Here is a 54,025-nt window from a genome sequence, read left to right as displayed (position 1 = left end):
GCCAGTAGCGCACAACGCGGTTCCGGCTCGTGCCGTCGGCATCGAGGTACTCGTCGGTCACGAATAGATCCGAATCCAGCCACCACCCCGGCAAACTCACCTCGCCCACGCTACGCACAGGGCCGCGGTCAAAGCCACGCTCGCGGACTGGAAGCCGGTGCGAATCTTCGGGCAAGGTCGACGGCTCCAGCGACCCGTGTCCTGGACAGGTCGAAGGTGCTGAAGCACCGTGGATTCGCGGAGCACCGGATGTGCGAGAACCGAGACACAGACCAGATCTGTCATGACCTCGAACAGCGACCTCGTCCGCTGTGTCAGACGGCCCGATGCCGCCTCGGCCTCAGGCCCCGTACCTGCGGTTGCGGTCGGCGTAGTTGCGGAGTGCGCGCAGGAAGTCGATCTCGCGGAAGGCCGGCCAGTACGCCTCACAGAAATACAGTTCGGCGTAAGCGGTTTGCCACAGCAGGAAGTTGGACAGGCGCTGTTCGCCGCTGGTGCGGATGACCAGGTCCGGATCGGGTTGATCAGCGGTGTAGAGGTGTGCGGCGAGGTCGTCGGTGGTCAGGGTGTCGGCGATCTCGCTGATCGTCTTTCCGGCGGCGGCACCGTCATGGAGCAGGTCGCGGAAGGCGTCGATGATCTCCTGACGGCCGCCGTAGCCGATCGCGAGGGTGACGTGCGACCCGCTGTCGCACGTGCGGGTGGTCTCCACCGCCTGTTTCAGGGCGGCGGCGGTGGTGCCGGGCAGCAGATCTAGCGACCCCGCGGTATGCAGTCGCCACCCGGAATCCGGACGTCCGAGCCGGTCGGCAACCAGGTCCTCGACCACCTGCATGAGGAAGTCGATCTCGTCGTTCTGCCGGTTCTGCAGGTTCTCGGTAGAGCACAGGAAAACTGTCACGTGGCGAATATCGAGGCTTTCACACCAGCGCAGGACCTGCTCGGCATGCTCGGCACCGTATCGGTGCCCCAGCCGGGTGTCGGCCAGCCCTTGTTTGCGGGCCCAGCGGCGGTTGCCGTCCATGATCAGTCCGATGTGCCGCGGCAGCGAGGCGCCCTCGAGCCGGCGACGCAGGCGGCGGGTGTAGAGCGCGTAGACCGGGTCGGTGATCCGCATGCCGGCATGTCCTGTTCTGTTGTGGGAAGGGTGATTTCGGGTGCCCGGGGGTCGGTCGATCGCAGAACCGATCATGTCCCCAGTCTCTCTGTGCAGCTGATAGCCTGCCGGACGACTCGAGGAGGACCCCCGAACACCAAGACGGTCAACCCGCTCATGCATCGGCGACCGTCACATTGCCCGTCCCGACCTTGGCGGTGATCGTGTCGGCGGAGCCTGCGTCCTGCGGCACGTCCACATGCACCTCGCCGGTGGTGGCGTGCCCGTCGACCGCGTACTTGGCGGTGTGGGGCACGGCGATCTTGACGTCACCGGTGGAGGCCTGGGCCACCACCGAGGACGGGCTCGCGGTGAAGGTCGCCATCACATCACCGGTGTCGGTGGTGAGGTGGGCCTGCGGCCCGGAGAGGCCGTCCGCGGTGATCTTGCCGACGCCGGTGGTCGCGTCGACCGTGCCGGCCAGCTTGGCGAGAGTGATGTCGCCGGTGCTGTCGCTGATCTGCACCTCCGTACCGGCCGGGACCACCACCGTGTAGTCCACTGTGCACTGCGCATCGTTGCAGGTGTAGCTCAGCGTGAGAGTGCCGTCGGTCAGCGCGTGGGAGGTGACCGGATCGACGCTCTGGAAGCGGTGCTGCTCGGTCACGTTTACCGACGTGCCCTCACCACTCACCTTGATATCGCCGACATTGCCCTTGATCACCAGCGTGTGCACTGGCGAGCTCTCCTGGTAGGTCACCGACTTGGTCTTGTGCGGCGAGGTGTCGGAGCAGGCCGACAGACCCGCTACCGCTAGCCCGCACGCAATAATGGAGATCATTAGGCGGTTCATGGGGCGCATCGTCTCTTTCCTTAGGGTGTGTTCTGCTGACGCTTCTCGCTGACACCACAGGGCATGCCGCCCAGGCCCTACCTGGGGGATCCCTCCCGCGACTGGAATCACCACATCCCCGCACGGGGGAGGACTGCGAGGCGGGACTGGGTGTGTCCAGTGAACGCTCGACTGGGAGGGCTGGGGCATCGCGCCGACCGGCTACGACCCCTCGAGCCGGCGACGCAGGCGGCGGGTGTAGAGCGCGTAGACCGGGCCGGTGATTCGCATGACGGCATGCCCTGTTCTGTTGTGCGGTCAGTCGTCGGTCAGGCCCGGGAGCTTGCACAGTCCCGCAGCTCCCGCAAACGCGAACGTCAACGTGAACATGCCGCAGACGGCCGCGAACGGATCCACCCCGGCGTCGGAACGGTGCGAGCCCGGCGCGGCCTGACCGGCTGACCGGCTGACAACGCGAGCGGAGACCGGGCGTCGAATCGGCGGCACCGATCCGGTCAGCCCGGCGCCCGGTGTCGAGGTCGGCGGGTTCCCGATCGCACCGGGCCGGCCTGCGGCTGAGTTCTGCTCGAAGCGACAGGAACCATCGGCAGCGGAGAGCGAGTTCGCTATCTCGGTGTCGCGCTTGCGCTTCGCCGGTGACCGCTACGACAAACTGCCGTGCGGACCAAGCTTCCGGTCGTTGTCCACGGTAGCGGTCTGCCATTGAATGGACACCACGTCGTTGATCGTTGTGGTACTGGGGGATTGGGTCATCATGCCCGGTTGCATGGTGCCATCGGGTCCAATTGTCGGCGGTCCCTGTTCCATCGTCCCGGGGATGGAATCGTCCGGGCAGAGCAAGGCGATCATCGTCGCACTGTGACGGTCCACATAGCCCGAGAACGGGCCGGTCGACAAGTCGGAGCAGCTCACCTGCCCCGTGATGTAGTAGATGTCGTCGGTGTCATTGTGGCAGTAGCCCTGTGCGTCGCAGGAGACGCCTGGGGCGAGATCCTGCGCTGCGGCGCTGGGGGCGAGCGCGGCGAGTGCGCCCGCTGCGAGCGTCCCCAGCAAGGCGCCGACGGTGATTCGTTGTCCCATAGCGATATCCAGTCCTTCGATCGTGTGCTGTCCGCCGGTGGGAAGTGGTGAATACCGCTCGTTGCCGCCGGCGAGATGATTTCGGGTGTCCAGGGGTGGTCAGTCGTCGGTCAGGCCCGGGAGCTCGCAGAGTGCCGCAGCTCCCGCAAACGCGAACGTCAGCGTGAACATGCCGCAGACGGCCGCGAACGGATCCACTCCGGCACCGGAGAACGCGGCAGTCACCATGACCGCACCGGCCATCACCGCCACTCCGGCCAGGATCGCGCCACCCACGCCTACTCGGCGGCCACCCGGTGCGATGGCGGATTCCGGCCGGATATTGGCCAGGGCTCGTGAGCCGGCGCCGACCGCCAGTAGCCAGCCGGCCCACCACAATCCCACGACGGCGGGCCGGATCGGCAGCGGCGGTATCGAGGGCAGCACCCCGCCGTGCACGATCAACACCACGGCCCCGATCAGCATCGCCGGAACGGCGAAGTACCGGACGGACCGTCGCACCACCGCCGCCAGCGCGGCCGGGTTCGGGTGTGGCACCGGTGTCACCAGGGCGCATCCCGCCAGCAGGCCCATCGAGCAGACTTGAAGCACGCGCCTGAGGAAGGGGTCGGCGTCCTCGGTGATGAGATTCGCGAGGAACCATCCGCACCCGGCGACCGCGAGCATCATCGCCGCCGTACGAGCGGACCTTTGCCCGCGATGGCCGGACGGCCAGATCGCCGGCTGCAGCCAGATGGTGACCGCGCTCACCACCAGATTCGGCCAGGATCGCCACCCTTCGGCCTGCGCCGCCTCGCAGAGATCCTCGCCCCACCGGTCACGGTAGGGGCGCGGATACAACATCCGCACCAGAACGCGCGTGCAGGTGATCACGCCGGGCTCACCCCCAGCCGTCGCAGCCCGGTCCTCGACACCTCGGCCATGGCCCGCAGTTCCCGTTCCAGCAACGCGGTGCCCTGAGGAGTCAGGCGCACCGGGCGCTGCCGGCCGACACCGTCCATCGCCTCGATCAGCCCTTTGGCCTCCAGTCGCGCCAAAGCCCCGTACAGACTGCCCGGTCCCAGTCGCTCACCGGCGAATTGCTCGATCGCGGCGTTTATCGCGTAGCCGTGCAACGGACCCTCCGCGAGTGCGCACAGGACCAATATCTGTGCGTCGTTGGCGAGCATCACAACCTCCTCGTTCGACCCTCATCGCAGACTAGTACACATTGCGTAGTTCACGCCACGTAGTACGCGGAATGTACTATGCCGGTGGCGACCAGCCCTGCCTGGTCGAAAGGAGCAGTACCGATATGGAGGCACAGGTGGAAGCGGTCGAGAGCCGGGCCGTCAGGGCGGTGAACCCGGCGCTGACCGGCTCCTTCGTGGCGGGGGTGGGCTTCGTTGCCTTGACCTGGACCACGACGCAGGCCAAGAGCGTGCGTGCGGTGAGCCCGTGGCAGACCGACCCGTACGACGTGGTGGTGTCGTTCACCGAATTCGTGGTGCCGGCGCTGTTGTCGCTGATGGCACTGCGAATGCTGGTGTGGCGCACCGGCCGCCACCGTCACGGCCATCGGATAGCACACTGAACCCGAAGCGCGGGAGGCGATCTCGGATCCGGCGGGTTCTCGGCGCGGTCACCGTCTGTCTCGTACTGCTCGCAGCGTTCATGTTCTTCGACAACAGCACCGCAATCGCCGGCCGGTCGGACGGCAAGCCGTTCATTCTCGCCAATGGCGGTCTCCAGCAAGCATTTTCTGCGGACGGCTTGACGAACCAGACCTGCACGGCCGCTCGGATGCTGCCGCCGACCCACCGCTACCTGGAAAACACCATCGAGTCGATGGCCGCGGCATTCCGAGTGGGCGCTCAGATCGTGGAATTCGATGTACAGCGCACCAAGGACAACCGCTTCGCCGTCTTTCACGACAATCACCTGGAATGCCGCACCAACGGGACCGGGGTGACCACAGACTACACACTCGACCAGCTCCGCACGCTGGACATCGGTTACGGCTACACCGCCGACGGCGGCAACACCTTCCCGTTCCGCGATCAGGGCATGGGGCCGATACCGTCGTTGGATGAGGTCCTGGCCGCCTTCCCGGACCGGCACCTGCTCGTCGACATGAAGAGCAACGACCCGAGCGACGGGACGCTACTCGCCCGAGCGCTCTCGGCGCTCCCACCGGGCCGCCGGCAACCACTCACCGTCGAGGGCGGTGATCGATCCATCGATGCACTGCGGCAACAACTTCCGAACTTGCGTGTGATGTCGAAGGCGATCATCGAACGTTGTGTCTTGCAGTATGCCGCGGTGGGCTGGACCGGACATGTCCCGGATTCGTGCAAACATACCCAGCTGCTGCTCCCGGACAAGTTCGCGAGCTGGCTGTGGGGATGGCCGGGCATCTTCCTCGATCGTATGAAGAGCAACGACACAGTCGTGGTCGTCGAGAAGGGCAGCGGCAGTGCGGAGTTCTCCAGCGGATTCGACTCGACGCAGGATCTGTCGCGGCTGCCCGACGGCTACACCGGTGGGGTTTGGACGAACCAGATCGACCGGATCGCCCCGGTCCTCGGGCAACCATGATCCCCGCAGCCGAGATGGTCCACATCGCGATGACGGCGACGATGCCCCGCCAGCGACGAGAAGGCTACTGACTGACGCCGAAGTTTTCAGATGCCCTCACAGACGGTCCATGTTGGAGTAGGGAGTCACCGCGGCCGAACCCACCCACGGTCAGTGTCACCGCGCCAACACCAGCCTATCGGGTGGCCTTGCCGCCCAAGAGCTCTAAAGGCGTCTGGTTACGGATCCGCCAACCGTTGCCAGGTAAGTAGGAGCTCTAAGAGCTCCTGACAGGTTCGGTCGGCTTGCGCTGAGTTGTGTTGTTGTGCAGCATGTTTCGTCGCAGCAGCACCCTGGATCGTGGACGACGAGTTGTGGGCGGTTGTCGAACCGCTACTGCCGGTGAAACCGGCCGGAACACCCAGGCCCGCGCAGATGGACAGCCGCCTGGTGCTGCAAGGAATCCTGTTCGTGCTGGTCACCGGTATCGGGCGGGAAGACCTGCCCCAGGAACTCGGGTTCGGGTCCGGGATGACCCGCTGGCGCCTGCTGCGGGATCCGGTCGCCGGCAACTGATCTAGAAGGGAATATTCGTCGGCGGGCACCATGCGCGCGAACCGGTATCGACCAGAAACACGATCATAGCCGCCCGCCAGAACTGGACGAATCCCGCGACACATCTTCGCCCATGCGGCGGCAGGGCCCGATTCGTTTCAATCGAAACCGTGGGGTAAACGCGGGGCAGGTGAAATAAAAACAGGTCAGGCCCGATATCAAATCGGGCCTGACCTGCATTAATAGGTGGAGCTAAGGGGACTCGAACCCCTGACCCCCACACTGCCAGTGTGGTGCGCTACCAGCTGCGCCATAGCCCCATGTTCTTTTGTTTGCCTTTGGGGTGTTCCCCGCTGGCCTGGATAAAGTTACACGACCTGTTGCTGACAAACCAAATCGCCTGGACAGGGGTGGTGCGGGGCCGGTCAGGGGGCTATCATCGAACACATGTTCGATACCGGTGAGCTGCAGGCGATGAGTGATTCCGAGGTGCTCGGCGCGATCCGGCGGGCGCATGGGGCGGCGGCGTACGCGCAGGCGGCCGAGGTGCTGGCGGTGCGCGAGTTGTATCGCCGGCGGCGGGTGGGCAGTCCGGGCGGCGGTGAGGGGGCGGCGCGGGAGGCGGCGGCCGCGGTGCGGGTCGAAGTGCGGTGGGCCGCACTGTTGATCGCGGTGGGTGTCGCGCTCGACGGGTTGCCGCGCACGCGGGTGGCGTTCACGTCGGGGCGGATCGACCTCGCGCAGACGCGCGTCATCGCCGAGGTCGCGCGAGATTTGCCCAGGGAGCTGGTGGACGATATCGAACACACACTGCTGGATGCCGCCGACCGGGTGGACCCGGCCCGGCTGCGCGAGATCGGCCGGCGCCGGGTCGGTGAACTCGATCCGCACGGTGAGCGGCGGCGGCGCGAGACCGACCGCGGTGTCGAACAAGGCGGGCCGGCGACCCCGCAGCCACGCGGCTCGCTCGACCCGCCGGGCGGCTACTGCGCCGCCTTCACCACCCAGTCGGAGTCGTTCACGTCGACCTCTTTGCCGTTGTTCAACACGGTCGGCGTGGCGACATCGCCGGCGGCCTTCTTCAATGCGGCCAGGGCGGCGTCGGCGTGAGCGCGGGCGGTGTCGACCCGCTCCTTCTTCGTGATGCAGGTGACCACATCGGCGGAGGCGCCGGCCGACTTCGCGACCGCGGCGATCTGCTCGTCGGTTTTGCCGCCGCCTTCGGTGGGCTGTTCGGTGGTGAACATGGCCTGGTGGAAGCGCGAATACAGCGGCCCGTCACCGTCACCGGCCACGCATTCGTTGGCGGCGATCGCGCGGGTCGAGTAGTCCTTGCTGCTCGACCGCGGGTCCAGGAAGTTCACCAGGCGGTACCGCACGGCGAGCTTCCCGTCGTCGATGCGATGCGCGATCTCCTGACCGTAGATGTGTTCCAGCGCACCGCACGACGGGCACATCGGGTCCTCGAATACGTCGATGGTCTTCACATTCGACTTGCCCAGCACGATCGCGCCGTCGGAATCGAGCAGCGCGCTCACCGAGGTGTCGTGTGCTGCGCCGTAGCCGTCGTCGCGGACCTTGGCCGCGGCGCCGCCGCCGGAGGAGTGCATGAAGTAGGCCACCAGCACGACTACCACCGCCACCGCTACCGCGCCGAGCGCATAGGTGGTTCGGTTGGACATCGGGCGCGGGGTGTATTTCGCTCCGGAGGAATTCACGCCCGCCACTCTGCCAAAAATCTCCCCCGGCGCCACATCCGGACCCGGCGATCGCGCACTGGATCAGGTGCCCGATCCGGCGTCGACCGGATGGGCTGCCGCGTCGACGGGTGAATCGTGTGGTGTCGTGATGCGCGCCGTCGGTTCCGGTACCAGAGCCCACCACACCGCCGCGGTCACCAGGAGGACACCCGTCACCACGAACCCGAATTCGAACGACACCCGCTGCACCAGCGCGCCGATCACGATCGGGCCCAGCACGGTCCCGAGGTCCCCGGCCATCTGATATCCGGCCAGCACCGGCCCGCCGCGGGCGTCCGGGCCGAGCACATCGGCGACCGTCGCCTGCTGTGCCGGCGTGAACAGCCCCGATCCCACTCCCCCGACGAACGAAGCGGCCAGCAGCGCCCACAGCTCCGGCGCGATGCCCACCCCGGCGGTGCCGGCCGCGCAGACCAGACAGCCGGCGATCATGAACGGCTTACGTCCCCAGCGATCCGACCAGCGTCCGGCCAGGAACAGCACAGCGGCATTGCCGGCGGCGAAGGCGGTCAGCGCGACCCCGGCCATCCCGCGCGAGCGATGCAGGGTCTCCACCACCACCAGCGGCAGCAGCGCGGTCCGCACACCGAGGACAGCCACCCCGTTCACGAAGTTCGACACCAGCACCGCCCGGTAGGCGGGTCGGCGCAATGCGGTCCCGAAGCCGAGCACCGCGGCCGGGCGCACGGTCGGCCGGTCGCTCAGGCGTGAATTCCGCAGCGAGAAGTACACGACGGCCGTGGCCGCGACCAGGGCGATCGCGTAGATCACGAACGGCGCCCGCAACCCGAGCCCGGCCAGTGCGCCACCGATCAACGGTCCGCCGAGCGACCCGATCAGAAAACTGGTCGACCACAACCCGGACACCCGCCCGCGTTGTCCCGGCGGCGACAGCCGAATCACCAGTCCGAGCGAGGACACCGTGAACATGGTGGATCCCACCCCGCCGAGCGCGCGCAGCACGATCAGCTGCCAATAGCTCTGTGCCACAGCGCAAGCCCCGGTGGAGACCGCGACGATCAGTACCCCGCTCAGATAGATCCGCGGTTCACCGAGCCGCTGTACCAACCGTCCGCTGACCGGCGCGAACAGCAACCGCATCAGCGCGAACGCACTCACGATTCCGGATGCCGCGGCCACCCCCACGCCGAAGCTGCGCGCGTACTGCGGCAGCACGGGTGCCACGAGCCCGAATCCGAGCGCGATCAGAAACCCGGCCCCGACCATCACCCAGATCTCGGTTGGCAGCCGTTCCGCCCTGCCCCTGCTCACCACGTACACCGCTCGATCACGCTCGAGGACAACCGAGCCACCGGCATCGGCATTCCGACTGACACCAGCTCACCGCTCCGTGGCAGCGAAGTTCGCGTTCACCCCTGCAGTGCCCGGCCGACGACCTCTTCCGCCGCCGCCTGCACCTGGGCCAGATGCTCGGGCCCCGCGAAGGATTCGGCGTAGATCTTGTATTTGTCCTCGGTGCCCGACGGACGGGCGGCGAACCAGGCGTTCTCGGTGCAGACCTTGACGCCGCCCAGTGGGGCGCCGTTGCCCAGGGCCCGGGTCTGGATCGAGACGACCTGCTCGCCGGCCACTTCGGTGGCGGTCACGTCGTCCGGGGACAGGGCGGCGAGGCGGGACTTCTGCGCCGGGGTGGCGGCCGCGTCGATGCGGGCATAGGCGGGGCTGCCGTACCGCTTCTCCAGGTCGGCGTACTGGGCCGACGGGCTCTGGCCGGTGACTGCGGCGATCTCGGCGGCCAGCAGGGCCAGCAGGATGCCGTCCTTGTCGGTGGTCCAGACGGTGCCGTCCATGCGCAGGAAGGACGCGCCGGCGCTTTCCTCACCACCGAAAGCCAGTGAGCCGGAGAACAATCCGGGCACGAACCATTTGAACCCGACCGGCACCTCGTAGACCTGGCGGCCCAGGACCCCGACCACCCGGTCCACCATCCCGGAGGTGACCGCGGTCTTGCCGATCTTGGTGAGCGCGTCCCAGCCCATCCGGTTGGCGATCAGATAGTCGATCGCCACGGCCAGGAAGTGGTTCGGATTCATCAGCCCCGCATCGGGAGTGACGATGCCGTGCCGGTCGGCGTCGGCGTCGTTGCCGATCGAGATGTCGTAGTCGTCGCGGATGTTGACCAGCGACGCCATCGCGTACCGGGAGGACGGGTCCATCCGGATCCGGCCGTCGCCGTCGAGGGTCATGAACCGCCAGGTGGGGTCGACGAACGGGTTGACGACTTCGAGTTCGAGGTCGTAACGCTGCCCGATCTCCTCCCAGTAGTCGACGCTGGCGCCGCCCATGGGGTCGGCGCCCAGCCGGATCCCGGCGCCGCGGATGGCGTCGAGGTTCAGCACGTTCGGCAGGTCGCTGATGTAGTGGTCGAGATAGTCGTAGCGCTGCACCGTGGTGAGCGCGTTGGCGAGTGTGGTCCGCTCGACCCCGGCCAGACCGGTGCGCAGCAGCTCGTTGGCGCGGGCGGCGATGGCCTCGGTGGCCACGGTGTCGGCCGGGCCGCCGTGCGGCGGGTTGTATTTGAAGCCGCCGTCGCGCGGCGGATTGTGCGACGGGGTGACCACGATGCCGTCGGCCTGGTGCCGGGTCCCGCCCCGATTGTGCCGCAGCACAGCGTGACTCAGCGCCGGCGTGGGCGTGTAGCGGTCACGGGCGTCGATGATCGCGGTCACGTTGTTGGCCGCGAGCACCTCGAGCGCGGTGGTCCAGGCGGGCTCGGACAGCGCGTGCGTGTCCCGCGCGAGGTAGACCGGACCGGTGATCCCGCGGGTTGCCCGGTATTCGATGATGGCCTGGGTGATGGCCAGGATATGGGCCTCGTTGAACTGGCAGTCGAGGCTGGAACCCCGGTGCCCGGAGGTGCCGAAGGCCACGAGTTGCGCCGGATCGGCCGGATCGGGGATCCGGCTGAAGTAGGCCGTCACCAGCTGCGCGATATCGTCCAGATCGCTGGGCCGGGCCGGTCGGCCGGCTCGATCGTGGGCCATGGGCGGGCCTCCCCTTCGTATCACCCGATCCCGGCCGGTCATCAGCATCAGGACCACATCCACTGTGCCAGAACCGCACCGGCGTACGCGGCGGCGAGACCGGCGCTCACCCCGACCACGATATTCGCCAGGGCGTAGCGGTACGCACGGGCCTCGGCCAAGCGCACGGTCTCGTAACCGAAGGTGCTGAAAGTCGTGAGGGCACCGCAGAATCCGGTGCCGAGCAGCGCATAGGTGAGGTGTCCGGCGCTGGCGCCGATCACTGCGCCGAGGATCGCCGAGCCGGCGATGTTCACCACGAAGGTGCCGAAGGGGAAGAGGGTGTCCCAGCGGGCGGCGACGCCGCGGTCCACCAGATACCGGGTCGGTGCGCCGATCATCGCGCCCACGATCACCAGTACGGCCGTCATCCGCGGTCCCCGGCGGCTTCCCAGACCTGGACCGGGGAAAGCGCGACGGTGCCGGTGTCGAACAGTTCGGCGTTGGCGGTGACGAATCCGCGCAGCCGTTCGGAGTCGTCGATGATCATGACCATGACCGGCAGGTTCTCGGCGAGGTCGAGCAGCCGGGTGGTGTGGATGCGCGAGGTGGCGCCGTAGCCTTCGACGCCGCGCCAGACGCTGGCGCCGGCGAGCCCGGCTTCGCGCGCGCGGCGGACGATCTCGTGATAGCGCGGGCGGTGGTGAAAGTTGTCGTCCTCGCCCAGCAGGATCGTGAGCCGGGCGGCGGGCCGCCAGCGCGGATCCGGTTGCCACGCGTCGGCCTCGGTGACGATCTGCACCACCGGTGCCGTCGTCTCGGCGGACTTCGATGCCTCACTGCTCATCTCGTGCCCCCAATCGTCGTGCTGTTCCGGTTGTCAGTCGTCCCGCGGCAATACCGAGTACCACCGCGGTGAGCCCGGTAACCACGGATCCCCCGAGATAGAGGAAGGCCCGTGCCACCGCACCCGATTCCAGGAGTCTACGAACCTCGACGGCGTAGGTGGAAAACGTGGTGTAACCACCGAGTACACCCACGCCGAGGAACGGCCGGGTCAGCCGGGACGGCAGCGCGGGCTCGCCGGACCGGGTGAAGCGGACCTCGGTGACGAACACCATGAGCACGCCGATCGCGAAGCACCCGGAGACGTTCGTGACGAAGGTCGCCCACGGTATCGGATAGGTCGATCGGATCAGCAGGCTGAGCCCGTATCGGCCCAGGGCCCCGATCGCGCCGCCGACCGAGACCGCCGCGAGCACGGCCGGTTCGACGCCGGCGACGGTGAGCGGACCTCGTTCGGGTCGCCCGGATTTCCGTCTGCCGTTCACGTTCACCCACTCCGAAGTTCGTCTGCTTGCCGATCACTGCCGAGTCATCGTAGGTGGTCGCGATCGTGGCTAGTAATGTCCTGTTCCGCTTTCGACGCGTCACCTTCCGTGCTTCTCCGCAGGCTTCTCCCGCAGTTCGCCGGGTCCGGCGGGCCCGGTTTCCGACAGGAGTGACGATGGCGGCAGATCTCGAGCCCTACCGCGATTTCGACGGTGACCGGCGGTTGCCGGTTGTCCGCTGCGAGCTCGACGGTTCCGATCTGGGTGAATTCGATCCGGTGCCGCGGGCGCGGTTGTTGCGGGCGGCGGGCGGGGCGGTGACGGTGGTGCTCGCGGTGATCGGCGCGGCGGTGGGCTTGACCCCGCCGGAGGACCGTTGAAGGTGTCCCACGGAGCGGAATTCAACGGAGGGATCACCTCCGCTTAAATCGTTCCGTTGCTACCATGTGGCGGTGAACACCGCTCCCACAGTCGCCCCACCTCGGCGTTTGCGTGCGGACGCCGCCCGCAACCAGCAGCGCATCCTGGAGGCGGGCGCCCGCCTGTTCGCCGAACGCGGATTGGAAGTCACCCTCGACGATGTGGCCGAGGCCGCGCAGGTCGGCGTCGGTACCGTCTACCGCCGGTTCGCGAACAAGCGCGAACTGATCGCGGAAGTGCTGGAGCGCAATGTGAACGCGATGGCGGAGGCGGTCGAGCAGGCCTACCGCAATCCCGATCCGTGGGCGAGCGTGGTGGAGATCTTCGAGTGGGTGTGCGAGCACACCGCGGCCAATCGTGGTTTCGGCGAGGTGCTGTTCGAATTGCCGGACGCGAACGAACGTTTCGAGTCGATGCGGGACCGGATCCGACCGGCCATGGAAATGCTGATCGGTCGCGCGCTGCAGGCCGGCGAGCTGCGCGACGGCGTGACAGCCACCGATTTCTTCGCCCTGGTGAACATGATCGAGGCGATGGGGACCCTGGTGCGGTCCGTCCGGCCCGACGCCTGGCGCCGCTATGTGCCGATGCTGCTGGACAGCATCCGGGCCGACGGCCGCCCGCGACTGCCACTGACCGTGCCGGCGTTGACCGACGACGAGGTCCGCGCGGCCAAGGCGGCGTGCTTCGCGGCCCGCAAGCGCTGACCAATCGGATCCGAAGTGCTGACGAATCGCTGACGACGCCCTAGAATCTGGTCACATGACCAACTCTTGGGTGAACTGGGCGGGCGATCAACGGTGCGCTCCCACCACGATCGCCGCTCCACGCTCACTCGACGAACTCGCCGGCCTACTGAAAAAGGCCGACGAAACCGATGCCACCGTGCGGGTGGTCGGAGCAGGTCATTCGTTCACCGACACCGTTCTCACCGACGGCACCCTGCTCAGCCTCGAGAACATGTCGCGGATCGTCAGCACCGACGCGGCCACCGGCCTGGTCCGGGTCGAGGCCGGCGCCACACTGGCCGCGGTCTCGGCCGGCACCCACGCGGTCGGCCTGGCCTTCCCGAACCTCGGTGACATCGACGTGCAGAGCGTGGCCGGAGCTCAGGCCACCGGCACCCACGGCACCGGCGCCACCCTGCCGAACCTGTCCGCGGCCGTCCACTCGGTGGAGGTGATGCGCGCCGACGGCACCACCGTCGAGGTGAACGCCGAGAACGACCCCGACGCCTGGCGGGCCGCCCGGGTCAGCGTCGGCGCGCTGGGCGTGATCACGGCCGTCACCCTGCAGATGGTGCCCTCGTTCGTCCTGGAGGCCGTGGAGCGTCCGGTCCACATCGACGAGGTCCTGGGCGACCTCGACGGATATGTCGACGGCAACGACCATTTCGAGTTCTTCCTGTTCCCGCACAGCCCGATGGCGATGACCAAGCGCAACAACCGGGTCGACCTGCCCGAGGTGCCGCGCAGCGCCACGATGACCTACCTCGAGGACATCTTGCTGGCCAACACCGCCTTCGATGCGATGGCGCGCGCGGGCCGGCGCTACCCCGCGCTGATCCCGTGGGTACACCGGACCGCTGCCCGCGCCGGCAGCTACCGCCGGGTGGTCGACCGCTCGTACCGGGTGTTCGCCTCGCCGCGCACGATCCGCTTCACCGAGATGGAATACGCGCTGCCGCGCGAACATTCGGTCGAGGCGGTGCGCGAGATCGCCCGCATCTCGCGGACGTTCGACACCCCCATGCCGATGGAGGTGCGGTGGGTCGCCGGCGATGACGCCTTCCTCTCGCCCGCCGGCGGCCGCGACACCTGCTACGTGGCGGTACACCAGTACCAGGGCATGGAGTACGAGCCCTATTTCCGGGCCTGCGAGGCGGTGTTCGACAGCTTCGGCGGCCGCCCGCACTGGGGCAAGCGGCATTTCCAGACCGCCGAGACCCTGCGGCCGAAATACCCGGAGTGGGACCGGTTCCAGGAGGTCCGGCGCCGGTTCGACCCGGCCGGGCGCTTCGCGAATCCCTATGTAGACCGGGTGCTCGGGCCGCTGTCCTGAGCTACTCCCCCGGTCGTGACCGGCCCACACTCCCGGTCACGACCGGCACAGCCCGCCGTAGAGGTCGGACACGTACTTCTCGAGCAGTGCGGTCATCTGGTTCAGCATGGTGACCGCGTCGTCGAAGCTGCCCGACTTCGGTTGTGCCGCAACGGCGACCGCGACCGTGCCGGTCAGGGTCGGCACCAGGCCGAACTGGCGTGCCAGATAGGCGCCGGTGCGGTCGTCGGGTCCCCAGCCGCCCTTGAACGACACCCTAGGTAGTCCGCCGAGCCCCCAGCTCTGGCCGGGATCGATCGAATCCATCAACCCCACAACGGGGCCCGCCTGCGGTAGGCAGGGCAGGTGGGCCGCGAAGCGCACCTGATCGGTGAGCGCCCAGGAGGTTTCGCCGAACGGATACTGCTGCACGACGGTCGTCTCGTCGCCGCCCTCGCGCAGCACCGACTGCACCGCGTTCGCGGCCTGTCCGGCGTCGCCCAGGGAGAGCCACAGGCGTTCGGCGGCGTCGTTGTCCGACACCGTGATCGCGGCTTCCGCGTCGTCGCGTTCCTCGCCGGGCCGGTTGCGCAACGCCGCCACCGCCAACGGCACCTTGATCGTGGACCAGGCGGCGCCCGTGGTCCAATCACCCAGGCGCAGTACCGATCTGCCGCCGACCGGCGCGATCGCGAGACCGGCGCTGCCGTCCAGGCCGGCCTGCAGGCGCGCGAAGCCGGTGGTGAGCGCGGTCACCGTGGCGGCCGGTGCCACGCGGTCGTCGGCCCCCGCGCCGGCCGCGGACGTACACCCGGTCAGGGTCACCGCACCGATCAGCAGCGTCATCACCCCGGTCAGCGCCGGTCCCGCAGCCCGCCAGCCTGTTCGCACCGTGCCCCCTCCCTGCGGCCCAGTGCCGCCGGTCGCGATCCCGCCGTTCGTGACGGGCGTCGGAATCCAGACTGCCGCAACACATCACCGTTCGGCACCCGGTATTTCGCCACCTGGATCGTCGGCGCGAGGCGCGGATCGTTACGCGGCTCGAATCGAGGGGTGAGACGTATGCCACTCGATTCGGACTAGCTAAGCGGACCGCAGTCCGCTTAAGCTGATGCCATGACCTCAACCGAGCAGACCACCCTGAAGACCGGCAGCTGGGAGCTGGACCCCTACCACTCCGCCGTCCTGTTCACCACCCGCCACCTGGGCATCTCCAAGGTCCGCGGCCGTTTCAACCGCTTCGAGACCAGCTTCGTGGTCGGCGAGGACGGCCTGGCGACCGTGTCGGCCACCGTCCACCTCGACTCCCTCGACACCGGCAACGAGGCCCGCGACAACCACGTCCGCGCCGCCGACATCCTCGACGTCGAGAACAAGCCCACCCTCACCTTCACCGCGCACGAGCCGCTGCGCATCTCGGAGGACTTCGAGGTGACCGGCGATGTCACCATCGGTGGCGTCACCAAGCCGATCACCCTGGAGGTCGAGTGGGGCGGCCTGCAGCTCGCTCCCGCCACCGGCGACAACCACATCGGTTTCAGCGCAACGGGTTCCATCAAGCGCTCCGACTTCGAGGTAGCCACCGGCCTGCCGAACGCCGTCGTCAGCGACAAGATCGTCGTCGAGCTCGACATCCAGCTGGTCGAGCCCAAGTAATCGGCCACCACACCGGGCCCGGTGTCCGAATTCTCTTCGTGGCGAGGGGAATTCGGACACCGGGCCCGTCGTCGTCCGCGCGGTCACGGCAATACCGGTCTAAACTCCAGACGTTCGACCGGAGTTCCACATCGCGGTAGCCCTCGATTTGCTGCGTCACTGCTCCGGCCCTAGACTGTCTGCCGCACAAGCAGACCGACCGACCGGAGAAGTGAGTTCGACCATGTTCCAGGGCTTCAAAAAATTCCTGATGCGCGGCAACGTGATCGACCTGTCGGTCGCCGTGGTCATGGGTGCCGCGTTCACCGCCGTGGTCAGCTCGGTTACCAAGGGTGTGGTCGAGCCACTGCTCGCGGTCATGGGCGGCAACTCCCAGTACGGCTTCGGAATCCAGCTGATCTCAGGGAAGCCCGCGACCTTCGTGGCCCTCGGCCCGATCGTGAGCGCCGGCATCGATTTCGTCATGGTCGCGGCCGTGCTGTACTTCGTGCTGATCCTGCCGATGAATAGCCTGGTCAAGCGCTTCGGCGGACCGGCCGAGGCCGCCAAGCCCACCGAACTGGAACTACTGGCCGAGATCCGCGACCTGCTGGCCGCGCAGCAGAACGGCAGTGCCACCTCCCAGGCCGCGAGCCAGATGCTGGCGCGTCACTCGCGGTAACCTCGCCGGCATGGCCGGCTACTCGGGCACTCCACTCGCCCGCAAACTCGGTATCACCGACGGGTCGCGAGTCCTGCTGGCGAATCCGCCCGCCGGATTCGATCTGGGCCCCTTACCGGATGCGGTGACCGTCCACCGCCGGGCGGGCCGCGACCCCTACGACGTCGTCGTCGGGTTCTGCCCGGACACGGCCACACTCACCGGTTCCTTCGATCGCTGGCGGTCCGTGCTGACCGAATCCGGGGGCCTGTGGATCGGCCGGCCGAAAGCCTCCGCCGGAATCGCCACCGATCTCACCGAGCGGTTCGTCCGGGAGTTCGGCCTGGCGGCGGGCTTGGTGGACAACAAGGTTGCCGCCCTCGACGAGGTCTGGTCCGGGCTGCGGTTCGTGGTCCGGCGCGCCGACCGAGCCCGCTAGTCGTGCTCGGGTAGACCCCGGACCTGATGCTCGGCGGCGTTGAGCGCTTCCACGAGCATGCGGCGGACGTGACCGCCGCGCGTGCGGTAGAGCATCCGACGGCCGTTGCGTCGGCGCAACACGAGACCGGCGAGTTCGAGCTTGGCCAGGTGCTGGGAGACGGCCGGGCGGGCCAGTTCGACGCGCGCGGCCAGTGTCGTCACATCCAGTTCGGTGCCGCTGAGCAGCCACAACAGTCGCAGCCGGGTCGGGTCCGACAGCATGCGCAGCGCGGTGGCGGCGGTATCCACCAACTCCGGGTCGGGCAACTCCGCCCAGTGCGCGCTAGCATTATGTGCGTACATGAGCACTTATTGTGCCGTATCCCGAGGAGTTCCCGGTGCCCGAGCCGGCCGTACCCAAGCCATCCGTGGCGGCGCTGTTCGCCCACCGCGACTACCGCCACCTGTTCACCGCGCAGCTCGCCGCGCTGTTCGGCACCGGCTTGACCACCGTTGCTCTCGGTCTGCTCGCCTACCAGCTGGCGGGTGCGCGGTCGGCCGCGGTGCTGGGGACGGCGCTGACGATCAAGATGGTCGCCTATGTCAGCGTCGCACCGGTCGCCGCCGCATGGGCCACCCGGGTGCCCCGGCGGCTGTTGCTGGTGAGTCTCGACGTGGTGCGCGCGGCCACCGTGATCGCGCTGCCGTTCGTGGATCAGGTGTGGGAGATCTATGTGCTGATCGCGGTGCTACAAGCGGCGTCGGCGGCATTCACGCCGGCCTTCCAGGCGGTGCTGCCCGACGTCCTGCCCGACGAGCGGGACTACACCCGCGCACTGTCCGCATCCCAGCTCGCCTCGACCATGGAAAGCCTGCTCAGCCCGTTGCTGGCAGCGGCGCTGTTGAGCGTGATCAGCTTCCATTGGATGTTCCTCGGCACCACAGTCGGTTTCGCCGCCTCGGCCGCGCTGGTGGTGAGCACGCGAATCCCGGACGCCGCGCGCGGTGGCGACACCCGGGTGTGGGCGCGCACCACGGCCGGTCTGCGCGCCTTCGCCGCCACTCCGCGGCTGCGCGGGCTGATGGGACTGAACCTGGCCGTCGCCGCCGTGGGCGCGGTGGTCATGGTCGACACCGTCACCTACGTCCGCGACGCGGTCGGCGGCAGCTCGGCGGATGTGGGCATCCTGTTGGCCGCCAACGGTTTCGGCACCATGATCGTGGCCCTGCTGCTGCCCCGGTTCCTGGACGCCCGCGGTGAACGCCCGTTGATGCTGACCGGCGCCGCGACCCTCCTGTCCGCGATCGTCGCGGCAATCGCGCTGTCCCGCATCGGAACCGACGGCCCGCGCTGGCCCGTCGCCCTCGCCGTGTGGGCGCTGATCGGCATCGGCACCGCCATGATCCTCACCCCGACCGGCCGGGTCCTGCGCCGCTCCACGGCTCCGGCCGACCGCGCACCGATCTTCGCGGCCCAGTTCTCGCTCTCCCACCTGTGCTGGCTGCTGGCCTACCCGATCGCCGGAATCCTCACCACCACAACCGGTTACACGGTGACCTGGTCCGTCCTGGCCGCCCTGGCCGCGCTCGGCACGGCCGTCGCGGCCCGCTGCTGGCCGGCACACGACCCCGAGGTCATCGAGCACATCCACACCGCGGGAACCGATCCCGGCCACGTCCACGACGCGGTTCCGGTCCCCGGCGGCTACCGGCACGCCCACACCTACGTCATCGACGCCACCCACCGCCGCTGGGCCGACGCCCTCGCCGCGCACTGACCGATCCGGCCCGGTGCTCAGCCGCGGTTGTTCTCCGCCGGCAGCACCACCAGTCGCTGGCCGTCGTCGAACAGGCCGCGCTCGGCCACGCGGGCGGCGGTGAGTGCGGCGAGCGCGCCCGCGGCCAACAGCATGTACATGACCACGATCTGGTAGCGGATGGCGGTGAGCGGGTCCACGCCCGCCAGGATGAGGCCGGTCATGGCCCCGGGGAGACTGATCAGGCCGACCACTTTGGTGGCGTCGATCGAGGGCACCAGCGCGGTGCGCAGTGCGGAACGGCGGAACGGCAGGAAGGCCGCTGTGGTGGACAGGCCCAGACACAATCGGGCCTCGACCTGGGCGCGGCCGCGGCGAGCGTCCTCGGCCAGGCGGCGCAGCGCGATCCCGCACGCCTGCATGGATCCGGACACGATCATCCCGCCGACCGGCACCACGACCCGGGCCTGGGTGGAGATCACCCCCAGCAGCACCAGGGCGCCGAGCGTGACGACCGAACCGGCCGCGACACCGACGGTGGCCGCGGTGATCGCCCCGGGCAGCCCGGCGCCGCGGCGGCCGGCGACCTGCCCGGCGATCACGATCATCACCACCACCCACGCCAGCGCACCGGGCAGCCCCGCGTGCCGGAACAGCACCAGCAGCAGGGCACCGACCGCCACGAGCTGCACACCGGCCCGGGCCGCCGCCACCAGCAGTTCCCGGGTGACCCGCAGCCGCTGCCGGTAGGCGATGAGCGCGGCCACCGCGACCAGCAGCAGCGAGGCCGCGACACCGGTCCAGTCCGGCACCGCCAGACCGGGATTCACCCCGTTCACTCGAATCCCCCGGAGCCCAGCGGCTGCAACCGCCCGCCGTCCAGGTGCAGTACGGAATCGGCTGTGGCGCCAGTGAATCCGCTGTCGTGACTGACCAGCACCACACCGCCGCCGCGGTCGCAGTGCCGGCGCACGACGGCGCGGATCATCGCCGCCGCGTCCGCGTCGAGTGCGGAGGTGGGCTCGTCGAGCAGTAACCATTCCGGTTCGACGGCCAGCCCCCGCGCCAGACACACCCGCTGCGCCTCTCCCCCGGACAGTTCGGCGCACAGCCGGAACGCGAACGCCTCGGGCAGGCCGACCTGCGCGAGCAGCTCGGTGACCTGTGCGGCGGTCAGGTCGGGCCGGCCGACCCGGATCTCGTCACCGACGGATTCGGCCAGCAGCGTGGCGGTCTGCGCGACCAAGCCGACGCGGCGCCGCAGGTCCCGAACCTCCAGATCGGCGATCGGTACACCGTCGAGGGCGATCATGCCGATGTCCGGCTCGGCGAGCCGGTTCAGCAGGCGCAACAGGGTTGTCTTTCCGGTGCCGCTGGCGCCGACGATCGCCGTGCAGCGCCCGGCCGGCAGTACGGCGTCGACGTCGGCCAGGACGGCGACCCCGCCCTGACTCACGCCGACCCGGTCCATCACGATGCTGTGCACAGGGTCCACCCTGCCGCACGAGCGCGCGGACCGCATCCGCGACCGGCCGACGAGAACAGGCCGTCCGGTTCGAGCTGTGCCCGAACCGGACGGCCTGGGTGGTCACGCAGCCGGCCTGCGGAACCGTCAGTCGTCGGCGGTGACCGAGGTGCGCTGTTTCTTGGCCCGAGCCCGCCGGCGCTCCGCCCGCATCTCCGCGAGCTCCTGCTCGAGGGATTCCGCGATCCGGAACTGCCCGGTGTCGTACTGCGCGCCGTTCTCGTCCGTCGAGCCGGACGAGTCGCTATCGGATTCGGACGGCTTGGCGGACTTTCGCTTTCCGCTGCCATTGGTGCTGCTGCCCAGGCCCGCACCGAAACCGGTGGACCGGAACGTCGAGTCGGACTTGCCGAGGTCGGACACCTCGGCGACCTCGGTGGCCTCCACGTCGCTGACCCGGGTGGCGGTGGCCTCCACGGTAGGCTCGGCGGCCTTGAGCGCGGCCTGCGGGCGCATCACCTCGGCGGTGGACTGCGGCGGACCGGCCTGGGCGCGCATGAAGTTCATGAACTGCGGCGGCGCCATGGTGCGCCGGATGTGCTCGCTCGGGTCGGGCAGATCCTGCACCTGCAGGGTGGCCCGCACGATGGCCAAGCCGTAGCCGGCGCTGGCCGCGTCGTGGATGAGCAGCGCGACACCGATCATGACCGGTGCGACCGCGTGCACGCCGACGTCGTACCAGTCGCCGGAGCGCAGGTACGGGTAGGTGTTCAGGCCGACGGTCAGTGACAGCAGCGACATTTCGGCGATGACGACGCGGCGCCGATTGTCGAGCACACCCCATTCGGCGATCTTGTTGTTGCCGATCATCACGATCACGAGGCAGAGCGAGATCATCGCCTCGAGCAGATAGCTGAACCAGTACAACGGATCCGAGGCGCCGCCCGGCGCGATGTTGTGCTGCACGTTGACCGCGGACCAGAGCATGCCGCAGATCACCACGAAGGCGAGCGCGCGCTGCGACCAGGCCCGATGTTTGTACAGCGAGGCCAGTTTGGCGTGGGGACTGGACTCGCGACGCTGCGCGGCGAGTGCCTTGCGGGCGGTCAAAAGGTCACGCATATCGGCCTTGGCGATCTTCTGTGAGGTGGCCCGTGCCTGGTCCGAGGCCTCGGCCGCCGCTTGTACATGCTTCCAGCGCTGGTCACGCTCCTGTTCCCGGATGCGTTCGGCCAGTTCACGTTCGGCGCGCAGTTCGTCCTCGGAGAGGGCGTCGGTGAGCGCCGGGTCGAACTGGTAGACCATCCGGTTGCGCGCGTTCTCGACGCGGAGGGCAAGTTGCGAGATCTCGCCCCCGAGCGAATCGTTGGTCACAACTCCTCCTCGTGGTCGAGCGGCAGCCTAGTCATCAGGCAGGGGAACAGCACATAGCATTAATAGTCGATGTGGGGCCGGAACGAAACCGATGCACCGCAGATGGGGTCGGGTTACCGGCGTGGCGTCCGCGACACGCACGGGACCGACACACCGTACCCGCGCAATCCGGAGCAAACGGTCCGAATGCATGCGGAGCTGCGAAGATTCGTTCTCGGCGGCCCGGAACCCGCTGCGGGACAACACCGACCGGTCCGCGCCGGGACCCCCCTACGTCCACCCCGGTGCCACAGAAAACCGTCCCGGCCACCAGGACTGACCGGAGGAACCGGAACCTTCCGGCAACCGGCCCGCGTACGAATGAGATCTGGATCACATCGGACACAGCGGACTACAACCGACCGACGGGTCCGGCAAGTTTCCGGTCGGCCGCACCGAACCGCCCGGGGCACAACGCCGCAGCTGCGTCGGCCCGCCGCGACCCGGACAAGATCGAAAAAAGGGAATCACGGGACCGATCGGGCCGGAAACACCGTAAATTTTTGTATCAGAGAATGTCGTTGTGCTGCTACATATTCGGCGAACAATCCGCGAATTCGATCATTCCCATAAGATCAAAAAGCCTGCCCCACACCGCCTATGACCGTTGTATGCTGACCGATAATCAAGACCCCACGACAGTGGGATGATCGATTGGGCGGTGTCACAGTGGATGTCAGAAGGCTCCGAATACGCAGAGCCGCCATTATGGCGACCGCTTTCGGGATACTCGTTCTGATCGCCGCCGGCCCCCTGCATCGATTGCTGTTCGGCGCACTGTGTTGCGTCGGCCTCGCACTCGGCTGGGTCAATGCCCAACTCACCTGGACCTCGGTCGTCCGGGTCACCTCGTCCGAGACGCCGAGCAAGCAACAGCTGGCCCTGTCGTCGGCCGTGCGCCTGTTCGGATTGACTGCTCTCGCAATCCTGGTCGGCTTCCTGACCCGGCCCGACGGCATCGGGCTCTTCGTCGGCCTCGCCGTATTCCAGGTGACGATGATTCTGACCACCGTCATCCCCGAAGTGAAAGCGATGCGCCAGTCGTGATGACCGTTCAGCTCGCCGCGTCCACCGCCTGGCTCGCCGACAGCGCGCCCGACGAACCCAAGATCAAGGTCGGCGATCACGCCGTCGCCCACCTGCTGGGCATGGAGTTCAACGTCGACACCATCGTATCAACGCTGGTCGCCGCGCTCATCGTGCTGTCGCTGGCGTTCTACGTGCGGATCAAGGTCACCTCCGGCGTCCCCAACGGCGCCCAGTTGTTCTTCGAGACCGTCACCACCCAGATGCGCCAGCAGGTGGAGGACGCCATCGGCATGAAGGTCGCGCCGTTCGTCCTGCCGCTCGCGGTCACGCTGTTCACCTTCATTCTGCTGTCGAACTGGTTGTCGGCGTTGCCGATGCAGTACGGCAAGGGCGAATTCATCGCACCGCCGGCGTCGGACGTCAACTTCGTCTATGCCTTGGCCCTGTTCGTTTTTCTCTTCTATCAGCTGGCCGGTGTCTACCGTCGCGGGCCGCTCACGCACGTCAAACAATTGTTGAAAGGCCACACGGGCTGGGGCCCGATGGTCCTCATCAATGTGATCGAAGAGATCGCGAAACCACTCTCGTTGTCGCTGCGGCTGTTCGGGAACATGTTCGCCGGTGGCGTCATGATCTCGGTCATCACCCTGTTTCCGTACTGGATCAGCTGGGGCCCCAACGCGGTGTGGAAACTGTTCGATCTCTTCGTCGGCGCGATCCAGGCCTTCATTTTCTCGCTCCTGACGGTCCTCTATTTCAGTCAGTCGATGGCGCGAGAGCACGACCACTGAGCCGAAAGGTTCACCGGCACAAACCTGATCGGTGCCACACCGATCGCAGTAATCGAGAACAGGAAGCACAATGGCAGATTCAGCAACAACGGCCGCGATCGTCCAGGGCGCGCTCATCGGTGGTGGCCTCATCATGGCCGGTGGCGCGATCGGCGCCGGCATCGGTGACGGTCTGGCCGGTGCCGCGCTGATCGAGAGCGTCGCTCGCCAGCCCGAAGCCGAAGGCAAGCTGCGCGGAAACTTCTTCCTCACCGTCGGTCTGGTCGAGGCCGCATACTTCATCAACCTCGCGTTCATGGCGCTTTTCGTGTTCGCGACACCGGGTAAGTAGGCGCCATGGCTGCACGGTCGGTTCCGTCCGCCGGTGCGGATGTACTGGCGGACGGTAACTTCCTGATCCCCAACGGCACCTTCTTCGCCGAGCTGCTGATCTTCCTGGTGGTACTCGCGGTCATCTGGGTGTTCGTCGTGCCGCCGATCCGGCGGGTCCTCGACGAACGTGACGCCCGGGTGGCGGAAACGGCGGAGAACGCCAAGGAAGCCAAGCAGATCTTCGCCGAGGCGGAGGCGCGGTATCAGGAAGCACTGGACAAGGCGCGCGCGGAAGCGGCCGACATCCGCAACCAGGCGCGTGCGGAGGGTCGGGCCATCATCGACGAGATGCGGGGCCAGGCCCAAGCGGAAGCGGATGCCGCCCTTGCGGAATCGGCGGCGCAACTGCGATCCGAGGCCGACCAGGTGGCGGCCGAACTGCGGGCGACGGTCGAGCCGCTCGCACAGACCCTGGCCGATCGAGTGACCGGCGGGGACGACGGGCGGGCCGGGAGCGGGTCCGGGCCACAGACAGGACGGGCCAGTTCATGAAAGACAGCAGTGGCCTGCTGGCAGCGGGTGTCTACCACATCAGCATCGAGTGGCCGGTCTTCATCAGCCAGCTGTTCGGTTTCGCGGTCATCCTTTTCGTGATCATGCGATACGTCGCCCCGGTGGTCCGCAAGGCGATGGCGAAGACGCAGGATGCCGTCGCCGCCCAGCTCGCGGATTCGACCGAGGCCGCTGCCCGGCTGGCGTCCGCCCGCAAGGCCTACGAGAGCGCGATCGCCGAGGCGCAGAAGGAGTTGGAGGAACTGCGCGCGGACGCGCAGGCCGACGCCGAGTTCATCATCGCCCAGATGCGGGACGCGGCCGCCGAGGAGGTGGAGCGGGTGCGCCGGCACGGCCGGGAACAGATCAACCAGTACCGGCGCCAGCTGGTCCGCGACCTCACCACCGAGATGACCTTGTCGATGCTGGAACGCACCGAGGAGAAGGTGCGGGTGCTGCTCGCGGCGCCACAGTCCCAGGCCGAGAGCGTGGATCGCTTCATCCACGAGCTCGAGTCACTGGCCGAATCCGCGCCCGGATCGCGGCGCAACCAGTCCCGCTGGAACTGATCAGTTAGATTTCATTCGAACGCCCGCAGGGCGCCGGTTCTACGGAAATCGGCGGCCCCGCGGGCGTTTTCACTTGCTCGCGTGGACGACGTGCGGTTCGCTCCAGCGTCGGCCCGGGGACGCCTGGTGGATGGCGCCGTACCGCACCAGCAGCTCGGCGGCGCCGTGGTCGTCGATGCCGGTGAAACCGGCGGCCCGCAGCTCCGCAGCCATGTCGTCCGGGCTGAAGTAGGCCTGGAACGGTTCGCCCATGGCCGCGATCGCGGCGGCCCGCTCGAGGACGACGGCCGGGGTGGAGGCGTCGGGCGGCTGCAGGTAGTCGGCGACCACGTGCACCGGGGCATCCTGTGCCGCAAGGAATCCCAGCGTCTCGCGGACCGTCGCCGGTTCCAGGTACATGACCACGCCGAGCCAGACGAACGCCGCGGGCTCGGTCCGCGACCAGCCCACCGCAGCCAATCCCGCACCGAGCGTTCCGGTTTCGAAGTCCACCGGCGCGAACGACATCGAATCGGGAATCTCGATGCCCGCCGACGCCAGCCGCTCGCGCTTCCACTCCTGCGTGTTCGGGTGATCGACCTCCACCACCCGCACCCCCGGATACGGATTCCGGTAGGCGAACGTATCCAGCCCCGCCCCCAGCACGGCGACCTGCCGAACCCCGCCCGCCACCGCCTGCTGCACAACCTCCTCCGCGAACCGAGCTCGCGCCGCCAAGAACATCCGCCGATTCCGTCGCGGCGCCGGATCAGTGACCTTTCTCAGGTTGGCGGTATCCCGGTCCGTCAGCTCGGCAGCCGTCAGCCCGCAGATCGGAATCGCCAGCGGATCGATGAAAACCCTCGGCTCAGGCGCGATCTGATGAAAGGCGCGGGCGTAAGCAGTGGCCAGCGCGGTCCGACTGGGCTCGGTGTGCAACACCTCGTCCATCGTAGTGACGAACGATCTTCGGCACCCGGTGTCATTGCTCTCAACCGCGGCGGAACCGGCTCCACGCCGACCGAGACCGTGCCGACGGCGCCGCCAGCCCGTGCTCGGCCGCGAAGGCCGCGGCATCGGCGACTGTGCTGATCTTGGGACGGTGTGCTGCCCAGGCGATGTAGCGGTCGGTGAAGTCCGGGCCGCACCCGGCGACCAGTACCGGAAAGCGCTGGGCGACCTCACCGGCTCGCTTGCGCAGCAGGGCATGTGCGGTGGCCGAGACGGCGCCGCGGTCGAAGCCGGGACGGAATTCACCGCCGGCGACCAGGGTGAGCACCAGCGCCTCCTGCTCGGCCGCGAGGTCCGATGGCCCGGCCACTGCCGGGTCGATCGCGTCCTGCTCCGCGGGGCCGGGCCCGCCGTGAGGCGCCGCCGCGACGGAAACTGCCGCCGCGGGCCGGGCGGTAGCGAGGACTTGCGGACCGGAGCCGGCTGCGCCAGAGGACCGGCATTCATCCACCGCGACTACGGCATCCGCAGCACCGACGTGCGCTGACGGCACTACCTCCCCCGCGACAGCAGAACCCACGACACCCACCTGGTTCGGCGGCGCTATGTCCCCGGCAGTGGTTCCGAGTTCGGCACCGGCGATCGCTGCCGATTCCGTTGCGGTGGCACGGTAGTCGAGGGTCTGGATCGAATTCTGTTGTCCTGCGGCGAAACGCGTCCAGGCGGTCGCGGTGATCCGCGGGCGGCCGGTTGCCGCGGCGATGGCGTCGAGTTCGGCCAGCAGTTCCGGGGCGGGCGGGTAGTTGCCGTCACGTTCCAGCAGCAGCGGAACCGGATGGGTGGCGGTGAATTCCGCGGCCAGGTCCAGGACCTCCGGTGGCACCGGGTCGGTGTGGGTGTCGTGGTAGCGGCCGCCGGCGACGTGTCCGCCGGCTATGTGGCAGTAGGCGATTCGGTCCACCGGCAGGCGGGTGAGTTCCGCGAGGGGGTCGCGGCCGCGGTTGCGGGCGTTGGCGTAGACGTTCGCGATGTCGATCAGCAGGAGCACGCCGGTGCGTTCCACCAGTTCGGTCAGGAACTCCGCCTCGGTGTATTCGTCGCCGGGCCAGTCGAACAGGGTCGCGATGTTCTCCAGCGCCAACGGCACGTCGAGTTCATCGCGGGTTCGAGAGATGTTGTCCGCCAACGCATCCAGGGCCGCCCGGGTTCGGGGCACCGGCAGCAGGTGCCCGGCCTCCACCCCGCCGGCGCGCACGAACGCGATGTGCTCGCTCACCAGCGGCGCTCGCAGTGCCCGGGCGGCGGCGGCCGTGCGCCGCACCCGATCGGGGTCGACCGGTTCGGCGCCGCCGAGCGAGAGCGCGACGCCGTGCGGGATCACCGGCACGCCCCGATCCCGTAGCGCGGCAAGCTCGTCCGGTACGGTGATCGCCAGCGACCGGCGAGATCGCGTCCACGGGAGAGTCTCGGTGATCACCTCACAGAACCCGAGCCCGTCCAGCGCCGCCACCACACCGGAAATCTCCGGCCGCCAACCGATTCCGAGCGCGGCAGGCGCGATCGGAGCACCGGACGCGGCCCGAAACCGGCTCATCCCCCGCAACTACTGCTCGACCCGCAACTGGAACTGGAGCAACTGGATCCGCAGCTACTCGAACTGCCGCAGCTACTCGAACTACAACTCGACCCGCAGCTGCTGCTGGAACTGCACGAGTCCCCCGACGAGGATCCGCTCCAGCCACCACCACCGCCACCGCCGACGACCATGGCCGCGGTGGCGCGCGCCAGCTCCGGGTCCAGCATGACCAGCAGCATCGGGCCGAACAGCGCGGCCGCCATGGCGGCGCTCGCCGGCCCGTAGGTGGCGAAGGAGGGCGAATTCTGCAGGCGCAGATGCTGATTCTGCTGCCGGGCGGCGGCCAGCCACTTGCGCCCGGCCGGCGTGACACGCGGCATCCGTACCACCAGCGGCCAGGTGACGAACAGCGGGATCAGCAGCAGGATCAGGTAGGTGACCGGCTTGTCGTTGGTGATGCCGGCGATCAGCCGGGCCACGCCCACGGCCAGCACCAGCAGTACCGGAAGCGCGGCCAGCCGCAGCAGTTTCCGATCGGCCTTGCCGTAGAGATAGCCGCGGCTCGCCATCGATTCGCGCAGTTCGACCAGCTGGTAGCTCATCCGGGCCACCAGGCGGGGCAGCCGCCGCTCGGTGGCGAGCCGGTCGTAGAGCTCGTGCACGAACTCCGGATCCCGTTGCGGGTGCGGGCCGGGCGTGGTGGGCGCGCCGGTCGAGTCGACCAGGCCGTAGCCGCGCAGGTAGGCCAGTCCGGCCACGACCGCGCGCTGATCGGAGACCAGCATGCCGACCTCGATCGGGTTCGGTGGCGTGGCGTTGCCCGACGGCGACCGCCAGCGCAGCAGCACCGCGCGCAGCAGGATCGCTATCGCGATGCCACACACCACCGCGTCGAGGTACAGCATCGTGAAGGTAGGCCCGGGAATTCCCCAGGTGTCACCGGCGTCCGCGGTGAACCGCACCTCCGGTCGGTGGCCGTCGCCCATCCTGCGTCCCTCCCTGTTACCCGTACAGCGCACTCAGTATCGCGCGCCGGTCCGCCGGGCACCATGCGACGATGAAACCCGTACGGGTACAGCCTCGGCCGGCCCGTCATCGTGCTCGCCGACTACGAGGAACATCGAAACATGCCCGGACCGGTAGTATTCACCAGCTACTACACCGACGAATCCAACGACAACGGATTCCAATGGGAGTTCCACTGCGATCGCTGCCGGACCACGTTCCGGTCGCCGTTCGAGCAGAACTACTTCTCACGTGGCCGCGGCGCGCTGCGCGTCGTACGCGACCTGTTCGGTGACCAGTTCCGGGCGCTGGACAAGGTTTCCAACGCGGCCGAGGACTTCTCCAACAATTGGGGTGGTCAGGGTTCCAGCACCAAGGACAAGGCGTTCGCGAAGGCCGTCGACGCCGTGAAGCAGGGTTTCCGCCTGTGTGGCGGCTGCGGTTCGTGGGTGTGTACCCAGGTCTGCTGGAACGAGCAGGTCGGCCAGTGCACCCAGTGCTCGCCGCTGGTCGCGCACCAGATCGCCCAGGCGCAGGCCGAGGCGCGCGGCGTCCAGATCCGCGAGGCCGCCTACCAGCAGAACTACGTGCAGAACATCGACATGGGCGCGCCGGCCCGGGTGAATTGCCCGACCTGCAACACCCCGACCACCGGCGGCAAGTTCTGCGGCGCCTGCGGCACCTCACTGGCCCCGTCCGCGCACTGCACCGAATGCGGCACCCAGCAGGCTCCCGGTTCGGTGTTCTGCTCGAATTGCGGTCACCGCCAGTAGGACCGGCTCTACCACTGCGCCGTATCGGATGAATGCCGATGCGGCGCAGTGCGTTTCCGATCAGTCTTCGTACGGAACGAAGTCGGCCTTGCGGGCGCCGCAGACCGGGCAGACCCAGTCGGCGGGAATGTCCTCGAAGGCGGTTCCGGGGGCGATGCCGCTGTCGGGGTCGCCTTCGGCGGGGTCGTAGATCGCGCCGCACGTGGTGCAGATCCACAATTGGGCGAGCGTGCTGTGCACTGGATTACCTCGGGAGGGAACGGAACTCGGGCCCCGGCGCCGGGCGGCGTCGGGGCCGAGTCGGTGGACGCTGGATCAGGGTTCGACGGTGGCGGGCACGAGAGCGTAGCGGTTGGCGCGCCGGAAGGTGCCGAAGTCGTTGAAGCGCACACTGTTCGCGCGCAGCACCGGGTGGCACTGACGCTTGATCGCCTCGCGGATGTAGAAAGTGTCCCGCACCAGGAAGTGGTGGATGGCGTGCGTCTCACCGAAGTTGAAGCACAGCGCGTGGAAGGGCTTGAGCCACCACGCGGTCCACACCTGGGTCTGCTGCATCACGTTGTGCGCCTCGACATCACCGAAGTAGTGCAGGTTGGAGCTGACGAAATGCAGCGAGAACGTGCGAATCATGTTGGGCGCCAAGATCGTCACGGCCAGGAAGTCGAGCACGCCGAGGCCGGGCAGCGACAGCGGGCCGGCCACGAGCTCGACCACGTTCACGATGACGAACAGGTGCCACAGCCCGTAGTGGAAGGCACCGAGCGGGAAGTAGGCGAGCATGTTCGCCCGGGCGAGCTGCTGCGCCTCCGCGCGGCTGCGGGCCTCGTGGCGGATGTAGTCGGCGACGATGCGGCGCATGCGGAACGGCTTGAGGTAGATGCCCAGCATCGAGTCGGCCAGGGTCACCCACCGGTGCGCACCCAGGCGCTCACCGTTGGTGAGGCCGCGTTCCTCCAGGTCGGAGTCGGTGCCCGACACGTCGTGGTGGTGCAGGTGCAGCCGTCGCCGCAGCCACGGGTTGATCGTGCTCGGGCGGAAGAACCACACCCCGCCCATCGTGAGGTTGTGCAGGAACCGGTTGTTGCGGAAGTACATCGAGTGGATCAGGTCGTGCTCGAGTTCGTGGAGCAGTGACAGCCAGAACGCGGTGACCGGGACGACCACCCACCAGGGCAGGACACCGATCGCGTAGAGGTAGCCGTCCGCGAGCACGCCGGCGATCGCGCCCAGGAAGATGGCGAATCCGATCTGGTCCTGGTGTGCGGTCAGCCACGGATGCCGGGCCCGCCAGTCGTCGCCGATCCGCATGATCGCCCCTCTGATCTCGGCAATCCGGTCGGCGTCCGCGCGGGCGAGAGCACGCTCCGCTGGTAGCCTGGTCGCTAGTCTCATCTCTGCTCCAAGTTAGAGAACGAATGTTCATGATTTTGGAGCAGGCGCCGGTGGACTACATGATTTGTCCATTATTTGTGACCGGCGCCACATTGATTAAACGGAACGATTGTTCAGGAGGTGGGCCGGCATGGTCGCGGCGGACGGAAGCGACGGCCCCGGTCAGCGCACTCAGGCACAGCGGCGCCACGACAGCCGCTCGGCACTGATCGAGGCGGCTCTCGACCTGGTCGCGGCAGGCGACTCGTTCGAAGGGCTGAGCCTGCGCAAGGTCGCCGGCACGGCCGGCCTGGCCCCCTCCGCCTTCTACCGCTACTTCGATTCGATGGAATCGCTGGGCGTCGCCGTGGTGGAGGAATCGTTTCGCCGGTTCCGGGAACAGCTCGCCACCATGGACGGACCGCCGGGATTCGACGCGACCGAGGTGCTGTCGACGGTCGTCGACCTGATCCTCGCGTATGCCCGCCGGGAACATCGGTACGTCGGATTCGTCGTCCGGCAGCGTACCGCCGGCAATATCGCCGTCCGGCGACTGATTCGCGCCGAACTGCGCGTGCTGGTGAATCAGACCGCGACGCTGCTCGCGCGCAACGCGCCGATCAATCAGTGGCCGGCCAAAGACATCAAGATGCTCGCGACCATGCTGGTCACCCTGCTCACCGTGTCACTCGACAGCGCGCTCGAGGTGCTGTCGGGCGGTGGGAGCCGGGACGAGACCAGTACCCTCGCCGAGGTCGCGACCGGAACGAAACGCCAGGTGGCCTATCTGCTGCAGGGCACGGTCGCCTGGCATCCCGGAAAGTGATGCCGCCCGAAGGCTTTCACGTCCATCCGTTTCACGCTCCGAGCATGCGGGTGAGGACCGCGACGACCGCCGCCCGGGCCGCGTCAGCCGTCAAGCCTTGATGCCGGCGCAGCACATCCCAGGTCTCCCACGAGCCCATCGCGAACACCGCCTCGCGTTCGGCCTGCCCGAGCGCTTCGAGCTCGGGCAGATTCGTCCGCAGATGCGCGCGTAAGGCCGCGCGGCTCTCGTTCATGCGCTCGGAGAGCACGACGGATTCGTGTTCCCGGAGCACCGCGGCGCGGCGGACGTTCGTGACCCCTTCGTACAGCTTCGCTCGCACAGTGACCAGCGCGTCGATCCGCGCACCCAGCTCACCGGTCACCGGATCCAACAGCACCCCCCAGTGCCGCGCGATCTGGGTCTGCGCGGCGCTGAGGTAGAGCGTCTCCAGATCGTGAAAGTGGTGGTACAACGATCGGGTCGCGACTCCCGCGCGCTCGGCGACCGCCTGCGCCGTGGGGTGCAGGTCGCCTTCGTCGATGAGCGCCAGGGCGGCGTCGAGGACCGCCTGGCGGTTCTTCGCTGCCCGTGCTGTACGACCGTCCATCACTGACAACCCTACACAGAGAACTTTTAATTGCACGCACAGTGCAAATACATCTAGGGTCTGCGACATGCATGTATTGCGAACACCCGACGAGCGGTTCGCCGACCTGCCGGACTTCCCCTTCGAGCCCCATTACACCGACGTCGCGGCCGGAGACGGGAGCGATACTCACCTGCGGCTGCACTATCTCGACGAAGGCCCCCGCGGCGGCGCGGTCGTGCTGCTCATGCACGGCGAGCCGTCCTGGAGTTTCCTGTACCGCAGCATGATCCCGGTGCTCGTGCGAGCCGGATTTCGTTGTGTGGCACCGGATCTGATCGGATTCGGCCGCAGCGACAAGCCCGCCGAACGCGCCGACTACACCTATGCCCGCCACGTCGAATGGGTCCGGGAGGCGCTGTTCGACCGGCTGGATCTGCGCGGAATCACCCTGGTCTGCCAGGACTGGGGCGGACTGATCGGCCTGCGCCTGGTCGCCGAACATCCGGACCGGTTCGCCCGGGTGGTGGTCGCCAATGCCGGCCTGCCCACCGGCAGCGTGAAACTCACCGAGGCGTTCGCCGCCTGGCAGCGGTTCTCCCAAGAGACAACGGAATTCCCGGTCGGCGGGATCGTCGCGGGCGGCTGCCGCACCCAGCTCACCCCCGACGTGATCGCCGGCTACGACGCCCCGTTCCCGGACGAGACCTACAAGGCCGGTGCGCGAGTCTTCCCGCTACTGGTCCCCACCCGCCCCGACGACCCCGCCGGGCCGGCGAACAGCGCGGCGTGGGAACGGCTGGCGCAGTTCGGGAAACCGCTGCTCACCGCCTTCTCCGACGGTGACCCGATCACCAAGGGCGGCGACCGCGTCTTCCGGGAGAAGGTGCCCGGCGCCGCCGGACAGCCGCACACCACGATCACCGGCGCCGGTCACTTCCTGCAGGAGGACCGCGGTCCCGACCTGGCCACCGTGATCACCGAGTTCATCGCCGCCACACCCACCACCGAAGGGAGCACCGAATGATCAACCGACGAGGGTTCTTCGGCACCGGCGCGGTCGCCGGAGCCGCCGCGGTCACCGCCGCCGGCCCCGCGGCCGCGACGCCCAGGCGGATGGATCTGCATCCGGACAAGCCCAATATCCTCGTCGTCATCGTCGACGAGATGCGCACACCCATGTGGTTCCCCGAGCTGAGCGTCCTGGACACGATCCTGCCGAATATCGCCGCGCTGCGGAACAAGTCGGTGTCGTTCGAGAACCACTACACCGCCGCCAACGACTGCACACCCGCGCGCGGCGCCCTCGTCACGGGCCTGTACTCGCACCAGACCGGCGTGCTGGCGACCTCGCAATCCGAACTGGCCGCGGGCTTCCCGACCTGGGGATCGATGCTGCGCGAGCAGGGCTACCGCACCTCCTGGTGGGGCAAATGGCATCTGGGCCACTACGCCGACACCAACCCGGGCGGCCTGGACCGCTACGGGTTCGACGGCGGCACCTACCCCTCCCCCAACGGCGCGCCCGAGCAGGGGCTGCAGATGGACGGGCGGATCGTCGACCAGTTCGTCGATTTCTTCCACAGTGAAGCGACACAAGGGCCTTGGTGCACGACGGTGTCGCTGGTCAACCCGCACGACATCCAATGGTGGCCGCGCTGGACGCGACGCACGCTGGCGCAGAACAACATTCCGCGCTGGATCAACAACCTTCCCGCCAATTTCGAGTCCCTGGAGCAACTCTCGCGCAAGCCCCGCCTGCAGACCGCGCTGGTCCAGGTGTCGGCGGCGACCTTCGGGCTGGCCCCCTACGGCACGCCCGGTGCCGACCAGGAGTGGATCGACATGCGCAACCTCTACCTGTGGTTCCAGCAGCAGGTGGACATCCAGATCGGGCGCGTACTCACCGAATTGGAGTCGCAGCCCGATGTCGCCGCGAACACCGTGGTGGTCTTCACCTCCGACCACGGCGACTACGCCGGCTCACACGGCCTGCACGGCAAGGGCGGCGGCGCCTACGACGAGGCGATCCGGGTACCGCTGTTCGTCTACGACCCGCGCGGTCTGCTCACCCCGGCCCCGGGCACCCGGCAACAGCTGACCTCCAGTATCGATCTGGCCGCACTACTGCTGACCATCGGCACCGGCGGCAACGGCTGGCGGTCCGACGGCCGGTACGCGCACCTCGCCCGGAGGCACGACATCGCCGCTGTCGCAAGGGATTCGGGCGCCGTCGGCCGACCCTGGGTGCTGCACACCACCGACGAACACTCCATCGAGGAGGCCGCGGTTCGGTTCGACGACAACGCGCCCGGGCATGTGATCGCGCTGCGGACCGCCGACGCGAAGTTCGTCCGCTACTCGCACTGGGTGCCGGGCTGCCCGCAGATCGACACCACCGCGCCGGAGGAATACGAACTCTACGACTACTCGACCGACGGCGGCCGGCTCGAGCTCGACAATATCGCCGCCATCGGAAGCGGCCTGCGCGACACCATGAGCCGGCTGCACGACCAGGCGATCGACTCCGAGCTCCACGAACCACTGCCCGACTATCTTCAGCAGGCCCAGCAGGACGGATGGAACGATTACAACACACAGACCGCAAAGCCCTTCGGCGAGCAGATCTTCGATTTCCTGCGGGACGGTATCGGTGCGAAATAGCTTTCGCGGCAGCCTGATCGGCGGCGCCGCCGGACTGCTCGCCGCCGTTGCCGGAACCGCTGCCGCGCTGCCGATTCCGGAGGTGCCCGCCGCGCCACCCGGATTCATCGGCACTGCGGCTGTGGCGCAACCGATCACGAGTGTGCCGCCGGTGCCGCAGCACCCCTATCTCGCCACGAACGGCCGGTCCGGGATCCACGACGACGGGTGGATGAGCAACACCAACAGTGCCCCCGGGCCGCTCGGGCACGACATCCAGGTGGTGTCGGCGGTGATCGGCGGCGAGTGCGGCTCGATCACCTTCGACCGCGCCGGCCGCATCGTGACCACCTGTATCGGCCCGAACCCCGGGCTCTACCTGCTCGACCCGGTCAGCCTGAATGTGCTGGGCCGCACCGCATTACCGGGCGATCCGGGTGCGTTCCTGAAGCCCGGGGCCTTCGGCAACTTCACCGGCGGCGCCTACTTCTACCTCGACGACCAGGACCGCGCCGTGATCGCCGCTCGCGACGGCCACATTCGTGTCTTCGCCGAGAACAGCGGCGGCGACGGCTTCACCGCGGTCTCGGACTTCGACCTCACCGGCCTGCTGCGCCCCGGCGAGACCTTCAACTCGGCGCTGCCCGACAGCAACGGCCTGCTCTGGTTCGTCACCCGCACCGACGGCCTGGTCGGCACGCTGGACCTGAACACCGGTGCGACACAGGTGATCCGACTCGGCGAGGGCGCCGACGGCGAGATCGAGAACTCGTTCGCGGTCGGCACCGACGGCGACGTCTACATCGCCACCAACCGGGAACTGCTGCGGTTCGACGCGGGCCCCGACGGCACACCGTCGATCACTTGGCGAACCACCTACGCCAACAGCGGTCAGCGCAAACCCGGCCAGGTCGACGACGGCACCGGCACCACCCCGACCATCCTGCCGGGCGGATACGTCGCCATCACCGACAACGCCGACCCGATGAACGTCGTCGTCTACCGCACCGCGCCGGACGCCGCGCAACGGCAGGTCTGCGCCGTCCCGGTGTTCGCGGCGGGCGCGAGCGACACCGAGAACTCGCTGATCAGCGCCGGCAATTCGCTGGTCGTCGAGAACAACTACGGCTATACCGGTCCCGAGGCCGCGCTGCTGGGCAAGACCACGACCCCGGGTTTCGCCCGCATCGATATCGACACCGACGGCTGTCATCAGGTCTGGAGCAATACGACCGAAGCGGCCCCCACGGTGGTGCCGAAGTTGTCGCTGGCCACCGGTCTGATCTACACCTACACCAAGGGCACCGAACCCGGTGACCCGTGGTACCTGACCGCGCTGGACTTCCGCACCGGCGCGACGGTGTGGAAACAGTTGACCGGCACCGGTCCCGGCTTCAACAACAACTACGCCGGAATCGCTCTCGGCCCGGACGGCACCGCGTATCTGGGTGTACTCCCCGGGCTGATCGCGATGCGCGACGGACAGTAGGACCCACCCGCGCCGCATCGGTGGATACCGATGCGGCGCAGTGCGTTACATGGCCCGAGAGATGATCTCCTTCATGATCTCCGAGGTGCCGCCGTAGATCTTGTTCACGCGCGCCGCCGCGTACATGCGGGCGATCGGGTACTCCATCATGTAGCCGTAGCCGCCGAAGAACTGGACGCACCGATCCACCACGGCCACACCCTTGTCCGCGGCGACCAGCTTGGCCATCGAGGCGATGTCCGGGCTGTTGTCGCCGTCGATGTAGACCTGCACCGCGTGGTCGACGGTGGTCTTGATGGCCAATACCTCGGCCTTGAGTTCGGCGAGTTCGAAGCGATTGTGCTGGAACTTCCACAGTTCGCGGCCGAAAGCCTCGCGCTGCTTGGTGTATCGGACCGCTTCCAGCACCGCCAGTTCGGCCATCCCGGCGCACACCGACGCGATGATCAGGCGTTCGCGGGCCAGTTGCTCCATGAGCTGATAGAAGCCCAAACCTTCCTGGGCGCCGAGGAGATTCGTGACCGGCACCCGCATATCGGCGAAGAACAGCTCACGTGTGTCCTGCCCGTGCTGGCCGACCTTCTCCAGCACTCGGCCGCGTTCGAAACCCGGGGTGTCGGTCTCGGCGACGATCAGCGAGACGCCGGCCGCGCCCTGGCTCGGGTCGGTCTTGGCCACCACGACCACCAGGTCGCAGTGGGATCCGTTGGAGATGAACGTCTTCGACCCGTTGATCACGTAGTGGTCGCCGTCGCGGAGCGCGGTGGTCTTGACCGCCTGCAGATCCGATCCGGTGCCGGGCTCGGTCATGGCGATGGCCAGCACGAGGTCACCGCTGATCACGCCGGGCAGCCAGCGTTGCCGCTGCTCCTCGTTGCCGTAGCGGGCGAGATAGTGCGCGGCGATGGGTGAGTGGACGATCCAGCCCGACGCGGAGTCGCAGGCGAGCGCCAGTTCTTCGGCGACCACGGCGGAGAAACCGAAATCTCCTGCCGCGCCGCCATATTGCTCGGGCAGGTCCAGGCCGAGCAAACCGGCGTCGCCCAGCTTGTTCCAGTGTTCGCGGTCGACCTGATGCTGGGCGGCCCAGCGGTCCTGATTGGGGGTCGACTCCTTGCGCAGGAATTCGGCGGCGTGTTTGCGGAGGTCGCGGTGGGCCTCGGTTTCCCAGCTCGCACGGTAGTGCGGGAAGAGTTCGGACATGGGCGGTGCCTAGCTTCGGGTGCCGGGCGCGCCCACCGGGCACGCAACCCGGCAGTTAACGATACGGGCGCATCGTACAACGATCATGTCGCCGGAGAGCCGAGAAAGTGGAACAGGTTTTCCCGGAATCGCCCGCGCAAGAATCGCGATTCACTTAACGTTTCCCCTGAGCCAGCGCGGGCCCTCCGGTCCCGCGGAGCGCGGCGTTGCGCGATCTGACTCGTCCGGCTAGCTAGATCGCGGGGGATCCGTCATGCGAGGTTCGACGAAGCTGCGACGGTCCAAGACATTCGCCCTCGCGGCGGCGACCGTACTCGGCATCGCCGCACTCCCGGGCTCCCAAGCGTCGGCGGATCTGCAGTCCGACATCATGAATCAGGTCCAGCAGTTCTTCGACGTGGGCACGACCGCGGTCCCACGGGCCGACTGCGGTCCCGGCTCCGCGCCGGAGAACGGCCTGCAGGGCGACGTGCCCGCCGCGGATCGCGACAGCGGGCGCAGCACCCAGGGCTACACCTGCAACATGTCCCTGGTCGGCGGCTACGAGAACAGTCAGGGCGGCGGGATCACCTCGGTCACCTACGACCACTGCTCCTACACCGGAACGTTCTTCCCGGGCGACACGCTGCGGGCCGACGCCGGCGTCCAGGTCATCGACGCCTCCGACCCCGCGAACCCGGTGCACACCGCGACCCTGAACGAACCGGCCATGGTCGGCGGCACCTGGGAGACCCTGAAGGTCAACCCGGTGCGAAAGCTGTTGGTGGGCGCCGCCGTTCCGTTCCTGGAGGGTGCGGGCTACCTGTCGGTCTACGACGTCTCCGACTGCGCGCACCCGCGGCTGCTGAACCCCGGCCCGGGCACGAATCTCGGTATGCCGCTGCCGATCACGTCGCACGAGGGCGGCTTCTCCCCCGACGGCAACACCTACTGGGTCTCCGGTCTGGTCCCCGGCTTCCTGAGCGCGATCGACCTCACCGATCCGGCGAACCCGCACGTGATCTGGCAGGGCCTCACCGGCCTCGAAGAGCACGGCATGGGCGTGAGCCCCGACGGCAACCGGCTGTACATCTCGGCCCTGGGCGGCTTCACCACCCTCGACGTCAGCGCCGTGCAGCGCCGCGACCCGAACCCCCAGGTCAACCACATCGGCCGAGTGTTCTGGACCGACGGTTTCGCGACCCAGCACAGCATTCCGGTCACCTACGACGGCAAGCCGTACCTGTTCACCGTCGACGAAGCCTCTTCCGGCGGTGTGAAACTCGTCGACATCTCCGACGACACCCATCCGCAGGTGGTCAACAAGATCAAGCTGGAGATCAACCTGCCCGACCACCAGGACAGCCTGGTGGCCTCGGCCATGGGCGGCTCGGTCTTCTCCTACGACCCGCACTACTGCGCGGCGGACCGCCCCGACGACCCGACCGCCCTGGCCTGCGGCTGGGAGTCCTCGGGCATCCGGGTCTTCGACATCAAGGACCCGATGCACGTCCGCGAGATCGCCTACTACAACCCGCCGGCGCGCAAGGGCCAGAACCTGCAGCTGCTGAATTCGCCGCACGCGCTCGCCTCCCTGATCGGGCCGCCGATCATCGAGGGCTTCTCGGTGGCGCGCTCGATGCTGACCGGCCGGTTCGACCCGGCCAAGGCGCTCTCTTCTCGCATCGGCGATCTGGCGCTGGGCGACCTGTCCACCGACTGGTGCATGTCCGCGCCCGAATGGCACGGCAGCCAGCTGTGGACCACCTGCAACGACAACGGGTTCATGGTGCTCGATCTCGGCAACGACGTGTATTCGGTTCCGCCGGACCAGCAGTCGACCGTGGGTTCGTAACGTGCGGCTACCGACGTGGGGCGGCCGGGCGCTGCGGCCCGCCGCCTATCTGATGACCGCGCTCGTGCTGCTGGTGATGGGCGCCGCGCTGCGCCCGCTGATCGTGCCCGAACATCCTTCGCCCGCACCGATTCTCACGGCAGACGAGATCGGGTTCGCGCAGGACATGAGCACCCACCACCAGCAGGCGATCCTGTTGGCGCAGCGGCTGGACCCGAGTGCCGATCCCGGGGTGCGGCAGCTGGCGAACCAGATCATGCAGGCCCAGGAACTCGAGGTCGGCACCATGCTGGGCTGGCTGCGGCTGGCCAATGTCTCCCCCACCTCCGCGCATCCCATGGCGTGGATGCACGACTCGCCCGACGCCGTCGCCGACCGCCACGGGACTGCGCCGAGCTCCGGGACGGCCATGCCGGGGATGGCGGTCGCGGCCATGCCCGGCATGGCCAGTCAGGCCGAGTTGGACAAGCTGAGCGCCGCGCGCGGCCGGGACGCGGACGTGCTGTTCCTGCAACTGATGTACCGCCACCATCTGGGCGGGATCAGCATGGCCAAGGCCGCTGACGCGATCGTCACCAAGGGCGCGGTGAAGGAATCGATCCGCGGCATGCTGGCCACCCAGAGCGAGGAGGCCGGGCTCATGGCCTACCTGCTGCGCCAGCGGGACGCCCAGCCGCTGCCCTGAGGCCTGTGCGGCTGGGTGGCCGTACCTTGCTCGCCACGGTAGCGCGGCGAAGAATATGGATGTCCACCTATTCGACAAGCAGTGCCACCACCCCGAGGAGGCGCAGTGATGACGACCGCCAGGGACCTCATGCGACCCGGTGCCCAGTGGATATCCAAGGAACAGACCGTGACCAATGCCGCGCGGATCATGGCCGCGCGAGGGCTCGACGCCCTGGTCGTGGCCGACGAGAACGACCGCATGTGCGGGATCATCACCTACCGTGACATCGTGCTGCGCTGCCTGGCGGCCAATCTGCCGCCGGATCGCACCACGGTCGGCATGCTCTGCCACAGCGGTACCCCGCGCTGGGTCGATTCCAAGGCCGACGCCGCCGAAGTGGTCGAGACCATGAACACCAATCGCGTCGATCACCTCCCCGTCGTGGAGGACCGGCAGCTGATCGGCACCATCGGCGAGCGCGACCTGCTGCCCTATCTGGACGACCAGCAGCTCGGTGCGTTCGCTCGCGCCCACGTGAGCGTGAACTGACCGCAGCGAAATCCGCGCAATCCGACCCGGCCATTACGCCCGAACCGCCCGGCCGAGGTGGTTTGGTCTAACGGCGCGCAATACCACAGCGATACTCGGGACGACAGATGTTCGTGTGTTCTCAGCGATCCAGGAGCAGATGATGAATCGTCCTACTGTGGTCCGGGCCGGGCTACTCACTTCCACCTGTGCACTCGCGGTCGTCTCGCTGGCCACCATCGCCGCCGCCGATACCTCGCCGCTGACCGTCTCGGGTGGTGTCTCGGCCACCGGCGGCACCACCGCCTACTGTGCCAACAGCACCTATAACCTGACCGTCTCGGCCGCGAACTTCCCGGTCGGCATCACGCAGTACGAATTCCTCGACGGCGCGAACATCTCCACGGCCACCGCGATCGGCGCCCTGCAAACCGCCACCGCCGGCCAGGACGCCACCGTCAGCTGGACCCCCACCACCAGCGGCACCCACGACCTGTGGCTCCTGGTCACCGGATCCACCGGCACCAGCCTGATCGGCCCCACCGCCGTCACCGTCCTCGACCAAACCTCCCCCACCTGCACCCCACCGGCCCCCGCCCAGCCCGCCGTCGGCCTGCAGAACCTTCTGACCAGCCTGGGCCTGGGCAATATGGGCGCCATGCTGAGCCAACTGGTGAGCAGCCTGTCGGCGCAGTGAGCGGAGGGCGATAACGCGCCACGGCCGGTATCCACTTTCGGATACCGGCCGCTGCCCTCGGATGCCGATCCGATTCGCCCACATCGTGATCGACGACGCCGCGCTGTGCCGACGCGGGCGGGCGTGGAATTGCCGCGAAGCATCCACCCCTTTAAAATCTAGCTAGTTTTCTGTACAGTTGAGACATGACAATCCTGCGGAACACCCGTGAGCTGAGCGTTACCGACGCGGCACAGCGCGGCGTGGCGGGCTTGGTTGCCGACGCCGAGCATGGCGCCGACCTGGTGGTTACGCGCCACCATCGCCCGGTGGCCGCAGTCGTCAGCATGGCCCGGCTGGCCGAACTGGACCAGGCGGAGTCCGACCTTCGCGACCTGGCTCTGGTACTCGCGCGGGCAGCCACGGATTCCGGGCGGAGAACATCACTCGACGATGTCCTGACCGCCTTCGGATTAACGCGGGAGTCCCTCGCCGAACAGGACGACGACGAGTAGCCGATGACCGAGATCCTGTTCACCGACGCAGCGATCGACGACCTCCGAAAAATCGGCCCGGACGCAGTTCCGAAAGTCCTCAAAAAGGTTCTCCTTCTACAGGAATCCCCGCTGGCCGGCTACCCGCTGGGCGGCGAGCTCACGGGTTTCCGCAAACTCGTAGTCGGCAGGAACACTTGGCGAATCGTGTACCGCGTCGTGGATCGGGCAACAATCGAGATCTGCGAGATCTGGGCTGTTGGTGCGCGTGCCGACGCGGCGGTGTACGCAGAGGCGACGACCCGAATTATCGCCGCAGCCAGCCGTTTACCCGAATTCAGCAAGTTGAGCGATGTGATGCTGCATCTCGGGCGCGGCGTCGACGCCGATTCGGTTGCACCGGAACCGATCCGAGAAGCTGTACCGGATTGGCTGGCGCAACGATTGATCTACACCGCTGGTATGGCACCCGCCGACGTCGCGGCACTGAGCCTCGAACAGGCAGTCGACAAGTGGGGCGAGTACACGTCCAAGCCCAAGTAGAACAGGTCCGAAAACGACTGCGGCCGACCGGGATTCGAATCCCGGTCGGCCGCAGTTGTTTTCGTGCCAGGCGCTAGGAGGCGGTTGCCGGTCCGCCGACCGCCGAGAACGATCCGATGACACCCAGCAGCGCGCCCACGTCGCCGAAGAACATGGTGCCGGTGTTCGACAGCCCGCTACTGAGCCCGGAGACGAGTGCGTTGCCGCCGGTGAGCAGGTCGGAGGATGCGGCGCCGCCCAGTGCCGAGCCGAGGTCGACGAGGCCTGATCCAGTTCCCATTGTTGTTACTTCCTCGCAGTAAAGATGCGTGCACGACGCAATAGCAGAAACGAATTATTCGGTCAGGGCAGAATCGACGAGATAGCCACACCGGTGCTGGAAATGGTGGCACCGGCCGCCGATCCCGTCGGGCCCAGATTGAAGATCAGGTCCGCGACGATTTGCCACGCGGCCTGGCCGACGTCGCCGCTGAATGTCGAGAGGTTTTGGATCACACCGGAACCCATGTTCTCACTTCCTCGAAATAAATGACGCATCATCGGATGCGTGCCGGGTAACACTCACCCGACCGGGCCAGGGTAGCCCTGCCGTCGAGCCGGATCACCCTGATTCCGAGGCTGTTTCGGCCCGCGGCGGTTGCGGTGCGATGCGGGGAACCGCGCCGGTGCCCGGATTCGCCGTCCGTTGCACGGGGTTCGGAAATATTCCGCGCGGCCGTAGTTCGAGAATTTTTCCGCACTCATTGAATGCGGGAGCTGGATAGTCCGCCGCCATAACGTGTCATCCGATGATTTGCCGGTGTGTGGCTGACATCCCCATTGTCGGGAATATTCCCAGTCATGGACTGGCGGACCCGATGCCTTCGTGGGCCATCGCAATTCGATCTGATGTGATGTTCACCACTTCGACGTGGGGATGTTTCGCGGCAATTGCACCCGCGGCTGCCCCGTGCCGGCGCGGCTCGGCGCCGTCGATCACGGTGTGGGCGAATCGGATCGGCATCCGAGGGCAGCGGCCGGTATCCGAAAACGACTGCGGCCGACCGGGATTCGAATCCGGTCGGCCGCAGTCGTTGTGCTGGAAGTCCTTACAGACCCATGCCGCGGGCGATGATCGTCTTCATGATCTCGTTCGTGCCGCCGTAGATGCGGTTGACGCGGTTGTCGGCGTACAGGCGAGCGATCGGGTACTCGTTGATGAAGCCGTAGCCGCCGTGCAGCTGCAGGCAGCGGTCGATGACGCGGTGCGCGACCTCGGTGCAGAACAGCTTGGCGGACGCGGCGTCGACCGGGGTCAGCTCACCGGCGTCGAGGGCCTCGAGACCGCGGTCCACGACCGCCTCGGCGGCGTCGACCTCGGCCTGACAGGCGGCCAGCTCGAACTTGGTGTTCTGGAACTCGGCGACCGGCTTGCCGAACACCGCGCGCTGCTGGGTGTACTCCTTGGCGAAGCGGATGGCGGCCTTGGCCTGCGCGTAGGCGCCGACGGCGATCGACAGGCGCTCCTGGGGCAGGTTCTGGCCCAGGTAGGAGAAGCCCTTGTGCTCCTCACCCAGCAGGTCCTCGACCGGGACCTTCACGTCGGTGAAGTTCAGCTCGGCGGTGTCGGAGGTCCGCAGGCCCATCTTGTCCAGCTTGCGGCCGATGGTCCAGCCCTCGGACTTGGTGTCGACGACCAGCAGCGAGATGCCGTGGCGGCGGTCGGTTTCCAGCGGCGCGGCGGTGCGGGCGCACACGATCACGCGGTCGGCGTGCACACCACCGGTGATGAATGTCTTGGAACCGTTGAGCACGTAGTGCGAGCCATCCTCGGACAGCTTGGCGGTGGTGCGCATACCGGCCAGGTCGGAACCGGTGCCCGGCTCGGTCATGGCGATGGCGAACATGATCTCACCGCTGACGAAGCCCGGGAACCAGCGCTTCTTCTGCTCGTCGGTGGCCAGCTTCTTCAGGTAAGGCAGGCACAGGCCGACGTGCACGCCGGAGCCACCCAGCGACACACCCGCGCGCATGGTCTCCTCGAGCAGGATCGCCTCGAACTTGAACGACTCGATGCCGGCGCCGCCGTACTCCTCGTCCACCTCGATGCCGAAGACGCCCAGCTCACCGAGCTTGTAGTAGAACTCGCGCGGCGCGATGCCGTCCTCGAGCCACTTGTCGTGGACGGGGACGACTTCGGACTCGATGAACGCCCGCACGGTCTCGCGGTACGCCTCGTGGTCCTCGTTGAAAACGGTCCTGCGCATGGGTCTCTCCTTGTGAGCTTCGGGCGCTGCGCCCGATAATCTAACAGCGTTCGGTTATTACGGCACGCGCAGCCCCGGGTGATACCGTGGCCGAGCCACAACCGTGGCCGCGACCAGGCCGGATTCGACAGCGCAGGAGGTGACCCGATGGGCAGGCCCCGGGTACCACTGCTCAGCCGCGAACGCATCCGCACCGCAGCGCTGGACCTGATCGACCGCGACGGGCTCGCCGACCTGTCCATGCGCAAGCTCGGCGCCGAACTCGGCGTGCAGGCCGCCTCGCTCTACGGCCACTACCCCACCAAGGACGACCTGCTCGACGACATCGCCGACGGCATCACCGCCGATATCGACACCACCTTCTTCGACACCGCGGATTGGCGTACGGCACTGATGGACTGGGCGCGCTCCTACCGCGCGGCACTGGTCCGCCACCCCAATTTCGTGCCCTACCTGGCCGCCGGCCCGGGCGCCCGCGAGGAAAACCTGCGCGTCGCCGACGACGTCTACGGTGGCCTGGTCCGGGCCGGCTGGCCGCCGCGCACCGCCACCATGATCGGCGCCGCCGCCCGCTACGTGGTGGTCGGCTCGACGGTGAGCTCTTTCTCCAGCGGCTTCAGCGACGACGTCACGCTCTACGACCGTTACCCGCACCTGAAGCAGGGCGCCCACCTGCTGCGTGGCCGGGCAGAAGAAATCGACTCGGAGAGTTTCGAACTCGCCATGGGCGCGTTCGTCGCGGGCTTGGAACCGCGCTACGCGGCACTGCGCGCGGGCCGCACATCCGCCACGGGCTGAGCCCGGCCCACGCCGGGCCTGGCGGCGCGCGTCATCACGCCCCGCCCGATGGGGCGATCCGACACCGGGGACCCCGGCGAGCGGTTCCGGTCAGGCGACCGCGAACTCGGGCGAGGTGGCGGTGAACGGCGTCACGACTCCACCGGGATCGCGTGCGTCGCCGAAGTACACGATCCGGTGGCTGCCCGCGGTAGTGCCCTCCGGGACGGTCCACTGGATTCGCACGATCGAGGCCGCGGGCTGACCGTCGGGCCGCGACCAGTGCAGTTCGGTGCACCAGTCGTTGTCGTCGTGGACCCGGGTCCACCCGTCCCCGTCCGCGCGCTGCACCTCGAAATACGAACCGCCGGTATGGAAGTCGTTGTTCGGGTGGGCGCCGGCGAATTCCACCGCGACCGTGTCACCGGTCTGCGCGTTCGCCTGCGGCGGCGTGATCAGATCACCGAACCACTTGCCGGCGACCGGCACGTCCGGCGGCACGGCGGGCAGCAGCGACGGCTGCAGCCCGATGGTCCAGTCGAGCGGCGCGGGTCCCCGGTCGAGCAGGTTCCGGGCGGCCAAAGCCTGCGCGAGCCGGTCGAATTCCTGCAGGTATGCCGACAGCGTCCAGCGGCCGTACAGGGTCTCGCCGCCTTCGTACTGCTGCGACACGTACTCCTCGGGAGTGGTGACGTAGCCGTTGTAGCCGTTGGCGTATCCCTGCACCAGCACGTTCTCGACCGGAACATTCATGGCGCGGGCCACGATCCGGCGGATCCGCAGGCCGGACACCACCGTGTACTCCCCCGGTCCGGCGGCCAGCACCAGGTCACCGATGCGCATGATCTGGATCGCGATCACCTGCGGGTTCCACGGCCGGGGCGGCAGGATGCCCAGCGGCGCGAGGATCAGCTTGGGCGCCTGCACATCTCGCATCCACTGCTCGATCGGCGCGTCCGCGCCACCCAGTGCGTCGACCACCGGGTTCGTCATGCCCTCGGTCAGGAACGGCAGCTGGGTGTACCAGTTGTCCTCGGAGCTGGTAGCCATCGCCGCGGCACCCATCATGGCCGGTGTGGTCCGCGCGGGCCGCCCGTCGGGGGTGTAGGCGCCGTCGACGGCGATGTCGCTGAGGTCGATGTAGCGCACGACCGCGTCCACACCGCCGGCGCTCATCGGCTGGGCGGTGTCGAAAACGGCTCGGCCGGCCTGATATTGGCGCTCACCGATGAGGGCGCAGTTCTCCCGGTTGTCGGCGGTCGGCCCGTTGGGATGCCATTTGCCGAGGCCGATGTTGGGGGTCATGTCACCGGCGTTGGTCTGCGGGAACGCGGCGACGAACCCGAGTCCGTCCTGGTAGCGCTGGCCCTTGTCGTCGTGTTCCCAGCGGTAGCTCGCGTAGCCCTTGTTGTCGATCGAGATCAGGCGGTTCTTGTCGGTGAGCGAGGTGCCATGGGTGGCGAACCAGGTGATGGCACCGACATCGACTCCGCCGCAACTCAATCGGAGCACAGTGACGGCCGGGTCGATGGCGTTCGGGAACTCGTTCTTGTCCTCGTCCGGGTTCAGGTCGAAGGCCTGCAGCGAGCGGTTCGCGCTGGCGTCGTGGAGTTCTCCGTGCCCGAGCCGGATGGTGCCGGGCGCGAGCCGCTCGTGGGCGGCGACGATCGCGGCGACGATGCCCGCCACCTCGGCGTCGTGGGAGTTCTGCTGGAATCCGTACGCGGCAAGCGAATACGCGTATTCGCGGGCGGTACCACCACAGGAGTTGTGGTTGTGGCACGCGTTGACGTTCACATTGCGCTCGGTGTACAGGTCCCCGAAGCGCTGGGCGAGCTGCCGCAGCACGGCCTGGTACACCGACTGGAACAGGCACGCGATGTCGGCGTTGACGAAGACCACCCGGTCGCCGGTGACCCGGTCGCCGATGATGTAGGCCCGCGCGAAGCAGCGCGCGAGCAGGCCCTCGGCGACCTGGTCGGCCTCGGAGTAGCCCATCATGCCCTGGCCGGCGATGGCGCCGGTCATGTCGGCGATGCCGGTGCCGATCAGGTAGTCCTGTCCGTCCGCGCTCTGCCGGGGCGACAGCAACGGTCGGGCGGCGGCCAGGGCGGGCCGGCCGAACGCGGTGGCGGCACCGAGGGCCGCGGCCCCGGTCAGGACCGAGCGCCGAGGGATCGTCACGGGTACTCCTTCACACACGCCGCGACCCGCGGCGGCGGCTGTTCGCCGTCGCGCGGGCACCGCGATCTTCACTTCGCGCCACCGACCTTACTGGTCATTCGTCCAGAACGGGCAGGTTCGGGAAATCACTGCCCGAACCGGGCATCCAGCCACGCCTGGGCCTCAGAGTAGGAGGCCGCGAGAATGCCCCGATGATCGATCCCCGCGTAGGTGCGGTACTCCACCGGCTGCCCGGCGAGGCGCTGCTGGGCGACCATCGCATCCGTACCCGTCGCCGGAACAGTGGTGTCGGCGGTGCCCTGCACGACCAGCACCGGCGGTGTGAACGTGAGACCGCTCGGGTCGTTGGCGTTCAACACCGCGGTCAGCGCGGACGGGTCGGCGTCGGCGCGGAACAGATCACCGGCGCCCTGCCCACCCCACGAATCCGGCTCGCGCAGTTGCGCGATGCACCGATCCCCGGCCTGCGGCAGCAGATCCTGCCCGAGCGGGGTCAGGAACCGGGCCGGATCGATGTCCGCCACCGTCTGCGCGCCACGAATGATCAACGGCAGGAAGGCATTCGATGCCTTCGGCAGCACATCGACCTGGGCGGCGGCCGCGAGCGGGCCGACCTGCGCGATCAGCCCGATATGCGAAGCGGGTGCCTCGGCGACCGCGCCGAGCAACTGCAGTCGCGGCGCCCACTGCTGGGCCAGGGCGGCGGTGAAGATCGCGCCCTGCCCGCCCTGCGAGTGCCCGACCGCCGCCCACCGGGTACCGATCTCGGGCGCCACCTCGCGCGCGGCCAGCGCCATGTCCGCGATCGCCCGCTGCTCGGCCTCGCCGATGAGATAGCCGTGGTCACCGGGGGTTCCGAGCCCCTGATAGTCGGTCTGGGCGACCGCGTAGCCGGCCGCGACGAAGCGGGCCTGCGTCTCGCGCACCAGCGAGGTGTAGTCGTGGGCCGGGAAATCGGTTCCGGTGTCGCGCGACGGCGCGCACACGTCCGCGACGCCGGTGGTGCCGTGCGCCCACGAGATCAGCGGCCAGCCGCCGGCGGGCGGTGTCCCGTCGGGCACCGCGACCGTGCCGGACACCGCGACCGGCTGCCCCTGCATGTCCACCGACCGGTACAGCACCAGCCAGTTGCGGGCACCGGGCAGCGCCGGATCGCCGTCGATCGGGCGCATCCAGATCACCGAACCGTGTTCTCCCGCAACCAGATCGGCGGACGGTGTGTAGAAGGCCAGTCCGGCCGGGGCCGTGTCGTCGGCGGCGGCCGGACCCGCGACGGCGACCGCCGACAGCACGACCGCTGTGATCGCCACCGGAACCCGCGTCCGCCGAGCCGTTCCCCTTGTTCGCATCTGGCCTCCGTTGTCGCCGTTGACGATTCGGCGCAACCAGCGGATTGCGGCCCCGGGCCGTCGCGTGCTGCGCTGAATCGAGTGTCGCCCCCACCCGATCGGTGAATCTAGGGGGAGGCGAACCCGGCCCGCCGGACATCAGCTCGGTGTGTCGGCCGCGCGCTAGGGCATCAGCACCTTGCGTGTCTGCTTCACGGCCGTGACGCCCGCCCCGGTGACCAGCGCGACGCGCACCCGCACCCAGCGCTCGGCAGGCAGCGGTGCGCCGCCCACCGACACGGTCGCGGTCTGCGGCGTTCCGTCGCAGACGGCGCCGGACTGACTGCCGGTGGCCTGCGGCGCACGCGGGGCGACGGCGTCGGTGGTGTTCGGCTGTGGATAGACGCCGACCCTGATGGTGACCACGTCGGTGGCGGGATCGCAGATGTAGACCAGGTGCGCGGACGAGTCCATGCCGGTGACGCTCACGATGTTGTATCCGGCCGCGGTGCCGGGCGCGGCGGTCACCAGCAGCGTGGCGAGCCCGGCGACGGCCACCGGGACGCCGGTCCGCAGGATCCGCATTGCCATCGCACCTACCTCCGCAGTCGCCGACCGGGCTGTCCGACCACACGAATCCAGGAGGAGGCGAACCCGGCATGCCGGACATCGCGCGGCGTGTCGGCGGCGGCGGTCCGCCGCCTCCGGGTCACCGGCGTGCGCGACTAGGCTCGGCGCATGAACTCTGTTTTGGTGACCGGCGCGGGCCGGGGCATCGGCAAGGCGGTCTGCCTGCGCATGGCACAGCAGGGGTGGCAGGTGTACGCGGGGGTGCGCAAGCCGTCCGACGGCGACGCGCTCACCGCACTGGATCCGCGGATCGTGCCGGTGCAGCTGGACGTCACCGATGCCCAGCAGATCGCGGCCCTGGACGCCGTACTGCCCGCGGATCTGACGGCGGTGGTCAACAACGCCGGGATCGTGGCCGACGGCCCGGTGGAACTGATCCGGCCCGACGAGCTGCGAAACCAGTTCGAGGTCAACGTCTTCGGCGCGGTGGCGGTGACACAGGCGGTACTGCCCCGGCTGCGGGAGTCCAAGGGGCGCATCGTCTTCGTCTCGTCGCTGAGCGGACGGATCTCGACACCCGGCACGGGCGCCTACAACTCCTCCAAGTTCGCGCTGGAGGGGATGGCCGATGCGCTGCGAGTCGAGCTGCGGCCGTGGGGAATTCACACCTCGCTGATCGAACCGGGCCCGATCGCCACCGACCTCTGGTTCGGCGCGACCGAGATGGTCGACGACACCACCGCCGGCCTCAGCGCGCAGGAGCGCGACCTCTACCGGGTGCACCTGGCGGGTCTGCGCCGGATGTCGCAGTGGGTCCCCAAGATCGCGGCGCCGGTGGAATCGGTTGTGGCCGTGGTGGAGAAGGCACTGACGGCCAAGCGCCCGCGGGCCCGGTACGTGCCGAGCGTGGCGGGCAAGGTGCAGGTCGCGGCCGTCGCCCTCACCCCCACCGTCGTCCTGGATCGAATCTTCGCCCTGGCCACCGGAGTCGGCAAGTAGGACCCCGCGGCGGTGCGCACACGCCGCACCGCCGCGGTCACGGTCTTCGCCGTCTCCGCCCCCGGCGTAGCACCGGGTCGCTGCCGAAAAATCCGGGCCCGCAGTGAATTCGGGCCCGGACGCTACGGGCCGATCACAGCACGCCGGGATCCGATTCGAAGTCGACCTTCTCCCGGACCCCGCAGTCCGGGCAGCACCAGTCGTCCGGGATCGACGCCCACGGCGTACCGGCCGGGAACCCCTCCCGAGGCGCACCGCGGCGCTCGTCGTAGACGTAATCGCAGACGGGGCAGCGCAATACCGGCATCAGGCCACCCCGTGCTTCGCCAGGATCCGGGCGCGCTTCGTGGGCTGGATGTGGACCAGGTTGATATCGCCGGCGTAGTGGTCGAGCACGCGGTGGTCCATCACCCGCCGCCACAGCGGCGGCAGGTAGGCCAGGCCGATCATGCTGGCGTACCCGCTGGGCAGTTCCGGCGCACCGTCCATGCTGCGCAGTGTCTGGTAGCGACGGGTCGGGTTGGCGTGGTGGTCGCTGTGCCGCTGCAGGTGGTACAGGAAAATGTTGGTGACGATGTGGTCGGAGTTCCAGCTGTGCTCCGGGGCGCAGCGCACGTAGCGGCCGCCGGCGGTCTTCTGCCGCATCAGGCCGTAGTGCTCGAGGTAGTTGACCGTCTCCAGCAGCGAGAACCCGTACACCGCCTGCAGCAGCAGGAACGGCACGATCACCGGGCCGAACACCGCGATCAGCACGCCCCACAGCACCACCGACATCAGCCAGGCGTTGAGCACGTCGTTGTGAATGGAGAAGCGGCTCTTGCCCGTTCGGGCCAGGCGCGCGGCCTCCAACTCCCAGGACGAGCGCAGGCTGCCCCAGATGCTGCGCGGCAGGAACGCCCACAGCGACTCACCGAACCGGGCGCTGGCCGGATCCTCCGGGGTGGCGACCCGCACGTGGTGGCCGCGATTGTGCTCGATGTAGAAGTGACCGTAGAAGGTCTGGGCCAGAGTGACTTTCGACAGCCAGCGTTCGAGTTCGTCCTTCTTGTGGCCGAGTTCGTGCGCGGTGTTGATGCCGATGCCGCCCATCGCGCCGATGGTGAAGGCCAGGCCGATCTTCGAGACCAGGCTCAGCCCGCCGTCGATGCCGAGCCAGGACAGGTCCGTTGCCGACCATAGATAGCACGCCAGGCCCAGGCTGATCAGCTGCAGCGGGATGTAGGCGTAGGTGCAGTAGCGGTAGTACTTGTCGTTCTCCAACTGCTCCATGACCTCCTCGGGGGGATTCTGGCCGTCGGGGCCGAAGAAGCGGTCGAGGATCGGGAGTGCGATGTAGATCAGGATCGGGCCGAGCCACCACCACACCGGCGCGGCCGCCTGCCAGCCGAGCAGGTCGAACAATCCGACCAGGCCGGTCGCGAGCAGGGCGGCGGTGGGTGCGACCAGGCCGAAGAGCCACAGGTGGCGTTTGCGGTCGCGCCACGGGGGTGCCGCGATCTCCTTCGGGTCGCCGATACGGGATGTCGTCATTGTCGTCTCCGTTTACAACTCAAGCCAATCTGTACTCAGTGAATACACTTATGGCCTAGTTGTCAACGGTGCAGCACTCCGGCATCGGCTGTACCATGAGCCGATGGCCGAATCGCCGAACTTCCAGACCGAGATGCGCCGCCTCCTGCGCGACCGCATGCTCGACGCCGCACGCGATGTCGTGTGCGCCGAAGGCTGGGGCGCGGTCAACATGTCGCGGGTGGCCAAGACGGTCGGGATCAGCCGGCCCGTCCTGTACAAGGAGATCGGCACCAAACAGGACCTCGCCGACGCCCTGATCGCGCGCGAGACCGACGAGTTCCTCACCGGCATCGCCACCACGCTCGTCGACTACCCGGACGATCCGGCCGGCGGCATGACCGCCGCCGCCGAGTACGCGCTCCGCACCGGAGCCGACAATCCACTGCTGAAGGCCGTGCTGTCGGGGCGCAACGAGAGCGATACGACGCTGCTGCCCGCCCTGATCTCCGACCCCGACCCCATCCTGGGCCGAGCCGTCCGGGCGCTGACGGCAGTCGCGCGCGAGCAGTACCGGCTACCCGGACTCGACGACGACGAACTGACCTCCACGATCGAGATCCTGGTGCGGCTGGCCCTGAGCCACCTGTTCCAGCCGACCGGCAGCATCGAGCGGGCGGTCACTCAGATCGGCAGCGTTCTCCGCAGCCTGCTGGAGGACGCGGTGTAACCAGCTGGTGCACAGCGCTTTTCATCAACTCTGCCGGTTGCGGCGGATCGGGCACCCGCCGGATTAGGATTGCGGGGCGTGTGCTGAATCCGTTCCGAACCACCGGAGGAGCTGATGACCATGCTGGCCGGACGACTGCATCTCGAGCCCACACCCCACCTGGAAATGGACGAGATACCGACGCCCGAACCGGGGCCCGGTGAGGTCCTGATCAAGGTGGCGGCCGCCGGAGTGTGCCTGTCCGACGTGCATCTCATCGGCGGTTCACTGTCTCCGCTGTACCTGAAGGGTGACGTCGTGACCCTCGGCCACGAGGTGGCGGGCACGGTGCACGCGCTCGGTCCCGGCGCCACCGCCACGGTCGGCGACCGCGTACTGCTGCAAGCCGGCGAGAAACGCGACGGGATCATTTACACCCGCGGCGTCGACTACGACGGCGGCTGGGCCGAATACGCGGTGGCCACCACCGACACCCTGGTCCCGATCCCCGACGACCTCCCGTTCGAACAGGCCTGCTTCATTCCCGACGCAGTGTCGACACCGTGGGCCGCGATCACCGCCACCGCGCAGGTGCGGCCCGCCGAAGCGGTCGGCGTCTGGGGTGTCGGCGGCCTCGGCGCCCACGGCATCCAGCTGCTGCGCCTGGCCGGTGCCGCGCCGCTGATCGCGGTCGACCCACTGCCGGCGGCCCGCGAGCGCGCCCTGGAATTCGGCGCGGACCTCGCCTTCGACCCCGCCGACCCCGATCTGTCGACCCAGATCCGGCAGGCGACCGGCGGGAACGGGCTGGACGCGGCCTTCGATTTCGCCGGGGTGCCGCCGGTCCGCGAACAGGCGATCAGCTGCCTGGGCCGGAAGGGCCGGCTGACTCTGGTCGGGCTCACCGACAAGCCGATCACCATCACCTACGGCACCCTGTTCAGCTACCTCGAACAGCAGTTGCGCGGCCATTACGGTTCCGAGCCCGAACACGTGCTGGAGCTGGTGCGTCTGGTGCGGCTGCACCGGATCGACTTCGCGCGCTCGGTGTCCGCGGTGCTGCCGCTGGCCGAGGCGCCGAAGGCGGTCGAGATGCTGGAATCCAAGCAGGGCAACCCGATTCGGCTGGTCTTGCAGCCGTGAGCTGACGCGGCCGGTGGTGTCGCGCATCACTTAACAGGCTAATAGTTTGTGCATTAACTATTCGTGTCGTAAGTTAGTACGCATGAGCACACAGACCCCGGTCGACGATCCGCTGCGGTTGGAGAAGCAGGTGTGTTTCGCGCTGGCCGTGGCCA

Annotated in this window: 60 protein-coding genes, 1 tRNA gene and 3 pseudogenes (1 of these 64 cut by a window edge); 32 read left to right on the top strand and 32 right to left on the bottom strand. The window is 68.0% G+C overall.

The genetic code is table 11. The features are described 5' to 3' along the window. Positions 1-340 precede the first annotated feature (340 nt). The 5 genes from uppS to EBN03_RS03230 all read right to left on the bottom strand — a co-directional run bounded on the left by uppS (position 341) and on the right by EBN03_RS03230 (position 4,198). Positions 341-1,117 (bottom strand): polyprenyl diphosphate synthase, encoded by a 777-nt coding sequence (gene uppS, locus EBN03_RS03250; protein ID WP_122186287.1) that lies wholly within the window; start codon positions 1,115-1,117, stop codon positions 341-343. A 154-nt stretch (positions 1,118-1,271) separates the two neighbouring features. Then, positions 1,272-1,949: a DUF4097 family beta strand repeat-containing protein gene (locus EBN03_RS03245; protein ID WP_158675521.1), complete on the bottom strand. Its 678-nt coding sequence runs from the start codon at positions 1,947-1,949 to the stop codon at positions 1,272-1,274. 642 nt (positions 1,950-2,591) lie between these two features. After that, complete coding sequence (locus tag EBN03_RS03240; RefSeq protein ID WP_122186285.1) at positions 2,592-3,029, bottom strand: hypothetical protein; 438 nt, start codon at positions 3,027-3,029, stop codon at positions 2,592-2,594. Between the two features lie 99 nt (positions 3,030-3,128). Next, positions 3,129-3,902: a hypothetical protein gene (locus tag EBN03_RS03235; protein WP_122186284.1), complete on the bottom strand. Its 774-nt coding sequence runs from the start codon at positions 3,900-3,902 to the stop codon at positions 3,129-3,131. Beyond that, positions 3,899-4,198: a PadR family transcriptional regulator gene (locus tag EBN03_RS03230; protein ID WP_122186283.1), complete on the bottom strand. Its 300-nt coding sequence runs from the start codon at positions 4,196-4,198 to the stop codon at positions 3,899-3,901. The genes EBN03_RS03235 and EBN03_RS03230 overlap by 4 nt, the downstream gene beginning before the upstream one ends. Before the next feature lie 125 nt (positions 4,199-4,323). On the opposite strand from EBN03_RS03230, the gene EBN03_RS03225 reads away from it, so the two are divergent. The 3 genes and pseudogenes from EBN03_RS03225 to EBN03_RS03215 all read left to right on the top strand — a co-directional run. Then, positions 4,324-4,602, top strand: coding sequence for a hypothetical protein (locus EBN03_RS03225; RefSeq protein ID WP_122186282.1), 279 nt, complete (start codon positions 4,324-4,326; stop codon positions 4,600-4,602). 80 nt (positions 4,603-4,682) lie between these two features. Further along, positions 4,683-5,606 carry a glycerophosphodiester phosphodiesterase family protein gene (locus tag EBN03_RS03220; protein WP_122186281.1) on the top strand — a complete coding sequence of 308 codons (924 nt, stop codon included), beginning with the start codon at positions 4,683-4,685 and terminating at the stop codon, positions 5,604-5,606. A gap of 336 nt (positions 5,607-5,942) precedes the next feature. After that, a pseudogene (locus tag EBN03_RS03215) lies at positions 5,943-6,143 on the top strand (transposase); the annotation flags it as partial. 244 nt (positions 6,144-6,387) lie between these two features. Here EBN03_RS03215 and EBN03_RS03210 read toward each other — a convergent pair. After that, a tRNA-Ala gene (locus EBN03_RS03210) sits at positions 6,388-6,460 on the bottom strand. A gap of 127 nt (positions 6,461-6,587) precedes the next feature. Here EBN03_RS03210 and EBN03_RS34840 point away from each other — a divergent pair. After that, positions 6,588-7,058: pseudogene (locus EBN03_RS34840) on the top strand (DUF222 domain-containing protein); the annotation flags it as partial. A 65-nt stretch (positions 7,059-7,123) separates the two neighbouring features. Here the strand turns inward: EBN03_RS34840 and EBN03_RS03200 are convergent. From EBN03_RS03200 to EBN03_RS03175, 6 genes are all read right to left on the bottom strand, one after another. Next, positions 7,124-7,858, bottom strand: coding sequence for a DsbA family protein (locus tag EBN03_RS03200; protein WP_233608083.1), 735 nt, complete (start codon positions 7,856-7,858; stop codon positions 7,124-7,126). A gap of 63 nt (positions 7,859-7,921) precedes the next feature. Beyond that, positions 7,922-9,127 carry an MFS transporter gene (locus EBN03_RS03195; protein WP_122186778.1) on the bottom strand — a complete coding sequence of 402 codons (1,206 nt, stop codon included), beginning with the start codon at positions 9,125-9,127 and terminating at the stop codon, positions 7,922-7,924. A 143-nt stretch (positions 9,128-9,270) separates the two neighbouring features. Further along, the gene (pgm, locus tag EBN03_RS03190; RefSeq protein WP_122186277.1) at positions 9,271-10,905 is read right to left on the bottom strand and encodes a phosphoglucomutase (alpha-D-glucose-1,6-bisphosphate-dependent); all 1,635 of its coding nucleotides are present in this window, start codon (positions 10,903-10,905) and stop codon (positions 9,271-9,273) included. A 47-nt stretch (positions 10,906-10,952) separates the two neighbouring features. After that, complete coding sequence (locus EBN03_RS03185) at positions 10,953-11,315, bottom strand: fluoride efflux transporter FluC (RefSeq protein WP_122186276.1); 363 nt, start codon at positions 11,313-11,315, stop codon at positions 10,953-10,955. Further along, on the bottom strand, positions 11,312-11,731 hold the full coding sequence (locus EBN03_RS03180; RefSeq protein ID WP_122186275.1) for a DUF190 domain-containing protein: 420 nt from the start codon (positions 11,729-11,731) through the stop codon (positions 11,312-11,314). Before EBN03_RS03180 ends, EBN03_RS03185 begins: the two co-directional genes overlap by 4 nt. After that, the gene (locus tag EBN03_RS03175; protein ID WP_122186777.1) at positions 11,721-12,215 is read right to left on the bottom strand and encodes a fluoride efflux transporter FluC; all 495 of its coding nucleotides are present in this window, start codon (positions 12,213-12,215) and stop codon (positions 11,721-11,723) included. Before EBN03_RS03175 ends, EBN03_RS03180 begins: the two co-directional genes overlap by 11 nt. Positions 12,216-12,391: 176 nt before the next feature. On the opposite strand from EBN03_RS03175, the gene EBN03_RS03170 reads away from it, so the two are divergent. The 3 genes from EBN03_RS03170 (at position 12,392) to EBN03_RS03160 (ending at position 14,696) form a co-directional block, all read left to right on the top strand. Then, entirely contained in the window at positions 12,392-12,595 is a 204-nt protein-coding gene (locus EBN03_RS03170; protein ID WP_122186274.1) for a hypothetical protein, read from the top strand. A gap of 72 nt (positions 12,596-12,667) precedes the next feature. Beyond that, entirely contained in the window at positions 12,668-13,342 is a 675-nt protein-coding gene (locus EBN03_RS03165; protein ID WP_122186776.1) for a TetR/AcrR family transcriptional regulator, read from the top strand. Positions 13,343-13,397: 55 nt separating this feature from the next. After that, entirely contained in the window at positions 13,398-14,696 is a 1,299-nt protein-coding gene (locus EBN03_RS03160; RefSeq protein WP_122186273.1) for a D-arabinono-1,4-lactone oxidase, read from the top strand. Positions 14,697-14,732: 36 nt separating this feature from the next. On the opposite strand, the gene EBN03_RS03155 is transcribed toward EBN03_RS03160, so the two are convergent. Continuing rightward, a complete protein-coding gene (locus tag EBN03_RS03155) occupies positions 14,733-15,566 on the bottom strand; it encodes a serine hydrolase (protein ID WP_147471442.1) in 834 nt (277 codons plus the stop codon). A 225-nt stretch (positions 15,567-15,791) separates the two neighbouring features. On the opposite strand from EBN03_RS03155, the gene EBN03_RS03150 reads away from it, so the two are divergent. The 3 genes from EBN03_RS03150 (at position 15,792) to EBN03_RS03140 (ending at position 17,410) form a co-directional block, all read left to right on the top strand. Continuing rightward, on the top strand, positions 15,792-16,331 hold the full coding sequence (locus tag EBN03_RS03150; RefSeq protein ID WP_122186271.1) for a YceI family protein: 540 nt from the start codon (positions 15,792-15,794) through the stop codon (positions 16,329-16,331). A gap of 211 nt (positions 16,332-16,542) precedes the next feature. Beyond that, positions 16,543-16,992 (top strand): large conductance mechanosensitive channel protein MscL, encoded by a 450-nt coding sequence (mscL, locus tag EBN03_RS03145; protein ID WP_325052046.1) that lies wholly within the window; start codon positions 16,543-16,545, stop codon positions 16,990-16,992. A gap of 10 nt (positions 16,993-17,002) precedes the next feature. After that, positions 17,003-17,410, top strand: a complete 408-nt coding sequence (locus EBN03_RS03140; RefSeq protein ID WP_122186269.1) for a DUF3052 domain-containing protein — start codon at positions 17,003-17,005, stop codon at positions 17,408-17,410. Here EBN03_RS03140 and EBN03_RS03135 read toward each other — a convergent pair. Continuing rightward, positions 17,407-17,754 (bottom strand): ArsR/SmtB family transcription factor, encoded by a 348-nt coding sequence (locus EBN03_RS03135; RefSeq protein ID WP_122186268.1) that lies wholly within the window; start codon positions 17,752-17,754, stop codon positions 17,407-17,409. The genes EBN03_RS03140 and EBN03_RS03135 overlap by 4 nt on opposite strands. Before the next feature lie 35 nt (positions 17,755-17,789). On the opposite strand from EBN03_RS03135, the gene EBN03_RS03130 reads away from it, so the two are divergent. Then, entirely contained in the window at positions 17,790-19,169 is a 1,380-nt protein-coding gene (locus tag EBN03_RS03130; RefSeq protein ID WP_233608082.1) for an MFS transporter, read from the top strand. A gap of 17 nt (positions 19,170-19,186) precedes the next feature. On the opposite strand, the gene EBN03_RS03125 is transcribed toward EBN03_RS03130, so the two are convergent. The 3 genes from EBN03_RS03125 to EBN03_RS03115 form a co-directional block, all read right to left on the bottom strand. Continuing rightward, positions 19,187-19,987 (bottom strand): ABC transporter permease, encoded by an 801-nt coding sequence (locus EBN03_RS03125; RefSeq protein ID WP_233608081.1) that lies wholly within the window; start codon positions 19,985-19,987, stop codon positions 19,187-19,189. After that, entirely contained in the window at positions 19,984-20,634 is a 651-nt protein-coding gene (locus tag EBN03_RS03120; protein WP_233608080.1) for an ABC transporter ATP-binding protein, read from the bottom strand. The genes EBN03_RS03125 and EBN03_RS03120 overlap by 4 nt, the downstream gene beginning before the upstream one ends. Before the next feature lie 126 nt (positions 20,635-20,760). Further along, positions 20,761-21,987 (bottom strand): hypothetical protein, encoded by a 1,227-nt coding sequence (locus EBN03_RS03115; RefSeq protein WP_122186266.1) that lies wholly within the window; start codon positions 21,985-21,987, stop codon positions 20,761-20,763. Between the two features lie 693 nt (positions 21,988-22,680). Here EBN03_RS03115 and EBN03_RS03110 point away from each other — a divergent pair. From EBN03_RS03110 to EBN03_RS03090, 5 genes are all read left to right on the top strand, one after another. Beyond that, positions 22,681-23,073: a hypothetical protein gene (locus tag EBN03_RS03110; RefSeq protein WP_233608079.1), complete on the top strand. Its 393-nt coding sequence runs from the start codon at positions 22,681-22,683 to the stop codon at positions 23,071-23,073. Beyond that, positions 23,073-23,846: a F0F1 ATP synthase subunit A gene (atpB, locus tag EBN03_RS03105; protein ID WP_122186264.1), complete on the top strand. Its 774-nt coding sequence runs from the start codon at positions 23,073-23,075 to the stop codon at positions 23,844-23,846. The genes EBN03_RS03110 and atpB overlap by 1 nt, the downstream gene beginning before the upstream one ends. A 70-nt stretch (positions 23,847-23,916) precedes the next feature. Next, a complete protein-coding gene (locus EBN03_RS03100; protein ID WP_122186263.1) occupies positions 23,917-24,177 on the top strand; it encodes a F0F1 ATP synthase subunit C in 261 nt (86 codons plus the stop codon). Between the two features lie 5 nt (positions 24,178-24,182). Then, a complete protein-coding gene (locus EBN03_RS03095) occupies positions 24,183-24,710 on the top strand; it encodes a F0F1 ATP synthase subunit B (RefSeq protein WP_122186262.1) in 528 nt (175 codons plus the stop codon). Beyond that, the gene (locus EBN03_RS03090) at positions 24,707-25,279 is read left to right on the top strand and encodes a F0F1 ATP synthase subunit B family protein (protein ID WP_122186261.1); all 573 of its coding nucleotides are present in this window, start codon (positions 24,707-24,709) and stop codon (positions 25,277-25,279) included. Before EBN03_RS03095 ends, EBN03_RS03090 begins: the two co-directional genes overlap by 4 nt. A gap of 69 nt (positions 25,280-25,348) precedes the next feature. Here EBN03_RS03090 and EBN03_RS03085 read toward each other — a convergent pair whose 3' ends face one another. The 3 genes and pseudogenes from EBN03_RS03085 to EBN03_RS03075 form a co-directional block, all read right to left on the bottom strand. Then, positions 25,349-26,209, bottom strand: a complete 861-nt coding sequence (locus EBN03_RS03085) for a class I SAM-dependent methyltransferase (RefSeq protein WP_407671074.1) — start codon at positions 26,207-26,209, stop codon at positions 25,349-25,351. Positions 26,210-26,930: 721 nt separating this feature from the next. Next, a pseudogene (locus EBN03_RS34835) lies at positions 26,931-27,803 on the bottom strand (DUF692 domain-containing protein); the annotation flags it as partial. Then, positions 27,800-28,771: a TIGR04222 domain-containing membrane protein gene (locus EBN03_RS03075; protein ID WP_122186259.1), complete on the bottom strand. Its 972-nt coding sequence runs from the start codon at positions 28,769-28,771 to the stop codon at positions 27,800-27,802. The gene EBN03_RS03075 and the pseudogene EBN03_RS34835, both read right to left, overlap by 4 nt. 141 nt (positions 28,772-28,912) lie before the next feature. Between EBN03_RS03075 and EBN03_RS03070 the strand changes: the two genes are divergently transcribed. Further along, positions 28,913-29,563 carry a zinc ribbon domain-containing protein gene (locus tag EBN03_RS03070; protein WP_122186258.1) on the top strand — a complete coding sequence of 217 codons (651 nt, stop codon included), beginning with the start codon at positions 28,913-28,915 and terminating at the stop codon, positions 29,561-29,563. A 60-nt stretch (positions 29,564-29,623) separates the two neighbouring features. Here the strand turns inward: EBN03_RS03070 and rd are convergent, their stop codons facing one another. Both rd and EBN03_RS03060 read right to left on the bottom strand, forming a co-directional pair. Next, on the bottom strand, positions 29,624-29,803 hold the full coding sequence (gene rd / locus EBN03_RS03065; RefSeq protein ID WP_122186257.1) for a rubredoxin: 180 nt from the start codon (positions 29,801-29,803) through the stop codon (positions 29,624-29,626). Positions 29,804-29,878: 75 nt separating this feature from the next. Then, entirely contained in the window at positions 29,879-30,871 is a 993-nt protein-coding gene (locus tag EBN03_RS03060; RefSeq protein ID WP_233608078.1) for a fatty acid desaturase, read from the bottom strand. A gap of 214 nt (positions 30,872-31,085) precedes the next feature. On the opposite strand from EBN03_RS03060, the gene EBN03_RS03055 reads away from it, so the two are divergent. Next, complete coding sequence (locus EBN03_RS03055; RefSeq protein ID WP_122186255.1) at positions 31,086-31,760, top strand: TetR/AcrR family transcriptional regulator; 675 nt, start codon at positions 31,086-31,088, stop codon at positions 31,758-31,760. A gap of 31 nt (positions 31,761-31,791) precedes the next feature. Here EBN03_RS03055 and EBN03_RS03050 read toward each other — a convergent pair whose 3' ends face one another. Beyond that, a complete protein-coding gene (locus tag EBN03_RS03050) occupies positions 31,792-32,349 on the bottom strand; it encodes a TetR/AcrR family transcriptional regulator (protein ID WP_158675518.1) in 558 nt (185 codons plus the stop codon). Positions 32,350-32,416: 67 nt separating this feature from the next. On the opposite strand from EBN03_RS03050, the gene EBN03_RS03045 reads away from it, so the two are divergent. The 3 genes from EBN03_RS03045 to EBN03_RS03035 are packed head-to-tail and all read left to right on the top strand — an operon-like array spanning position 32,417 to position 36,460. Then, entirely contained in the window at positions 32,417-33,355 is a 939-nt protein-coding gene (locus EBN03_RS03045) for a haloalkane dehalogenase (protein WP_122186253.1), read from the top strand. After that, complete coding sequence (locus tag EBN03_RS03040) at positions 33,352-34,992, top strand: sulfatase-like hydrolase/transferase (protein WP_122186252.1); 1,641 nt, start codon at positions 33,352-33,354, stop codon at positions 34,990-34,992. The genes EBN03_RS03045 and EBN03_RS03040 overlap by 4 nt, the downstream gene beginning before the upstream one ends. After that, entirely contained in the window at positions 34,982-36,460 is a 1,479-nt protein-coding gene (locus EBN03_RS03035; protein ID WP_122186251.1) for a hypothetical protein, read from the top strand. The genes EBN03_RS03040 and EBN03_RS03035 overlap by 11 nt, the downstream gene beginning before the upstream one ends. A 45-nt stretch (positions 36,461-36,505) precedes the next feature. On the opposite strand, the gene EBN03_RS03030 is transcribed toward EBN03_RS03035, so the two are convergent. After that, entirely contained in the window at positions 36,506-37,663 is a 1,158-nt protein-coding gene (locus EBN03_RS03030) for an acyl-CoA dehydrogenase family protein (RefSeq protein WP_122186250.1), read from the bottom strand. 253 nt (positions 37,664-37,916) lie between these two features. Between EBN03_RS03030 and EBN03_RS03025 the strand changes: the two genes are divergently transcribed. The 6 genes from EBN03_RS03025 (at position 37,917) to EBN03_RS03000 (ending at position 42,405) form a co-directional block, all read left to right on the top strand. Next, complete coding sequence (locus tag EBN03_RS03025) at positions 37,917-39,497, top strand: LVIVD repeat-containing protein (RefSeq protein ID WP_122186249.1); 1,581 nt, start codon at positions 37,917-37,919, stop codon at positions 39,495-39,497. 1 nt (position 39,498) lies between these two features. After that, positions 39,499-40,182, top strand: a complete 684-nt coding sequence (locus EBN03_RS03020; RefSeq protein ID WP_407671073.1) for a DUF305 domain-containing protein — start codon at positions 39,499-39,501, stop codon at positions 40,180-40,182. A gap of 108 nt (positions 40,183-40,290) precedes the next feature. Beyond that, positions 40,291-40,713 carry a CBS domain-containing protein gene (locus tag EBN03_RS03015; RefSeq protein WP_122186248.1) on the top strand — a complete coding sequence of 141 codons (423 nt, stop codon included), beginning with the start codon at positions 40,291-40,293 and terminating at the stop codon, positions 40,711-40,713. 142 nt (positions 40,714-40,855) lie between these two features. Continuing rightward, positions 40,856-41,389 (top strand): hypothetical protein, encoded by a 534-nt coding sequence (locus EBN03_RS35455; protein WP_147471441.1) that lies wholly within the window; start codon positions 40,856-40,858, stop codon positions 41,387-41,389. Positions 41,390-41,574: 185 nt separating this feature from the next. Next, positions 41,575-41,883 carry a type II toxin-antitoxin system prevent-host-death family antitoxin gene (locus EBN03_RS03005; protein WP_122186246.1) on the top strand — a complete coding sequence of 103 codons (309 nt, stop codon included), beginning with the start codon at positions 41,575-41,577 and terminating at the stop codon, positions 41,881-41,883. Between the two features lie 3 nt (positions 41,884-41,886). After that, positions 41,887-42,405: a type II toxin-antitoxin system RelE/ParE family toxin gene (locus tag EBN03_RS03000; protein WP_122186245.1), complete on the top strand. Its 519-nt coding sequence runs from the start codon at positions 41,887-41,889 to the stop codon at positions 42,403-42,405. Positions 42,406-42,478: 73 nt separating this feature from the next. Here the strand turns inward: EBN03_RS03000 and EBN03_RS02995 are convergent, their stop codons facing one another. From EBN03_RS02995 to EBN03_RS02990, 3 genes are all read right to left on the bottom strand, one after another. Then, positions 42,479-42,685, bottom strand: a complete 207-nt coding sequence (locus EBN03_RS02995; protein ID WP_122186244.1) for a hypothetical protein — start codon at positions 42,683-42,685, stop codon at positions 42,479-42,481. A gap of 62 nt (positions 42,686-42,747) precedes the next feature. Beyond that, positions 42,748-42,912, bottom strand: a complete 165-nt coding sequence (locus EBN03_RS33985; protein ID WP_158675517.1) for a hypothetical protein — start codon at positions 42,910-42,912, stop codon at positions 42,748-42,750. Positions 42,913-43,493: 581 nt separating this feature from the next. Continuing rightward, on the bottom strand, positions 43,494-44,651 hold the full coding sequence (locus EBN03_RS02990; RefSeq protein ID WP_122186243.1) for an acyl-CoA dehydrogenase family protein: 1,158 nt from the start codon (positions 44,649-44,651) through the stop codon (positions 43,494-43,496). 147 nt (positions 44,652-44,798) lie between these two features. Between EBN03_RS02990 and EBN03_RS02985 the strand changes: the two genes are divergently transcribed. Next, positions 44,799-45,449 (top strand): TetR/AcrR family transcriptional regulator, encoded by a 651-nt coding sequence (locus tag EBN03_RS02985; protein WP_122186242.1) that lies wholly within the window; start codon positions 44,799-44,801, stop codon positions 45,447-45,449. 90 nt (positions 45,450-45,539) lie between these two features. Here the strand turns inward: EBN03_RS02985 and EBN03_RS02980 are convergent, their stop codons facing one another. From EBN03_RS02980 to EBN03_RS02970, 3 genes are all read right to left on the bottom strand, one after another. After that, entirely contained in the window at positions 45,540-47,612 is a 2,073-nt protein-coding gene (locus tag EBN03_RS02980; RefSeq protein WP_122186772.1) for a neutral/alkaline ceramidase, read from the bottom strand. A gap of 125 nt (positions 47,613-47,737) precedes the next feature. After that, on the bottom strand, positions 47,738-48,922 hold the full coding sequence (locus tag EBN03_RS02975) for an alpha/beta hydrolase family protein (RefSeq protein WP_158675516.1): 1,185 nt from the start codon (positions 48,920-48,922) through the stop codon (positions 47,738-47,740). Positions 48,923-49,123: 201 nt separating this feature from the next. Beyond that, positions 49,124-49,531: a hypothetical protein gene (locus EBN03_RS02970; RefSeq protein WP_122186240.1), complete on the bottom strand. Its 408-nt coding sequence runs from the start codon at positions 49,529-49,531 to the stop codon at positions 49,124-49,126. A 147-nt stretch (positions 49,532-49,678) separates the two neighbouring features. Between EBN03_RS02970 and EBN03_RS02965 the strand changes: the two genes are divergently transcribed. Next, positions 49,679-50,509, top strand: coding sequence for an SDR family oxidoreductase (locus tag EBN03_RS02965; RefSeq protein WP_122186239.1), 831 nt, complete (start codon positions 49,679-49,681; stop codon positions 50,507-50,509). Positions 50,510-50,642: 133 nt separating this feature from the next. Here EBN03_RS02965 and EBN03_RS02960 read toward each other — a convergent pair whose 3' ends face one another. Beyond that, positions 50,643-50,816 carry a rubredoxin gene (locus EBN03_RS02960; protein ID WP_122186238.1) on the bottom strand — a complete coding sequence of 58 codons (174 nt, stop codon included), beginning with the start codon at positions 50,814-50,816 and terminating at the stop codon, positions 50,643-50,645. Beyond that, complete coding sequence (locus EBN03_RS02955; protein ID WP_122186237.1) at positions 50,816-52,039, bottom strand: alkane 1-monooxygenase; 1,224 nt, start codon at positions 52,037-52,039, stop codon at positions 50,816-50,818. The genes EBN03_RS02960 and EBN03_RS02955 overlap by 1 nt, the downstream gene beginning before the upstream one ends. Before the next feature lie 103 nt (positions 52,040-52,142). Between EBN03_RS02955 and EBN03_RS02950 the strand changes: the two genes are divergently transcribed. The 3 genes from EBN03_RS02950 to EBN03_RS02940 form a co-directional block, all read left to right on the top strand. Next, positions 52,143-52,748 carry a TetR/AcrR family transcriptional regulator gene (locus EBN03_RS02950; protein ID WP_122186236.1) on the top strand — a complete coding sequence of 202 codons (606 nt, stop codon included), beginning with the start codon at positions 52,143-52,145 and terminating at the stop codon, positions 52,746-52,748. A 114-nt stretch (positions 52,749-52,862) separates the two neighbouring features. Beyond that, positions 52,863-53,870 (top strand): zinc-binding dehydrogenase, encoded by a 1,008-nt coding sequence (locus EBN03_RS02945; RefSeq protein WP_233608077.1) that lies wholly within the window; start codon positions 52,863-52,865, stop codon positions 53,868-53,870. An 82-nt stretch (positions 53,871-53,952) separates the two neighbouring features. Continuing rightward, positions 53,953-54,025 carry the 5' end (the start) of a MarR family winged helix-turn-helix transcriptional regulator gene (locus EBN03_RS02940; protein WP_122186234.1) on the top strand. Its footprint extends 398 nt past the window's final position, so only the first 73 of its 471 coding nucleotides appear in the window; it begins with the start codon at positions 53,953-53,955; its stop codon lies off the right edge, out of view.

This window comes from Nocardia stercoris (assembly GCF_003696265.1).
Taxonomy (GTDB): Bacteria; Actinomycetota; Actinomycetes; order Mycobacteriales; family Mycobacteriaceae; genus Nocardia; species Nocardia stercoris.
The sequence above is the reverse complement of the archived record's forward strand: the minus strand, read 5'-3'. Positions and strand labels throughout refer to the sequence as shown.

Excerpts from the sequence above, each read along its gene's own strand:
- EBN03_RS03000 (WP_122186245.1), top strand. The coding sequence starts at position 41,887 with ATGACCGAGATCCTGTTCACCGACGCAGCGATCGACGACCTCCGAAAA.
- EBN03_RS03180 (WP_122186275.1), bottom strand. The coding sequence starts at position 11,731 with ATGAGCAGTGAGGCATCGAAGTCCGCCGAGACGACGGCACCGGTGGTG.
- EBN03_RS03170 (WP_122186274.1), top strand. The coding sequence starts at position 12,392 with ATGGCGGCAGATCTCGAGCCCTACCGCGATTTCGACGGTGACCGGCGG.
- EBN03_RS03230 (WP_122186283.1), bottom strand. The coding sequence starts at position 4,198 with ATGCTCGCCAACGACGCACAGATATTGGTCCTGTGCGCACTCGCGGAG.
- EBN03_RS03090 (WP_122186261.1), top strand. The coding sequence starts at position 24,707 with ATGAAAGACAGCAGTGGCCTGCTGGCAGCGGGTGTCTACCACATCAGC.
- EBN03_RS03085 (WP_407671074.1), bottom strand. The coding sequence starts at position 26,209 with ATGGACGAGGTGTTGCACACCGAGCCCAGTCGGACCGCGCTGGCCACT.
- EBN03_RS03055 (WP_122186255.1), top strand. The coding sequence starts at position 31,086 with ATGGTCGCGGCGGACGGAAGCGACGGCCCCGGTCAGCGCACTCAGGCA.
- EBN03_RS03140 (WP_122186269.1), top strand. The coding sequence starts at position 17,003 with ATGGCCGGCTACTCGGGCACTCCACTCGCCCGCAAACTCGGTATCACC.
- EBN03_RS03150 (WP_122186271.1), top strand. The coding sequence starts at position 15,792 with ATGACCTCAACCGAGCAGACCACCCTGAAGACCGGCAGCTGGGAGCTG.
- EBN03_RS02965 (WP_122186239.1), top strand. The coding sequence starts at position 49,679 with ATGAACTCTGTTTTGGTGACCGGCGCGGGCCGGGGCATCGGCAAGGCG.
- EBN03_RS03195 (WP_122186778.1), bottom strand. The coding sequence starts at position 9,127 with ATGGTCGGGGCCGGGTTTCTGATCGCGCTCGGATTCGGGCTCGTGGCA.
- EBN03_RS03220 (WP_122186281.1), top strand. The coding sequence starts at position 4,683 with ATGTTCTTCGACAACAGCACCGCAATCGCCGGCCGGTCGGACGGCAAG.
- EBN03_RS03100 (WP_122186263.1), top strand. The coding sequence starts at position 23,917 with ATGGCAGATTCAGCAACAACGGCCGCGATCGTCCAGGGCGCGCTCATC.
- EBN03_RS03050 (WP_158675518.1), bottom strand. The coding sequence starts at position 32,349 with ATGGACGGTCGTACAGCACGGGCAGCGAAGAACCGCCAGGCGGTCCTC.
- EBN03_RS02955 (WP_122186237.1), bottom strand. The coding sequence starts at position 52,039 with ATGACGACATCCCGTATCGGCGACCCGAAGGAGATCGCGGCACCCCCG.
- EBN03_RS35455 (WP_147471441.1), top strand. The coding sequence starts at position 40,856 with ATGAATCGTCCTACTGTGGTCCGGGCCGGGCTACTCACTTCCACCTGT.
- EBN03_RS03005 (WP_122186246.1), top strand. The coding sequence starts at position 41,575 with ATGACAATCCTGCGGAACACCCGTGAGCTGAGCGTTACCGACGCGGCA.
- EBN03_RS03060 (WP_233608078.1), bottom strand. The coding sequence starts at position 30,871 with ATGCGGATCGGCGACGACTGGCGGGCCCGGCATCCGTGGCTGACCGCA.
- EBN03_RS03030 (WP_122186250.1), bottom strand. The coding sequence starts at position 37,663 with ATGTCCGAACTCTTCCCGCACTACCGTGCGAGCTGGGAAACCGAGGCC.
- pgm (WP_122186277.1), bottom strand. The coding sequence starts at position 10,905 with ATGGCCCACGATCGAGCCGGCCGACCGGCCCGGCCCAGCGATCTGGAC.
- EBN03_RS03185 (WP_122186276.1), bottom strand. The coding sequence starts at position 11,315 with ATGACGGCCGTACTGGTGATCGTGGGCGCGATGATCGGCGCACCGACC.
- EBN03_RS03225 (WP_122186282.1), top strand. The coding sequence starts at position 4,324 with ATGGAGGCACAGGTGGAAGCGGTCGAGAGCCGGGCCGTCAGGGCGGTG.
- EBN03_RS03015 (WP_122186248.1), top strand. The coding sequence starts at position 40,291 with ATGACGACCGCCAGGGACCTCATGCGACCCGGTGCCCAGTGGATATCC.
- uppS (WP_122186287.1), bottom strand. The coding sequence starts at position 1,117 with ATGCGGATCACCGACCCGGTCTACGCGCTCTACACCCGCCGCCTGCGT.
- EBN03_RS02995 (WP_122186244.1), bottom strand. The coding sequence starts at position 42,685 with ATGGGAACTGGATCAGGCCTCGTCGACCTCGGCTCGGCACTGGGCGGC.
- EBN03_RS03040 (WP_122186252.1), top strand. The coding sequence starts at position 33,352 with ATGATCAACCGACGAGGGTTCTTCGGCACCGGCGCGGTCGCCGGAGCC.
- EBN03_RS02945 (WP_233608077.1), top strand. The coding sequence starts at position 52,863 with ATGACCATGCTGGCCGGACGACTGCATCTCGAGCCCACACCCCACCTG.
- EBN03_RS03045 (WP_122186253.1), top strand. The coding sequence starts at position 32,417 with ATGCATGTATTGCGAACACCCGACGAGCGGTTCGCCGACCTGCCGGAC.
- EBN03_RS03075 (WP_122186259.1), bottom strand. The coding sequence starts at position 28,771 with ATGGGCGACGGCCACCGACCGGAGGTGCGGTTCACCGCGGACGCCGGT.
- EBN03_RS03025 (WP_122186249.1), top strand. The coding sequence starts at position 37,917 with ATGCGAGGTTCGACGAAGCTGCGACGGTCCAAGACATTCGCCCTCGCG.
- EBN03_RS02970 (WP_122186240.1), bottom strand. The coding sequence starts at position 49,531 with ATGGCAATGCGGATCCTGCGGACCGGCGTCCCGGTGGCCGTCGCCGGG.
- EBN03_RS02950 (WP_122186236.1), top strand. The coding sequence starts at position 52,143 with ATGGCCGAATCGCCGAACTTCCAGACCGAGATGCGCCGCCTCCTGCGC.
- EBN03_RS03095 (WP_122186262.1), top strand. The coding sequence starts at position 24,183 with ATGGCTGCACGGTCGGTTCCGTCCGCCGGTGCGGATGTACTGGCGGAC.
- EBN03_RS03160 (WP_122186273.1), top strand. The coding sequence starts at position 13,398 with ATGACCAACTCTTGGGTGAACTGGGCGGGCGATCAACGGTGCGCTCCC.
- EBN03_RS33985 (WP_158675517.1), bottom strand. The coding sequence starts at position 42,912 with ATGGGTTCCGGTGTGATCCAAAACCTCTCGACATTCAGCGGCGACGTC.
- EBN03_RS03135 (WP_122186268.1), bottom strand. The coding sequence starts at position 17,754 with ATGTACGCACATAATGCTAGCGCGCACTGGGCGGAGTTGCCCGACCCG.
- EBN03_RS03245 (WP_158675521.1), bottom strand. The coding sequence starts at position 1,949 with ATGAACCGCCTAATGATCTCCATTATTGCGTGCGGGCTAGCGGTAGCG.
- EBN03_RS03240 (WP_122186285.1), bottom strand. The coding sequence starts at position 3,029 with ATGGGACAACGAATCACCGTCGGCGCCTTGCTGGGGACGCTCGCAGCG.
- EBN03_RS02985 (WP_122186242.1), top strand. The coding sequence starts at position 44,799 with ATGGGCAGGCCCCGGGTACCACTGCTCAGCCGCGAACGCATCCGCACC.
- EBN03_RS02990 (WP_122186243.1), bottom strand. The coding sequence starts at position 44,651 with ATGCGCAGGACCGTTTTCAACGAGGACCACGAGGCGTACCGCGAGACC.
- EBN03_RS02960 (WP_122186238.1), bottom strand. The coding sequence starts at position 50,816 with ATGCCGGTATTGCGCTGCCCCGTCTGCGATTACGTCTACGACGAGCGC.
- atpB (WP_122186264.1), top strand. The coding sequence starts at position 23,073 with ATGACCGTTCAGCTCGCCGCGTCCACCGCCTGGCTCGCCGACAGCGCG.
- EBN03_RS03070 (WP_122186258.1), top strand. The coding sequence starts at position 28,913 with ATGCCCGGACCGGTAGTATTCACCAGCTACTACACCGACGAATCCAAC.